The sequence below is a fragment of the Haloplanus sp. CK5-1 genome (genome assembly GCF_037201915.1).
In the GTDB taxonomy this organism is placed as follows: domain Archaea; phylum Halobacteriota; class Halobacteria; order Halobacteriales; family Haloferacaceae; genus Haloplanus; species Haloplanus salilacus.
Window position 1 is genome coordinate 2,808,145 of the sequence record NZ_CP147505.1, and the last position, 53,373, is coordinate 2,861,517.

Sequence of the window (53,373 nt, forward strand, 5' to 3'; positions counted from 1 at the left end):
TGAGCGGATGCCGAACGCCAAGAAGTTCCATGTGTGGGCGTTCCGCCGACTGTTCGAGTACGTCGAGTACAAAGCCGAAGTCGTCGGCATCTCGGTTGAACAGGTGAGTCCCGCATACACGAGCCAGCGGTGCTCTAAGTGCGGCTTCACTCACGAAAACAACCGCCCGGCCTCGGACGGACAGGACGTATTCGAGTGCCTGAAATGCGGGTACTCACCACACGCGGACTACAACGCGGCGAAGAATATCGGCCTGAAGCATCTCCGCACGGCGCAAAAGTCGTCGGGCGGAGGCGCACCCGTAAACGTGCGCTTGAATCGCGGGACATTGAACGTGAACGGCAATTACCAGCCTGCCGCCGACGGCGGCCAGAACGGGAGTCCACGCGAAAGCCCCACCCTCAACGAAGCGAACGGTGGAGCCGTGAGCGAGTAGGGTGGGGTAGTTTACGCGTACTGTGGCCCCTCCTGGCTGCTGTCGTGGGCGTCGGGGTCGTAGATCTCCTCGTTCTCGTCGCCGACCACGTCGACCTCGGCGAGCATCCCGCGGCGAGCGACGCGGCTGAGGGCGTGGTCGACGAGTTTGATCCGCTCGGGGACCGGCGTGTCCATCTCGCCGATCATACAACTTCCCGGCGGGACCTTCACCGTCTGGATGTTCTTGTCGGCGTAGGCATCGAGGTCGCCGTCCTCCGGGACGCCGCCGTCGCGGTAGGCCCGCTTCCAGACGTTCCCGATCGGGTGGAAGTTACTGGAGTAGTTCGGCCCGCCGTCGACCATGAACACCCTCACCCGGTCGCCCTGATCGACCTCGATCGGACCGCGGTTCGCGGCCGCCCACGCGTACTTCTCGCCGTTCAGGAGGACGTACGTCGGGTTCTCGTTTCGCATCCCCTCCATGTCGAAGCTGTGTTTGCCCTCTTGACCGACGTCCCCGTCGGTGTACACTTCGTGCTGTCCGAAGTAGAGTTCCCGATCCACTTCTGGCAATCCGTCGCGCGGCTCGACGACGATCATGCCGAACATCCCCGCGCTGATGTGCATGTCCAGGTTCGGCACGGCACAGTGGTAGATGAACGCGCCGGGGTAGTCGGCCCGGAACCGCATCGCGTTCTCCTCGCCCGGCGCGGCGGTGGTCGCCACCGATCCGCCGCCAGTGCCGTAGACGGCGTGGAAGTCGACGTTGTGAGGCAGCGCGTTCTCCGGCGGGTTCTCGACGGTCAGATCCACGGTGTCGCCCTGGCGGACCCGCACCATCGGACCGGGGATCTGACCGTCGAACGTCATGAAGTCGAACGTGACGCCGGGCTCGATCTCCGCCGTCACCTCCTCGTAGCGGAGCGTGATCTCGTGGGTCGTCGGTTCGTCGCGGTCGATCGGTTCCGGTAGGTCCGTCGGGTCGGCCGCGACCTGATCGGCAGTTGGGGTCGCGGTCCCCTCCATCTGCCGTCGTTCCGTTTCAGTCTCCGCCGCCGTCGGAGCCTGGGTGCTGCACCCTGCAACGGTCGCCGCACCGCCGAGACCGAGCGCTTGCATCGCCCGGCGGCGGGTGGTATCGAACATTGGGAGTCACCTCTACACCTGCAGTTCGGGGTGCCAGGGGTATGAACCGGGACGTCGATTCCCTCCGGCTGAGACGACCGCCGAACCTGTTCGGGCCGAGGAGGTCGTGGGGACGACGTGGCCGTGGCCTGCGGTGGTGGCGGTAGCGATACAGGGACCGGGATCGGCCCCGTCAGCAACAGAAGATGAACGGGTAGACTAGGCTCACGCGGTCGCCGTCCTCGATCTCCGTGTCGAACCCGTCCAGAACCTCGTTGAACTTCCCGTCGATCAACACGCGTGCGTAGGGTTTGGTCTGTTCTCCCTCCGGGTTCTTGTGCCACTTTCCGGGGAGGTTCTCGGGCGGTTCGGCCCACCCGCTCGTCGTCGCTTCGGCCTCGGTTTCGGCGATCAGCATCTCCGCGAGTTCCGGCCGTTCGTCGAACAGCGTCTCCAGCAGGTCTCGGAGCGTGTCGCCCTCGAACGAGAACTCCTGGTGGGGTTGGTCCATCCGGTCGCGGACGTGCCCCGTCGCGTGGAGCGCGACCGTCGTAGTCTTCCCCTGGCTCTCGACTTCGGCCTCGGTTGTCGTGCTCATGACGTACTCCGATACGCGGTCATCACCCGAAAAGGTGTGTCCGAACATGTTCGACGGGGGAGAAACGGCCGTGGCGATCAAACGGCGGGTCTAAGTGACTCCCTCAGTCAGGGAGAGTATGGTGCGCGATCCGCTGTCGGGCGACGACTCGCCCGATCTGCAGTCGGTCCTCGACGCCCTCGACGACGCCGACTGCCGGACCATCATCAGACACTTCGACGAGCCGATGACTGCCACCGAGGTGTCCGAGAAATGTGATATTCCCATGTCGACGACATACCGAAAGCTCGATCTGCTCACCGACGCCTCGCTGCTCGTGGAGGGTACGGAGATCAGGCCCGGCGGCCACCACGCGACCCGATACGAACTCGACTTCGAGACGGTTTCGGTCGGCGTAACCGACACCCAGGAGCTCGAAGTGTCGATCGACCGACCGGCACGCACCGCGGACGAACGCCTCGCGTCGCTGTGGGGGGAGGTTCGCAAGGAGACATGAGTCACCTCGACATCGCACTGACGGCGGTCAAATCCGGGACGCTCCTGCTCGGCAGTCTCATCGTCCTCCTCTCGTTGAAGGCGTACCGCCGAACGGGGGCCACCGCTCTGCGGGCGCTCACCGTCGGTTTCGGCTTGATCACGCTGGGGGCCATCGCCGCCGGCGTCGGCCACCAGTTCACGTCGCTCTCGCTCGCACAGTCGGTCGTCATCGAGAGTTCGCTCACGTTCGCCGGCTTCGCCGTCATCGTCTACTCGCTGTACGTCGAGTGATCAGTAGACGACGTACAGCAGGGCGTAGACGGCGTTTCCGAGGACGAACGAGATCACCCAGAGGCTCGCTGCGACCCGGCCGACACGGGCGTGTGCGGTGTCCGTGAGCGCTCCGACGGGGTGGGTCGTCCCGAGCAACAACACGTAGTACAGCAACGGGATGCAGACGACGGCGAGCAGGATGTGGATCGCGAGCAAGGGGAGGTAGAGCCGTCGGTACACGGTGTCGGGCCCCGGGAACGCCGCGGGGCCTTCGAGGACGACCTTGTAGAGGTACAGGAGCAGAAAGACGGCGAACAGCCCCGCCGAGAGGAGCATCGCTGCGCGGTGGCGGCCGAACTCGCGGCGCCGGGCGAAGGCGACGCCGGCGGTGATAGTGACGACGGCGACGGTGCTGAGGACGGCGTTGACGTGCGGGATGGCGGCGAGGACTGCGTCGGGGGCACGCGGGATCGCTGCGCGCGGGATCATCCCGAGGGCCGCCGCGAACACGAGTGCTAGCGACGTCAGCGAGAGAGCCACGGTCAGTTCCGGGACCCGATCGCGTGCGTTCGAGTACATGGCGGATCTGCGTGGGCGATCCACAAAATCCCCGCGGCTTCACGCCGCCGAACTCCGTGGTGGCGGCGGGACGCTCGACTGTGGGAGGGGCAAAAGGAAAGCCATTTCAAATACCCCCGTCAAGGAGCGTATGCGTTCGACGCGACACAGAACCCACGCGAGCGTGGGTAGCCAAGCTAGGCCAACGGCGCAGCGTTGAGGGCGCTGTCCTGTAGAGGTCCGCCGGTTCAAATCCGGTCCCACGCATCGCACTGGCGGGTCACACACCCGCTGTCCACCCACACGGGTGGCGATGCCGGTGATTCCCCTCCGGGACATCACCCACGCACAACTTCTCCGACGTGCCGATCGACGAGTCAGCGAAGCGTTCAGGTGCCGTCCGTCCGAACGTTCGGCCGATGGCGCTCTACCTGCACGCGGTCCCGGGGGTCGACTCGGCCTCGATCGGTCTCGTCGCGGTCGTCACCGTCGCGGCCATCGGGGCGGCCACGCTCCTCGGCCTCGCCTTCGCTGCGTTCGTCCGCCGACGGTCGCGGCCCTACCTGCTCCTCGTCGCCGCCTTCGCGGCGCTGCTCGGGCGGTCGGCGGTCGTCGTGGCCAGCCTGTTCGGTCTGCTCTCGCCCGCGAACCACCACGTCTTCGAGCACGGACTCGACGCCGTGCTCGTCGCACTCGTCGTCGCCGCCGTGTACTACGCCCGGACCGTCCGGCGGGAGGCGTCGGCGTCGTGACCCGACACCGCGACCGCATCCGACGACACGTCGCGTCCAACCCCGGCGTCCACTTCAATCGACTCGCCCGCGACCTCGATTTGGCGACCGGGCAGGTCCAACACCACCTGAAGACGCTCCGGCGGGCCGACGACCTGATCGCCGAACCCCGCTACGGGCGCACTCACTACTACACCCCCGAGTACGGCCCGTGGGAGCGCGGCGCGCTCGCGGTGATCCGGCGCGAGACGGCACGCGACGTCCTCGTCCATCTGATCGAGCACGGCCCGAGCGCGCCCGGATCGGTCGCGTCGGCCCTCGACGTGGCCCGGAGCACGCTGGAGTGGCATCTGGACCACCTGACCGAACAGGACCTCGTCGAGAAGCGCCGCGACGACGGCGGCCGCGTGACGCTCGCGCTCACCCGTCCCGAGGGGACCGCCCGACTCCTTGGACTGGTCGAGCCCTCCCTCCCCGAACGGTTGGTCGACCGCTTCACCCGACTGGTCGACGGGCACGCCGACGAGTAGCGGCCGTCTTCGAGAGCCGAACCACAACCGGGATGGGGACGAGCCCCCAACGTTCGTCGACTGATGTCCGACGGCGACCTCCCACGACGGACCGTCCTGAAAGCTGCCGTCGCGATCGGTAGTGCTGGCGCGCTGAGTGCCTGTCTCGACCGCTCCGACGCGGGGGACGCGCCGACCGGCGACCCCGACGCCAAACCGTCGCGACAACACGCCTGGCGGGAGTACGTCCGTCGCGACGAGCACGGCAACACGCAGTTGCCGTCCCACCAGATCCTCCTCTACGTCGACTTCGACGGCGACGGCCCACCTACCGCCGACGACCGGGCCGCCCTCGCCGAGACGCTCGACGGTCTGGACCGTGCCTACGAGTGGAGCAACGAAGGACTCCTCCACTCGATGGCCTACTCGCCGTCCTACTTCGACCGGTTCGACGCCGACCCCGCCGGCGTCTCCCTCCCGGAGCCGCGGGCACTCTCGCCGTTCGAGTCACCGACGTTCGACCGGCAGGACGCGGTGCTCCACCTGGCGAGCGACCACCCCGAAGTGGTGCTGACCGCCGACCGCGCCCTGCGGGGCGAACGCGAGACGGCCAACGGAGTCACCGTTCCGTCGCTGACCGACGTGGCGACCGTCGACTCCCGGCGAACCGGCTTCGTCGGTGCCGGCCTCCCCGCCGAGAACCAGGACGCCACGGGCATCCCCGACTCCCAGCCCGTTCCCGAAGCCTCGCCGCTCTTCATGGGCTTTACCGCCGGCTTCCGTGGCAACCAGGCGACGGAGTCATACGTCACCCTCGACTCCGGCCCCTTCGCCGGCGGGACGACGAAGGTAATCGCCAACTTCCGGCAACGCCTCGACGACTGGTACGACGAGCAGTCCTACGACGAGCGGGTGACGGAACTGTTCAGCCCGGGTCACGCCGAGAACGACCTGGTCGAGGGCGTCGGCGAGAACCTCGGGGCCGACAGCGACATCGATCGGTTCGTCGACGACGTCGTCGCCGACGCGAAGGAGTACGGCCGCGTGGGACACGCCCAGAAGGCGGCGCGGGCGAACCGCGACCCGGAGGGGAACGTCCGCCTCCTCCGTCGTCACATCGAGTCGACCGACGACATCGAGTCGGAGGAGAAGGTCGCGAGCCTCCACTTTCCGTCGCTCCAGCGGGACATCGCCGCGTTCGAGACGGTCCGGCGATCCATGAACGGCACCGACGCGACGGCGGCGACGCCGGCGGTCCGACAGCGCGTCAACAACGGCATCCTCGAGTACATCTTCGTCCGGCGCCGGGGGTACTTCCTCGTCCCGCCGCGCCGACACCGGGTGCTCCCGACGCCCGATCCGGAGTGACGGTTCGACGACCGGACCAGAACGGGTTTTCCCGCCCGGCTCCGAGAACGGGTATGGAGCGTCGAGATTTGCTTCGGGCCGGCGGCGTGATGGCGGCGGCGTCGATGGCGGGCTGTTCCGGCCTCGTCGAGACGCAGGCCGGGAACGTCCCGCCGGTCCTCGAGGACCGTCCCGATGGGGTGTATCACCCGACGCACGTCGAGGGGATGGACGTGGTCGACACGGCTACCGGCGGCGACTACGCCGTCGGCCTGTTCTACAGCTACCCCCACCGGTTCTGGAACGTCAACGGCGACGACGTCTCGATCACGGAGATCGACCGCGACGACGCCGTCCACCTGATGGCCAGCGTCTGGGATCGCGAGACCGAGACGGTCCTGCCCGACACCGGCCTGTCGGCCGAGATCTACCGCGACGGCTCGCTCGTCTCCCAAGAGGCGATCTACCCCATGCTCTCACAGCCGATGGGCTTTCACTACGGGGCGAACTTCGGGCTCGACGGCGACGGGACCTACGACGTGCGGTTGAGCGTCGGCGCGATGGCGACCCGTCGGACGGGCGCGTTCGAGGGCCGGTTCACCGATCCGGCGACCGTCGAGGTCCCCTTCGAGTACAGCGAGAGCGCGAAAGCCGAGATCGACTTCCGGCAACTCGACGACGCCGGGGCTCCCGGCGCGGTCGACCCGATGTCGATGGGATCGATCCCGACGGCCGTCGCTCCCGCCGAATCGGGCCTGCCGGGGACGGTCCTCGGGGCGGGAACCAGCGACGACGCGCGCCTCGTCGTCACCGCCCTCGACGACCCGCCGGCGGGCGTCGACGGGACGGGAACCTACCTCGCCGTCTCGGCGCGGACCCGTTACAACCGGATGGTGATCCCGGCGATGGCGCTGTCGGCGACGCTCGACCGCGACGGGGAGACGGTCGTCGAGGCCGACCTCGAACGGACCCTCGACCCCGAGTTGGGCTACCACTACGGGGCGGCCGTCGAGCGCGTGACCTCGGGCGACGAACTCACGCTCTCGGTCACCGTCCAGCCCCAGACCGCTCGCCACGAAGGGTACGAGACGGCCTTCGGCGGCCTACTCGGTGGGATGTCGGACGTGACGATCCGCGTGTGAACGACAAAGGATTTAGCCGTCGATACCGTTCGTCCGCCCATGGTCGGCCCACTCACCGACGCACTCGCTTGGGCCGTCGTCGGCCTCTTCCTCACCGGCGCGCTCCTCAGGCGGTCGGATCGCGCCGGTGCGCGAGGGGCCACCGTCGGCGCGTGGGTCGCCTTCGCCCTCTTCTGGGCCGCGCTGGTCCCCCACTTCGCGTTCGAGCAGAAGAGCTTCGTCGAGGGCTTTCTCTCCCTCGCCGCCGTCCCGGCGTCGCTGTACGTCGGCTGGCTCCTCCACTCGGGCCGTGACTCGCTGTTCGTCCTCTCGACGGCCGTCGCCGTCATGGGCGTCGTCTACCTCCCCTTCGAGACGATTCCGGCGGTGACGGTCGCCGGTCTCTCGCTTCCCTCGCCGCGCTATGTCCTCATCTCCCACACGACCGCACAGACCCAGTGGGCGATGGACTTACTCGGCTACTCGCCGACGCTCGTCGAGGGGGATCAGGGGTATCTCAACACGTTCAAGTTCGTCACCGAGGGCGGGCACGTCATCCTCTTCTCCATCATCCTCGCGTGTACGGGGCTGGGGAGCATCGCCATCTTCGTCGGTCTCATCGCCGCCGTCGACGCGCCGCTCTCCCGGAAGCTCCGCGCCCTCGCCGTCGCCGTGCCCATCATCTACGTCCTCAACATCATGCGGACGACGTTCATCGCCGTGATGTTCGGCAAGCAGTACATGCAGTGGTTCGTCGACGAGGTCCTCTTCCTGTTTGGCGGGACCGATCCCTACAAGGTCTCCTTCTACCTCTCGGATCGGGTCATCAGTCAGGTGCTCGCGGTGGTCGCTTTGATCGGCATCACGTTCCTCGTGATCCGAGAGCTCCCCGAACTTCTGACGATCGTCGAGGACGTCCTCTACATCGTCACGCGGGAGGAGTACGACCTCCGCGAGGCGCTCGACCTGCCCGACGAGAGCGAACTCGGTCCCGGTGCGGACTGACCGGACCGAGTTCGGCGTCGGCCTTACCCGGCTGGCGGCCGTATCGCCGGCTCATGACGGGAGCTGACCGGTTCATGTTCTGGGCGCTGGTCGTCGTCTTCGTGGGTATCGCGCTGGGCCTGGCGCTCGCGGTCGTCGCTCCCTGATCTAGTCGTCCGGGAGCAGGTCGGCCGGCGCGCCGGCGAGCGTCCGCAGGGCGTCGGCCTCGACGTGGTGGATCTCGCCCGGAATCACCAGGAGGTGGAGCGGGTCGCCGAACGATCGGTCGGCGAGCGCGGAGAGTCGGTCCGCGACGACCACTGGGTCGGGACTCCCCGCTCGCGCCACCGCCACGGCCAGCCGATCGGGCCACTCTTCGGCCAGCAACTCCGCCGCGCGGTCGGCGGCCATGTACGTCTCGCCCGCATCCGCGCCGCGGCAGTCGTCGACCTTGATGTCGAGATAGACGAGCGTGTGGAGGCCCCGGTCGCGGTTCGACGCGACCGACTCGACGACGGACGCGGGGACGGCGTCGCCGCCGTGGGCACGGGGGAAGGGGAGAGTCACCGCCTTCCCGAAGCGGTAGTTCTGGAGCCCGGTGAGGCCGCTCGCGGCCGACGCCGCGGAGACGCCGTGGATCACTCGGGTGTCGATCCCACGGTCGATGGCCCGCAGGCGGAGGTCGACGTGGGTCGTCGAGATCATCGAGTCGCCGGCGGTCAGGAAGACGGCGTCGCCCTCGGCGGCGGCGTCCAAGATGGGTGTGGGATCACGCTCGACGCCGGCGCGGTCTCGCACCGCGATGTCGACGCCGTGGTGGGCTTCGAGGTCCGGGACGGACGTCCCGACGAGGCGACTGGTGTAGAACTCCGCGAAGGCGCGGTCGGCCCGACGGAGGGCGTCCCGTCCCTCGACCGTGATCGACCGCTCGTCGTAGAGACCGAGGCCGACGAAGGTGAGCATACGGGTCGTGGGGGACGGGGCCGGTTAAGCGTGGGCGATCCGCTCTGCTTCGCTCTGCTCCGCTCCGAGTTACTGCCGTCTCGCGCGCGCCTGCCGGACGTCGGCGCCGTCGCGGACCAAATCCTCGCAGTTCGGGCAGACGCGCGGTTCGGTCATTCCGGTCGGCGCGAACACTCGGACGTAGTCGTCGGTGACGAACGAGCCACAGTTCTGACAGCTCGGCATACGTGCCAAACAGGGATATCGGCCGGTATGTACGTTACGGCTATCGGCGTGTCGACCCCGACGATTCGGGCGACGACCGCCGCCCAAAGGCACAAATCCACCGGGATGTTACCCCGTCCATGGTCACCTTTCTCGCCGGCGGGACGGGCACGCCAAAACTGCTTGACGGGGTCGACGCCGCCTTCGACCCCGCGGCGGTGACGGTCGTCGCCAACACCGGCGACGACGTGGAACTCGGCGGCCACCTCGTCTGTCCCGACCTCGACACCGTCCTCTTTCAGGGCGGCGGCGTCCTCGACCGCGAGACGTGGTGGGGGATCGACGGCGACACGACCGCGACCCACGACGAACTCGGCCGCTTGGCGTCGGCCGTCGACCTCGAAGCGGGACCGCGCTATCTGCCCCCGGAGCGCCAGACCGAGGGCAGACGGCTGGCCCGGTGGCGGCGCTTCTCCGCCGTCGCGGAGTTCATGGAGATCGGCGACCGCGACCGGGCGGTCCACCTCACCCGAACCAGCCTCCTCGACGAGGGAGACACCCTCACCGAGGTCACCCGACTGCTCGCCGACGCCTTCGACCTCGATTCGACGCTCCTCCCGATGAGCGACGACCCCGTCGCGACGATCGTCCACACCGAGGCGGGCGCGATGCACTTCCAGGAGTACTGGGTCGCACGCCGCGCCGCCCCGACAGTCGTCGACGTGAAGTTCCGGGGAGCCGAGACCGCCGAACCGACGCCCGAGGTGCTCGACGCGCTCTCCGATCCGGTCGTGATCGGCCCCTCCAACCCCGTCACGAGCGTCGGGCCGATCCGCGCGCTCCCGGGGGTCGACGAGGCCCTCGACGCCACGCCGGTCGTCGCCGTCTCCCCCTTCGTCGAGGACGAGGTGTTCTCCGGCCCGGCCGCCGAGTTGATGCGCGGCGTCGGGCGCGACCCCTCGACCGCCGGCGTCGCCGCCGCCTACCCCTTCGTCGACGCGTTCGTCCTCGACGCCGACGACGGGACCGACCTCGCCCGGCCGGTCGTCCACACCGACACCCGAATCGACGACACCGACGACGCCCGGCGGGTGGTCAGCGCCGTCGCGGACGCCCTCGCGGAGGCCCCGTGATGCTCGCCCTCGCCAGTCTCAGCGGGGTGGCCGACGCGGCGTGGGCACGGGACGGGACGCCCCACGCCGACCTCGCCGTCCTCGGCGGCATCGCCCTCGACGACGCCTCGCAGTCGGCCGCACGGGACCTGGTCGCCCGCGGCCGCGAGGAGTTCCTCCCCGCCGACCCCCTCGCGTTCGTCGACGACCAACTCGACGCCCTCGCCGACGCCCCGATCCGGGCGGGAATGAACGTCCGGAGCGCGACCGTCGATCCGGTCCGCGAGGCCGCGGAGATCTGTGCCGCCCACGACGCTCTCCTCGAGATCAACGCCCACTGTCGACAGGACGAGCTCCGCGCGGTCGGCTGTGGCGAGACGCTCCTCCGCGACGCCGACCGACTGGCGCGGTACGTCGCCGCCGCGAGCGACACCGGGACGACCGTGAGCGTGAAGGTGCGGGCGGAGGTCGAGGGTGTCGACCTCCCGACGGTGGCCTCGCGACTCGCGGACGCGGGTGCGGACGTCCTCCACGTCGACGCGATGGACTCCGAACCCGTCGTCGCCGACGTCGCCGCCGCTGCACCCGATCTCTTCCTCCTCGCCAACAACGGCGTCCGCGACCGGGCGACCGCGTGGGAGTATCTCGCCTACGGCGCGGACGGCGTCAGCGTCGGCCGGGCGAGCGACGATCCGGCAGTCCTCCGGCGGGTGGCCCGCACCGTCGACGACTGGCAGCGACGCGAGGGGGACAGCGACGGGGTCGACCCCACACTCGACGGCCCGGAGGTGACGCGGTGACCCGACGCGACCATCCCCGTCCCGACGTGACGCCGGTCGACCACGCCGAACTCGCCTTACTGTTGGAGGTGGCGAGTACGCCCAAGCCGGGCAACGTCGACAGGCACCGCGAGTACGACGACCTCCGGTTCGAGCACTTCCTCGCGGGAGCGGTCGGCTCCCGGCCGGGACTCCGGATGGCTGCCGACGCCGACGCCGACGCCGACGCCGACGCCGACGCCGACGCCGACGCCGACGCGACCCCCGGCCTCGGCGACGCCTTCGAGCGCGCGGTCCGGGGAATGAGCCAACAGGACGGCGACAACACGCAGTTCGGCTGTCTCCTCCTCCTCTGTCCGCTGGTGCGTGCGGCCGCCACGGATCGCTTATCGCCGTCGGGAGTCGCGAGTGTCGCCGAGGCGACGACCGTCGAGGACGCCGCGGCCTTCTACCGCGCGTTCGACCACGTCGACGTGGCGGTCGGCGACCCGCCGCCCGAGGCCGACGCCCTCGACGTGCGACGCGGCGGCGACGCGGTGCCGACACTCCGGGACCGCGGGCTGACCCTCGCCGACGTGATGGCCCTGAGCGCGGACCGGGACGGCAACGCCCACGAGTGGGCGACGGGCTTCGAGCGCACCTTCCGGGCCGCCGACCGCGTCCTCAACGACGAGGGCCCGGTCTCGGACCGACTCGCGCGGGTCTTCCTCGCTCTCCTCGCGGAGCGACCGGACACGCTCGTGGCGGTCGAACACGGCGAGGAGCGGGCGCGGGCGGTGAGCCGGCGCGCCGCGGCGGTGCAGGGTGACCTCGACGCCGCGGCGGACCTGGCCGACGCGTTCCACGAGGAGGGGATCAACCCCGGGACGACGGCGGATCTGGTCGCGGCGGCGGCCTTCGTCGCGCTCGAACGGGGGGTGCGGGTGTGAGCGACGAGTCGACTCCCGACGGATGGCCGGTCGCGCTCCGTGGCGTCACCGAGTCCGTGGTGGCGACGCTCGGACCGAACGACCGCTGGAACCAGGCGGCGCTCGGCCTCCACGCCCCCGACGACGGCGGTCCAGTCACGGCGGTGACGTGGGGTCGAACCCGGACTCGCGGCAACTTCGAGCGACGGGACGGTGGCGTCGTCCAGTTCACGACCGATCCCCGCGAGTTCGTCGACGCCGCACTCGACGTGACCGAAACCGAGGAACCGGTTCGGGACGGCGCGGCCGCGTGGGTCGAGGTGGACGCCGAGCGGGTGGCCGAGGGCGAAGACGGCGGGACCGAGTGGATCCGCTGGGCGCTCACGCCCCGGTCGTCGAGCGTCGTCGAGCGGACGGTGCCGACGATCAACCGCGGGTTCTACGCCGTCGTCGACGCGACGGTCGCCGCCTCACGACTCGACGTGTCGGCCTACGACACCGCGGCCCTGCTCGATCGACTCGCGTACTTCGCGGAGACGGTCGAGCGGTGTGGCGGGCATCGGGAGCGGACGGCGTTCGCCCGGATCGACGACCTGACCGACTGGCGCGACCGGAACGAATCGCTTTAGTGGCCCACCCGCCCAACGTACCGACATGGCGATCAAACCCAAGTACGTCAAACAGCTCGGTGGGCTCCTCTTGGAGCGGTATCCCGAGGCGTTCAACGCCGACTTCGAGACGAACAAGGAGAGCGTATCGAAGTTGACCAACGTCGAATCGAAGGGCGTTCGCAACCGGATCGCGGGCTACATCACGCGGAAGAACGCTGGCCCGGCGCAGGGTTCCTGAACCGGCCGTCTTCTCGAAGTTCTCTTCGGCTCGTAGCGTCGGCTCACTCCGGGCGTTTGAGCTCGACGGTGAACACGACGCCGCTCGGTTCGTTGGCGTCGGCCCACACCCGACCGTCGTACTCCCGGACGAGGACGTCGACGATGGACAGCCCGAACCCACCCCAGTCGCGGGCGTGGCCGTAACGTTCCTCCCCGAACAGTTCGGTCCGTCGCTCCGGCTGGATGCCGTCGCCGTCGTCGGCGACGGTGACCGTGACCGTCTCCGGTTCGGCCTCGACCCCGACGGTGACGGTGACTGCGGCGGGGTCGTTGTGTTCGACTGCGTTCGTCAGCAGGTTGTCGAACACCGTCTCCAGCATGTCGTCGGCGCGGACGCGGAGTTCCCCGTCCGGAGGTGTGTACTCGACGGTCGCGTCCGGATACGACTCCCGGACGGACGCGACGGCATCCTCGAGGGGATCCGATGGGTCGATACACCGGTCGACCTCCACGTCGACCGCGAGGCGACGTGCGGTCTGGACGAGGTCGACCACCTCCTCGCTCCGGTGGCGGATCACGTCGAAGTCAGCCTGCCGGTCCTCCGGCACCGACGGTTCGAGCGCGTCGAGTTTCGCCATCACGAGGTTCATGCCGTTGAGGACGTTGTGTCTGAGCAGCCGGTTGAGAAACCGGACGCGAGCCCGCTCCTCGACGACTTCGGCCTCGCGTTCGGCGCGGTCGGTTACGTCGTGGAGTGCCGACAGGTGGTAGCCGGGCAGGACGTTCGCCGTGGCGGCGAAGGCGACGGTCCGCGTCTCGCCGTCCGGCCGCAGGAGGTCGATTTCGCCCCGCCGTCGGTCCTCGTCGGCGAACGGAGCGTCGCTGTCGAGGAAGTCGCCGACGTGCATGCCGATCAGTTCCGACCGCGGGAGCCCGAACAGATCCGCCGCAGCCGGGTTCGCGGCCACGTACCGTCCCTCGTCGTCGGTGATCACGAGGGCGTCGAGCGTTCCCTCGAACACCGCCCGGAACTGGCGTTCCCGGCGGCTCAGCCGTTCGTGTCGGCATCTCGCGCGCACGTCGTACCGGCTGACGAGGAGGCCACCGACGGCGCCGAAGGCCGCCAGTTCGTACACGAGAAACAGCGGCGAGTCGACGACGTGGCCGTGGCTGGCAGCGGCGAGTCGACGACGTGGCCGTGGCTGGCGTGGAGCGTGACGATGTACAGCGAGCCGACGCCCACCGCCCCGAACCCGGTCGCCACCCAGAACGCCGTCACCGGCGGCGCAGGGGGGTCCGCCTCGTAGTAGAGCCACACCGACGTTCCGACCAGAATCGCTCCGAACACCAACGGCACCGCGTCGCCCAACACCCCTTCGACCGATCCACCGTGTCGGAGCAGGTGGTACAGGGGAGTGCCGAGGAGGACGACGCCGACGGCGAGGACGACACCACTCCCGAGACGACGGCGACGCCGAGCCGACACGTCGGGGACGACCGAATCCAGCCAGCCGGTCAGTCCCGCCTGCGTCGGTCGCTCGCCGAGGAGACCGGCGAAGGCGTCCTCGCCGGGCCGCCCGACGGTCACGTCGTCGGTTCCCCCGTATCGTTCGCTCATTCGATCCTGTGGGCGGCTACACGTGATGGCCCTATATGCGTACGGGTACTATTCACCTGACAGACACGTCGGAGCGTCGCTCCGGGCCGATCAGAGGCGGTCGGCCCGGCCGGCAGCGGTCCACTCGTCGGTCGGTGTCCCGTCGGTGACCCGGACCGACTGCCCTTGGAGGGTCGCGAGTCGGCCGGCGAAGACCCACCGGCCGTCGGCCCAAGTGTCGGCCTCTTCGTCCGCTGTGGCGGCCGCGGCGAGGTAGCCGTCGCGAACGTGTGCGCCCACGGCGGCCGCGATGGCCGCGGCCTCCTCGTCGTCGGCGTCCTCCGGGACGTCGAGGTCGAGGTCGGGAGCGGGCGTTCGGGCCATCAGATCGGGATGTTGCCGTGTTTCTTCTCGGGCGGGTTCTCGCGTTTGGTCTTGAGCATGTGGAGGTCGTCGACGAGGCGCGTCCGGGTCTCCTGTGGTTCGATGACGTCGTCGATGAACCCCCGGTCGGCGGCGGTGTAGGGGTTGGCGAACTCCTCGCGGTACTCCGCGACGAGGTCGGCTCGGCGGGCCTCGGGGTCGTCGGCCGCGTCGAGTTCGTCGCTGTAGAGGATGTTCACTGCGCCCTCCGGGCCCATCACCGCGAGTTCGGCGGTGGGCCACGCGTAGTTCACGTCCGCGCCGAGGTGTTTCGACGCCATGACGCAGTAGGCGCCGCCGTAGGCCTTCCGCGTGATGACGGTGAGGAGTGGAACGGTCGCCTCGGAGAAGGCGTAGAGGAGTTTCGCGCCGTGGCGGATGATCCCCCGGTGTTCCTGGTCGGTGCCGGGCATGTACCCCGGCACGTCGACGAAGGTGACGATGGGGACGTTGAACGCGTCACAGAAGCGGACGAACCGCGAGGCCTTCATGCTGGCGTCGACGGTCAGCGTCCCGGCGTTCGACCGGGGTTGGTTGGCGACGACGCCGACGGAGTGGCCGTCGAGGCGGCCGAACCCGACGACGACGTTTCTCGCCCAGTCGGCGTGAATCTCGAAGAACGAGCCCTCGTCGACGACGCCACCGATCACGTCCCGCATGTCGTAGGGTTTCCGTGGCTGATCGGGGACGACGTCGGTGAGTTCGTCCGCCGAGCGGTCCGGGTCGTCCCACGGGTCGACCCGTGGCGGGTCCTCGACGTTGTTCTGGGGGAGATAGGAGAGCAGACGGCGGATATTGTCGAGTGCCGTCTCCTCGTCCTCGTAGGCGCCGTGGGCGACACCCGTCTTCGAGGCGTGGGTGGCCGCCCCGCCGAGTTCCTCGAAGGTCACCTCCTCGCCGGTGACCGTCTCGATCACGTCCGGGCCGGTGATGAACATGTGACTGGTGTCGCTGACCATGAACACGAAGTCCGTGATCGCGGGGGAGTAGACCGCACCGCCGGCACAGGGGCCCATGATCCCCGATATCTGTGGGACGACGCCGCTCGCCCGTTCGTTGCGGTGGAAGATGTCGGTGTAGCCCGCGAGGCTCCGGACGCCCTCCTGAATGCGCGCCCCCGCGGAGTCGTTGAGGCCGACGATCGGTGCGCCGACGTCCATCGCCTTGTCCATCACTTTACAGATCTTCTCGGCCATCACCTCGCCGAGCGACCCGCCGAAGACGGTGAAGTCGTGGGCGAAGACGAACGTCTTGCGGCCGTTCACGTCGCCGTACCCCGTGACAACACCGTCGCCGGGGAGTCGTTTCTCTTCCATGCCGAACTTGTGGGTTCGGTGGGTGCGGAACTGGTCGAACTCGGTGAACGTGCCGTCGTCGAGGAAGTAGTCGACCCGCTCGCGGGCGGTCATCTTCCCTTTCGCGTGTTGGGACTCGATGCGGTCCTCGCCGCCGCCGAGGAGGGCCCGCGCCCGCTTCTCGCGAAGCTCCTCGATGCGGTCCTCCATGGTCATGGTCGACCACCTATCATCGTACGATAGAGGTTCGACCGGCGGCAAAAGGATTCCGACGCCGGGATCAGACCGCGGCCCGCCGACGTCGGAGGCCGACGAGGGTCGCGCCAACGGCGACGCCCACGACGCCGACGGCGGCGCCAACCGTCGGCCAGAAGCCGACGCGCCCGTCGACGCCGGCGGTCGTCAGCAGCGTGAACACGAGGAACGTGGGGATGGCGACGCCGACGGCGAACAGCCACGGCGTCGCGAGGCGGGACGCGAACGCCCCGGCACCGGTCAGGTACTCCTCGATCGCGTCGCGGCCGAGCACCCACCCCGCAAAGAGGAGGAAGGCGATCAGGCCGACGGTGAGCAACAGGTCGACGAGGGTGCCCGCGACGAAGTCGAAGAGGCCCGGTCGGAGCGCAGTGACGCTTCCGGTCGTCGCGATCAGTGCGAGGAGCGACCCGACCGCCCGTCGCCGCGACCACCCTCCTTCGTCGACGAGGACGGCGACGGGGATCTCCAGCATGCTGATCGAACTCGACAACGCAGCGAGGGTGACGACGCCGAAGAAGACGACTGCCAGTGCTTCGCCGCCGGGGAGGGCGGCGAAGGCGCCGGCGATACCGACGAACAGCGCCCCGGGGCCGCCCGTCCCGGGGTCGACGCCCTGCGAGAACAGCAGGGGGAAGACGACGAGGCCGGCGAGGACGCCGACGCCCGTGTTGAGCAGGGCGATGACCGACCCGTCGAAGGGGAGCGAGCGATCCTCGTCGAGGTAGGACGCGTAGGTGATCATCGTCCCGGCACCGACCGAGAGGGTAAAGAGTGCCTGTCCGGCCGCCGGGCCGAGGACCGCAAAGAGGTTCTCCCGCAGGCCGTCGAGGTCGAACGCGAGGAAGAAGTCGTAGCCTGCACCGGTGCCGGAGCGTGTCGACACCCAGGCAGCCATCCCGACCAACAGGACGAGGACGGCGGGCACCATCACTTTCGTCCCGAGTTCGATGCCCCGGCGAACCCCGCCGAGAACGATGGCCCCCGTCACGCCGAGAAACAGGAGGTGGTACGCGACGGCGTGAGCGCCGAAGGAGACGCTCCCGAAGTAGGCACCGGGGTCGGCGAGGTAGGCCGCCCCGCCGGTGAACGGCCCCACGAGGGAGACGAGCAGGTACCGGAGGATCCACCCGCCGACGACGCTGTAGAAAGAGAGGAGGGCGACGCCCGTGAGTGCGGAGAGTCCGCCGACGGCGGCCCACCGCCGTGATCCGGACAGATCGTGTAGCGCGCCCACGGGGTTGCGCCGGGCGCGACGCCCGATCACGAACTCCCCGAGGAGACCCGGCACCCCGACTGCGAGGATGATCAGTAGGTAGACCACGAGGAAGGCGCTCCCGCCGTTCTCGGCAGTCATCCAGGGGAACCGCCAGATGTTCCCCAGTCCTACCGCACTCCCGGCGGCGGCGAGGATGAAGCCGCTCCGCGTGGCCCACGTCTCTCGTGCCATCGTCTCCCATTCGGTCGAAGCGCCTCAAGTGGGTTTCGAGTCGCGAGGCGTCAGCGGATCGAAACTACACCACTGCGGCGTCCAAGAGGCCGGCGTCGACGGCGAGGGTCTGCAGACCGAGCAGGAGCGTCACCAGGACGCCGAGGGGTACGAGCGTGCGAACGAACCAGAGCCACGCAACCGCTCCCGACTCGCTCAGCCCGGTCCCACGCCGGAGTTCGCTGACGGCGGCGTCGGCGTCGACCCAGCCGACGAACAGGAGGAGAGTGAGCACCGACAGGGGAAGCAGGAGGTTGTAGGCGATGGCGTTGTACCAGCCGAGGATCGACAGGCCGAACGCGCTCGGCACGCCGAGTGCGAAGATGGCGACGCCGAGGGCGACGGCGATGGTCGAGCGTTCGCGGTCGGTGTTGTCGACCAGGTAGGACGTGACGACTTCGAGGAGACTGATCGCCGAGGAGAGCGCGGCCAACAGGAGGACGAGGAAGAACGCGACGCCGAGGATGCGCCCGGCGGGCAACTGCGCGAACGCGCCGGCGAGCGTGATGAACGCCGCCCCCAGCCCGCCGCTCCCGGGTTCGATCCCCAGCGAGAACAGGATGGGGAAGACGACGAGGCCGGCGAGCAGACCGACGACCGTGTTGAGGACGACGATGGTTCCGCCGTCGACCGGCAGGGAGTCGTCGCGGCCGATGTAGGAGGCGTAGGTGATCATCGCACCCATCCCCAACGAGAGGGTGAAGAAGGCCTGCCCCACCGCCGCGGGAAGGATCGTACCGATGTTCGCGACTAGTGCGTCGATGTCCGGCGAGAGGTAGTAGGCGTACCCGGCGGCCCCGCCGTCGAGACCGCCCGCCCACACCGCGAGCCCGATCAGGAGTGCGACGATACTCGGCACCATCAGTTTCGTCGAGCGCTCGATACCGTCGGTCACGCCGAGGGCGACGACGCCGACGGTCACCGCCATGAACAGCGCGTGGAAGCCGACCGCCTCCGGCCCGGCGGAGATCGCCCCGAAGTACGCCTCGGAGCCGGAGAAGTACGTCCCCCGTGCGCTCCCGACGACGTACCGGATCACCCAGCCGCCGACGACGCTGTAGAAAGAGAGGATCCAGAACGCCGAGAGCGTCCCGAGGACGCCGACGATCCGCCAGTCGCGGTGGCCGAGGCGGGCGAAGGCATCGATCGGATTGCGCTCGGCGCGCCGACCGACGACGAACTCCGAGAGCATCGCCGGGAAGCCGATCAGAAAGACGGCGGCGAGGTAGACGACGATGAACGCCGCGCCGCCGTTGGCCCCCGTCTGGAACGGGAACTGCCAGACGTTACCTAGCCCCACGGCGCTGCCGACGGCCGCGAGGATGAAGCCGAGTCTCGTTGCCCACGTCTCTCGTTGTGACATTTGCCGACCGTACTCGGAGTGTGTAAAAAAGTCCCACGGTCCGGACGCGCCGTCTCAGGCCTCGCCGTACACCGGGACCGCCGCGCCACTCGTTGCCGTCGTCGCGCCGGAACAGAGCGCGAGGACGGTCCGTGCGATGTCGGCGGGGTCGACCCACTCGTCGTGGTCGGCGTCGGGCATCATCTCTCGGTTCGCCGGGGTGTCGATGACGCTCGGCATGATCGCGTTCGCCCGGACGGCACCCTCGTTCTCCGCGGCGATCGTCTCGGTCAACAGGCGCACTGCGGCCTTCGACGCCCGGTACGGCCCGTCGCCCTCACCTCCCGAAAGCGACGACCGCGAGGCGACGCTCACGACGCTCCCCTGCCGAGCCCGGAGGTGTGGAAGGGCGTGTTTCGAGGCCAGGAACATCGTCTTGCAGTTCACGTCGAACAGGAAGTCGAACGTCTCGACGTCGGTCTCGTGGATCGGATCTCCCCCGCGCCACGTCCCGGCGACGGTACAGAGGTGGTCGAGGCCACCGTGGTCGTCTACGACCGACTCGACGACGCCCGCGACGTCGTCCTCGTCGGTAAAGTCGCCCCGGTAGTAGTCCACCTCCCCGGGGTTGACGAGCGATCCCTCGTCGTCCGGCGCGACGACGTCCGCCCCACAGACGGTCGCCCCGGCGTCGTCGAACGCCGTCGCGATCGCGCTCCCGAGCGCACCGCTCGCGCCCGTGACCAGTACCACCCGATCCTCGAAGTCAAAGGATGTCGACATGCCAAACTGTTCGGGGGCGCGACACAAAAGCCCGAGGCCGATCCGGTTCGGCGATCAGAGCGTCACGACGAGTTTGCCGAGGAAGCTGTCTGCCATCACGTCGCGGTGGGCGTCGGCCACCTCGTCGAGGTCGTACGTCCGGGCCACCTCGATCGTGAGGTCGCCCTCGCCGAGCAGGTGGGCGACCCGTTCGAGCGGACGGGCGAGCGTCGGCGTGTTGAACATGCTCATGAACTGGTAGGTGAGTTCCTTCCCGCGCGCGACGCCGTCGTTCGAGAAGCCGATTTCGGGGTCGTTCTCGCCGATGCCGACGATCCGGGCGTCCTGGGCGGCTACGTCGGCGTCGAACTGGAGGTAGTCGTCGAGGCGGTGGTCGAGGATCACGTCCGGGCCGTCGCCCCCACTCGCCGTCGCGACGGCGTCCCGGAGGTCGTCGCGCGCGTAGTCGAGGGCGGCGTCGGCCCCGAGCGATTCGAGGCGGTCGTGGTACTCGGGGGCGGCGGTGGTCACGACGCGCGCACCGGTCGCGGCGGCGATCTGGACGGCGGCGTGGCCGACGCCACCGCTTCCGCCGTGGATCAGCGCCGTCTGTGCGGGTTCGAGGTCGCCGTGGTCGATCAGCGCGCGCCACGCCGTCACGGCCGCGACACCCGCGCCGCCGGCCGCGACGGGGTCGACACCGTCCGGGAGGACGGCGGCGCGGTCGGTCGGCACGGCGACGTACTCGGCACACCCGCCGTAGTGGTCCTTGCTCAGGCCGGTGGTGACGACGGCGTCGCCGGCAGCGAACCCCGCGTCCGCGGCGTCGGCGCCGGCCGCGACCACCTCGCCCGCGGCGTCGACACCGGGGATCATCGGGAGGGTGAAGGGTTCGTACGCACCCTCCCGGAAGTAGGTGTCGACGGGGTTGATCCCCGCGGCGGCCACCTCGATCACCACCTCGTCGTCGGCCGGGTCCGGGCGATCGATCTCGTCGACTCGCAGTACGTCGGCTCCGCCGTGGTCGTGGTATCGGACGGCGCGCATACGCGTCGGCTACGCGGGGCTGGCGAATAAAGCTGGGCGGTTACGGCTTCACCGTCTCCGGCACTCGGTCGTCGCGTGCCGCGCGCCGACGGACCGCCGGCAGTCGCGGGGTGATCTCCCCGTGGTGGATGGCGCCGACCGATACTACTAACTCCCGGTCGTCGGAAACGGCACCTCACATGAGACTCCACGAGTATCAGGCGAAGGGTGTCTTCTCGGACGCCGGGATCCCCACGCCGGACTCACGCCTCGCGACGAGCGTCGACGAGGTGGTCGACGCCGGCGACGACCTGGGTTATCCGGTGGCGGTGAAGGCACAGGTTCACGTCGGCGGCCGCGGCAAGGCCGGCGGGATCGAGATCGCGACGAACGGAGAGGAACTCCGCGAAGCCGCGGAGTCGATCCTCGGGATGGACCTCAAGGGTTACCACGTCGACCGCGTCCTCGTCGAGGCGGCGGTCGACTTCGTCGACGAACTCTACCTCGGGGTGACGATGGACCGGAGCGAGGGCGAACCCGTCGCCATGGTCTCCTCGGAGGGTGGCGTCGACATCGAGACGGTCGCCGAGGAGACGCCGGACGCGATCGCGCGCGAACACGTCGATCCGGCCTTCGGGATGCATCCCTATCAGGCGCGCAAGGCGGTGTACGACGCTGGCATCGACGGCGACGTGGCCAGCGACGTCTCGTCGGTGCTCTCGACGCTGTACGACCTCTGGGCCGACAGCGACGCCAGCGAAGCGGAGATCAACCCGCTGATGGTGACCGACGGGGGCGAGGTGGTCGCCGCCGACGCCGTGATGAACGTCGACGACGACGCACTCTTCCGCCAACCCGACCTCGCGGAGATGGAAGAGGAGTCCTACAGCGACGACCTGGAGCGCAAGGCCGGCGAGTACGGCTTCGACTACGTCCGTCTGTCGGGCAACGTCGGCATCATCGGCAACGGTGCGGGGCTGGTGATGGCGACGCTCGACCTGGTGGACCACTACGGCGGCGCCCCCGCGAACTTCCTCGACATCGGTGGCGGCGCGAAGGCCGAACGCGTGGCCAACGCGCTCGATATGGTGTTCGCCGACGACAACGTCGATTCGGTCGTGTTCAATATCTTCGGCGGTATCACCCGCGGCGACGAGGTGGCCCGCGGTATCAACGAGGCGCTCTCGCAGTTCGACGAGATACCGAAACCCGTCGTCGTCCGTCTCGCGGGCACCAACGCCAGTGAGGGGATGGAGATCCTCGACACCGAACTCGTCCAGGTCGAGCGGACGCTCGAAGAGGCGGTCCAGCGTGCGGTCGCCAACGCCGAGGAGGTCAACTCATGAGCGTATTAGTCGACGACGACACCCGCGTCGTCGTCCAAGGCATCACGGGCGGGGAGGGGAAGTTCCACGCCGAGCAGATGATCGAGTACGGGACGAACGTCGTCGCCGGCGCGGTCCCCGGCAAGGGCGGGCAGGAGGTCGCCGGCGTCCCCGTCTACGACACGGTCCACGAGGCGGTCCGCCGGGAGGACGCCGACGCCTCCGTCGTCTTCGTCCCGCCGGCCTTCGCCGGGGACGCGCTGTTCGAGGCGCTCGACACCTCGCTCGATCTGGTCGTCGCCATCACCGAGGGCATCCCGACCCAGGACATGGCGAGGGTGAACCGCCGCCTCTCGGAGACGGACACGCACCTCGTCGGCCCGAACTGTCCCGGCGTCATCACGCCGGGCGCGGCGAAACTCGGTATCCTGCCGGGCAACATCTTCTCGGCCGGCAACGTGGGGCTGGTCTCCCGGTCGGGGACGCTCACCTACCAGGTGGTCGACAACCTCTCCAACCGTGGCATCGGCCAGACGACCGCCATCGGCATCGGCGGCGACCCGATCATCGGCACCTCCTTCGTCGACGCCCTCGAACTGTTCGAGGCCGACGAGGAGACCGAAGCGGTCGCGATGTGTGGCGAGATCGGCGGCGAGGACGAGGAACAGGCCGCGAAGTACATCGCACGCGAGATGGACACGCCAGTCGCCGCGTTCATCGCCGGGAGGACGGCACCGCCCGGCAAGCGCATGGGCCACGCCGGAGCCATCGTCTCCGGGAGCGGCACGGGGACCGCCGAGAGCAAGATCAACGCGCTCAACGACGCCGGCGTCCCCGTCGGCGCCACCTTAGAAGAGGTCGCGGACCACATCGAAGGGTTCCTGTAGGCTTTTCTCCGGCGGCCGCCCATCCCGTCGCGTGACAGACCCCGTCCGGACCACGGCTACGCCGCCGGCGTGTGTTCCGTCTGTACCACAGCTCCCGGGAACGTCGACGCCATCGAGGCCGAGGGACTGCGGCCGATCCGGTCGCGTTCGCCGTCGACAGCGCGGAACAACGTTCCGCGAGCAGTCGGCTGGAAGCCGACGACGCGGCGTCGCTCCGCGCCGACCGACGGGTGACGGAGCGCGGTCCCGGAACGTACACGGTCGATCGGGTGCCGCCGAGGCACCTGACGCCCGTCGACGACTGAGCCTCAGGTGGCGTCGTCGGCGACGGCCTCGTCGGCCTCCGCGCCGGGGGCCACCTCGACCGACGAGAAGGGGCCGCGGTGGATCGACCGGTAGCCGAAGAGGGTGTCGTGGCCATGATCGGACATGAGGACGGGCCAGAACGCCTCCTCGGCGACGAGTGGGTCGCCGTCGACGGTCGCGAACCGCTCTCCCTCGTCGACCCGTTCGAAGTTGTCGCCGAGGAAGAGGTAGTGTCGACCCGGCTCCTTGTAGATCGGGTCGATCACCTCGTAGAACGGCGGATCGGGGTCGGGTGGGTCGCCGTCGAGGACGCCGGCCGTCCGGAGGAAGGCGAGGAGGCAGTCGTAGGCGTTGTCGACCGCCGCCTCGGACCCCTGTCGCCCGGCCTCGATGTCGACGAACCGGGGCAGTTCGACCGATCGGCCGTCGGCGACGACGGTGAAGTCGACGACGCCGTCGACGGGGAGGTGGGCGGCCACCTCCCGTTTTCGCTCGTTCAGATACGCCACGTTGGCGAAGGCGCGGTCGTAGGACACCGTCGAGTGGATACCGAGCGCCGTACACCCCTCGACTTCGGCCAACAGTTCGTGTGCGAGGCGCTCCTCGTACAGCTCGCTCTCGGGGTCGCCGGGCAGCGCCCGATTCAGATCGGTATCGACGTAGCGGACGCCACGCTCCAGTGCGCGCTCGTTCGCCACGATCAGTTTCGCCGCGCGTTCGACGGCGACATCGGCGTCGAGAAACCGTTCGATCGCCCGCACACCGCAGGGTTCGTCGCCGTGCACCCCACCCACGACCGCCACCTCCGGGGTGCCCGACCCGACCGTGTGGACCTGCATGATCGCTACTGAAACGCCCACCGCCGAAAAACCGTCCGGTCGATCGGGGTGACGGGATAACAAGGTTGATGCCGGTCGCCGGGCACGTCACGCGCAATGAAGCCCCTCGCCCGCCGACTCGCCGGGGTCGACCGTCTCCCCACCGCCCAGCGGGCGGTGCTCGGGTACTACGCCGAGACCGGCCGGATCGACTACCGGGCACTCGCGATCAAATCCGCGGTCGACGACCGGATGGAGACGATCCTCGACGACGTGTACGACGACTGCGCGGCGGCCCTCGCCGAGGCGTTCGAGGTCGACGCCGACGCCGTCTCCTTTCGCTACGAGACGAAACTCACCCTCCCCGCGGAACTGACGCTTGGCTACCTCTACCGCCGGGCGCTCGCACGCTCGGCCCCGGGGTACGATCCGATCGACGACGAGACCACGGGCGTCCGGGGACTGCTCCGCGCCGCGGACCCGTCGGCTCCCGCCAACGCCGAGTCGCGGGCCTACGTCGAGCGTGCGGAGGAGGCGACGGCGCTCATCGTCCAGGCGCTGCTCGACGGCGACATGCGCGACGCGATCAACGACGACGAGTTCGAGGACTTTGAGGTGTCGATCCCCGGCGAGCCGACTCCCGACCCCCGACGGGTCGCGACCTGCGTCCAGACCCACTTACAGGGCGTCGTCGAGGTGGCGTTCGCCCGCGCGCCCGACGCGGTCCGGGACGCCTACGACGACGCAGTCGACCGCTCGGAGGCCCACCAGGAGCGCGACGAGCGGTTCCGCGAGGCGTTCACCGACGCCCTCGACGGCGTCGAGGGGGCCACGGAGCGGATCGAACGCGAGTACAAGTTCGCGCCAGTCCCCCAGGATACACCCTTCGCGGAGCGGGAGCGAGACCTGCCGTACCTGAAGACCCAGTACGACCGCGTGGGCGTCATCTACGACGGGATGCTCGACGCCTACCGGGGTATCGGCTTCGAGCTTCCGGAGGCGTTCGGGCGGTCCATCGTCCTCGCGATCATCGGCGCGCAGATCTGGTTGGACGACGTCGACGACTACGACGACGACGTCGCGGAGGGGCAACTCACGCCGGTCACCGCGGAGTACGTCCTCCACGACGACGACGCGGCCGCCTACGACGAGGTGGTCTCGATCACGAACCGCTACTTCGATCTGGCGCGGTCGTACGCCGAGGCCGCGGACTCGCCGCTCAACGGCATCGCGGTCGAGTACATCCTCCGGTCGGGGGAGCCGGAACGGTTGCCGGGGAGCGGGGCGTAGGGCCGAGACGAGCCTGCGACCCCGCCGTCTCGGGACCGACCGCCCCGGGTCGGAGTCCCCTCCGCCACCGATCGAACCTATATATTCGAGACCGCCGATCGTCGCGTATGGCCGATCCGTTCGGGCGAGCGATCCTCGACCATCACCGCGGCGAGCGGACCGCTCCACTCTGGCAACTCGACGGCGACGACCGGAGAGAACACCCTATCGAGCGGTTCTACTTCGACGAGCGCGACGCCGGCGGTGAGTGGACCGTGTGGTTCGAATCGTCGTTCGACGGTCCACACCTGGATATGGGTGCCGGTGCGGGTCGGGACGCGCTGTACTACCAGCGACGGTTCGAAACCGTGGCAATCGAGGTCAGCGAGCACCTCGTGACGGTGATGAACGAACGGGGTGTCGCCGACGCTCGCCGAGCGGATATGTTCGACCTGCAAGCGACGTTCGGTGCGAACCGGTTCCGATCGGCACAGGCGTTCGGTACGCAGACGACACTCGCGTTCGACGACGCCCGACTGCGGCGGTTCCTCGACGACCTCGCGGTCGTCACGACCTCCGAGGGCACCGCCGTCTTGGACGCGTACGACCCCGAAGGCGACGGAGCCACGGATCTGCTCGGGTTCCGCGGGACGCCCGAGTCGGGGGTCGCCTACCGCGTCTTCCACTTCGAGTACGAGGGCGAGGTCGGCGAGACGTTGCTGTTTCGGCTGCTTTCCCCCGACCGATTCCGAACGGTCTGTCGGGAGACCCCTTGGACGGTCCGCGAGATCGAATACGCGACCGACTACCACTACAACGTCGTCCTCGACAAGTTCTAATCGGACCCTCCCGTGGCCGACTACGCGTGGCCCTCTCCTACGCGGAGGAGGGAGTGATCGTTCATGCAGGCTCTCGGGGTGGGCCGACGACCCGACCGCGTCGGGCGGCAAGGACGGGAGCGGATCGGTCGCCGTCCACACCAGCCCGGCACCGAGCGATCACCAGCCGTGGAGGTGACCGGGACGACGACGAGGGTGCCGGACTGGATCGTCCGGCCGCTTTTCGGCGCACTACCTGCCGAAGACACGTCCCGTATCCACCACGAGTGACGCCGATCTCCGACCGAGGCGTTCGACACCGCCTGCGCTCCCGCTCAGTTCCGCCCCAGATCCAGCGTCGCCCCGTCCTCGACCAGGACGCCCCGATCGATCGCCGTCTCGAGGATCCGCTCACACTGTGGCTCGGAGACCTCGTAGGCGGCGGTCACTAGCGTCGTCAACTCCGCACGCTCCATCGGGAACTCGCGGTTCTGGAGGAGTCGAAGCACCTTGTAGTACGCCTCCGGCACGTCCGGTTCCTCCTCGGCAGTCGAATCCCCCGCCCCCAGGTCGGCGCTCTCGCCTGCCCTCTCGTCGCCGGTCGCGTCGGTGTCGTCCCCGGCCTCCGCTCCGCGTCCCGCGTCGTCGGTGGATTCCCCGTCTTCGCCCGCGTCGTCGGATCCGTTCCGGTCGGTCGGCAGGCCTGCCTCCGTCTCGTCGCCCCTGCCGGACGACGCCCCGTCCGCGCCGAAGGTGATCGGTTGGGTCGACGATGGCTCGCCGACCGTACCGCCCGACCCCTCGCTCGACGACGCGTCGGTCAGCGGTTCGAGCACCCGACGGAGTTTCTCGTGGCAGGTCGAACACAGGACGGCCGAGTGCGATCCCTCCGAAACGGTGTCGTCCGGCGCGAGGTCGTACTCGCGAAGCGAGTCGCCGACGGCACCACAGAAGTAACACGACCGCAACTGGGGCATACACGTTGGATCCCACAGCGTCGTGCTAAGTGTTTCCCTCACCGTCGACTCGGCGAACACCGACCGATCGTGGCGTTATTAGTGTTTCAACGGTCGCATGTCGAAGTATCACGGAAATATTTAATTGGTACGGCACCGTACCGGTCGACGTGATGGCTCGGTACGTCTGTCCAGGCTGCGATCGGGAGATCGAAGCGAGTCCGTTTCGGATGACCTGCACGATCTGTGGCGGACGACTGGTAAACGAGCGACGGTCCCGCGATCCCCGTCAGTGAACGAGTTCGTCCTCGTCGACGGGGGACGCGGCGTTCCAGTACCGGTCGAACGTGTCGTGTGCCCACGCGCGGACGATCGGGTCGTCGCTGTCGATGGACGCTCGCAGAACCCCGTCCTCGTCCCGCAACAGCATGTGGACCACGTCGTCGGCGACGGTCACGGCCACCGGAATCTCCGCCTCCCGCACCCGAACGTTCGTGCCCGGCGCGTCGAGGAGGGAGTCGAGACGCCGCCGCAGGCCGGCGTCGTCGGCCACCGCGTCGAGGGCGCGCCGAGAGAACACGCCCTCGAACGTCGACTCGCCGTCGGTCACCCGTTCCTCCACGACCGTGAGGCTCCCCTCGTTGAACGCGTGGGAGAACGCCCGGATCTCGTCGGCGTCCCGGAGGAGGTCGAGGACCCGACTCACGGGGGCGTTGGGTTTCGTTCCGCTCGGAACGGTGATGGTGGCGTCGTCGAAGCGACGCAAGTCGAAGTCGATGGCGTCGGTGGGGAGGTAGCGAACCACGCTCCGAAGTTCCACCTCGGTCTCCATGATCTCCAGCAAGTCGAGGAAGCCGTCGGCGACGAGTTCCCCCGTGGCCGTGGCGGTGTATCCGCCGTCGACGCGTTCGATCCACGACCGGTCCTCGAAGTCCCGGAGGATGCGCCCGAGAGTCGCCTGCGAGGCACCGGTGGCCATCGCGAGGTCCCCCCGGGTGTGTCGTCCGTCGACGAGACGCCGGAGTACTGCCACCCGGTTCGCCGAGAGCGCGAGGAACTCGATCTCCGACAGTGCGGACTCCATACCCACACGGAGACACCCCACGGGAAAACCGTTTTCGTCCCGTGAAACGATTGCACACCGCGAGCAGCCGTCACCGATCGCGCCCGTTTCTTATCGTGCAATATTTTATGAATTAAACTAAACGTCCCCGGTCCGTAGGAAGGTTCGATGAGTACTCGTCTTCGGAGTTCACCGAACGAAACGCGACGCCAACCGACCGTACACGGGGGTGTGGAGTGACCGCGGCCGACCGTCGTTCGCTGGTCGCGTTCGCGGCCACGAGCATTTTCTTCGGCGGCACGTTCGTCGCCGCGAAGGCCGGTCTCGCCTACTTTCCGCCGCTGCTGTTCGTCGCGCTTCGCTTCGACGTAGCGGCGGTTGCACTGCTCGGCTACGCGGCCGTCACGACGCCGCGTACCGACCTGCTGCCACGGACCCGGCGCGACGCCGCGGGCATCCTGGCGACCGGCGTCCTCGCCATCGGTCTGACGAACGCGCTCCTGTTCGTGGGCCAAGAGTACACCACCAGCGCCGCCGCCGCCATCGTCTTCAGCCTCAATCCCATCCTGACGCCGGTGTTCGCCGCGTTCCTCCTCGCGGACGAACGTCTCTCCCTCCGTGGTGTCCTCGGCATGGCCCTCGGCTTCGTCGGCGTCGCCCTCGTGGTCGACCCCGATCCGTCGACACTCCTCGGCGGCGGCGTGGGACAGGCCATCCTGTTTGCGGGCGCGGTGAGCGGCGCGCTCGGGAGTGTCCTCATCCGGCGGGCGGGCGACGGTCTGTCGAGCACCGTTCGGACCGCGTGGGGACTCCCCTTCGCCGCGGTGCTCTGTCACCTGCTCAGCCTCGCGGTCGGCGAGTCGCCGGCGGCCGTCGAGTGGACACCCACGGCGATGGCCGCACTCGGATACGTCGGCCTCCTCGCCGGGGCCGTCGCCTACATCGCCTACTTCGGCCTCCTCGACGATGCGGGGGCGATCCGGGCGAACCTCGTGTTCTACGCCGTCCCCGTCGTCGCGGCGCTCGGCGGGTGGATGCTCCTCGGTGAGACCATCTCCGCAGTCGCCGTCGCTGGCTTCGTCACCATCTTCACCGGCTTCCTCGTTCTCGGCAGCGAGTCGGCCGACCTCCCCACGCAACGGGGGCGGATCACCCGTCTGGGCGGGATCGATCCGACCGGTGCGGTCGATCCGCCCGATGTCGTAGACGAGCCCAGAGGATTCGAAGCTGACTGATCGATCATCTACGACAATCAATAATTAATTATAGTTTCAGTGAACTTTAATCGGATCGAATCCGTCGCTCGATCCGAGAGGGGGCCGGTGTCGGCGGGCTCTGAGTCGGGAGACACCCGACAACGATATGCCATCGAGATCAGGACGTCACCCCGCCCACGAAAGCGTCGTCGTCACCTCTCGATTTTTTGTCGACTACGAGTCAGGGGTGGGATTCGAACCACGGTCGTTCCACGTCGCTCCACTTCCTGATTCGAATTCACCCCGTGGTTTCGCTGCTCACGTCGTTCGCAGTGGACAGCCAGGGGTGGGATTCGAACCCACGAAGTCTCGATTACAAGTCGAGTGCATGAACCGCCCATGCTCCCCTGGCACGCCACGACGGGTTATCGCTCCGCCCGAGAGTGCTTATCGGTTTCGACCTCTCGCTCGAAACCGATCCGGTGTGGATGGTAGCCTCGGTCCTCGTAGAACCGGACGGCGTCGTCGTTCGCCGCCAGTGCCTCCAGTCGGATCACGTCGACGCCACTGTCCCGCAACGCCGCCTCCGCGGCGTCGAGAAGCGTCGATCCGATCCCCGACCGGCGGTGGGCCGGCGCGACGTAGAGATCACGGACGACACCGTGGGTGACCGCCACGGCCAACGGACCCTCCTCCACGCCGTACCGGACGAACCCGACGACGTCGCCGCTGTCGCGCGCGACCGAGAGCCCTCCCTCGACGGCGTGGTGCGCCACCGACTCCCTGATCGCGTCCCGGTTCGGGTCGGCGAGCAGATGCGAGCCGTACCGGCGCTGTTCGCGCGCGAGGTCGACCCAGAGGTCGGCGACGGCGTCGGCGTCGCCCGGCGTGGCCGTCTCTACCGCGACCATGGTGTCGGTACGGCCACACGGGACAAATCAGTTCCGTCGCACGACCGCGATACACGATACAAGAAACAGTCACCCCGGGTACGAGATGGAGACCGCCGAGTCGGTGACCGGAGGCGCGGGAGCAACGCCCGGACGGACGCGTCGGCTGTTCGACAACTTCGCCGACCCCGTCGTCGACGGGGGGTCGACGGGCGGCGACCGTGTGTCAGGCGTCCCCGACGAACGCCTCGGAGCCCTCGTAGAACCAGTTGCCGTTCTCCCGCATCGCCTCGCCGAGGAGCCGGTGGAGGGTCTCGAAGTCCTCTACGGTCTCGGCGTCGACGCCTTCGAACACCTCCCGGAGTGGGACGACCGTCTCCGAGTCGATGCGGACCGGATCGTCGCCGTACTCCGCGACGAACGCCGGCACGTCGAGTGGGAAATCCTCCGTCTCGTCGATCTTCTTCGCCACGACGGCGTGGCCGTACTTGCGTCGGCCCTCGCTCCCCTCGTCGCCGTCCGGATCGTGTGGCCAGTCCATACGAACATCTCGGACGGCCGCCGCAAAACCGTTACGCTCGGTCCGCCGATCTCACCGCGGCGTGAATCGGTGTACATCGCGGGCGTGTGCGAGGAGTTCCGCCGTCGAGTCGAAGCACTCGCCACACCCACAGCGGTGCAACGCCGCCGACGTCGAACCCTGTGTCGACATACGCACCGGTAGGTGACCCGCGAATTTATAATTATTGTTCGTGTGTTTTGGTGGCACGGGCCGGGGGATACAGCGATCGAGTGGGACATCTGCGACCGAGACGAACGGAGTGAGTCGAGGGAAGTCGGTGGGACTGGGATTCGAACCACGGTCGTTTCGCTCGCGTTCGCTCACTCCACTCCCTGATCCGAATCCCAGCGGCCGCTTTTCGCTCACTAGCGTTCGCGAAAACCGGTGGGACTGGGATTCGAACCCAGGAAGCCGTGAGGCTACCTGCTTTCAAGGCAGGCGCAATAGGCCGCTCTGCCATCCCACCGCGTAGTGTGGAGGGGCCGCCGTGTCGTACGGGTACATGAATCCGAACAGTCCGCAAAAAGTTGAAGCTATCGCTCCCGATTCCAGCCCGTCACGCGAATCGTCCGACGGGCGTGGCGGGATGGAATACGGTGGCCGCGTCGACGCGGCACTCGGTCCCGAGGCACGCGAAGTGAAAGCGGCTTCCCAACCGCCGGTCGGAAAAACCCCTCGCCAGGAGTGCCGTGCGAGGGATGGGAGAGTGTGGGATCGGACTGACTCGGTGGTCGCCTACGTCGCGGTCAGCGTCTCCTTGATCACGACCGACTCTGTCGGCGTGTGAACGACGCGAACCGTTACGCTATCCCCGTCGCCGAGTTCACATTCCGTGCTCGCAAGTCGAAAGGTGGCAGTTTCGCCAGCACGCCACGTGCCGTCTGCGCTCGTGTCGAGTTGCCCCCCGTCAGGACTGTAGTAGTCGAAAATATCATCACCGTTGTAATTTGCTGACCCGAGCGTGGTCGTCGGGAGGTTCACGATCCGGGATCGTTTCCCGCAGGCATCGGTTGCATCGACAGCGATCTCCAAGTTGGTCACATCCAACCGATCACCGGCGACGTGAGTAATTCGAACGATTTGGTCGTTCGATCCCGGCCGGTTGTACACGAGCTCACCGGTCGATTGACCGACCATCGGGCCGGGCTGGTTGGTTTCGTCAGCCACCCCGAGCACGAACACCGAAATCGTCGCCGCGAGGATAACCACGACGGCGACTAGCAAGACGCTCGCTATGACCGGTGAGACGGCCCGTGACGACGGTCGATTCACCGTATTCGGTTCACCAATCCAGTCACACTAATTCCTTCTCATTGCCGTACCGTCCGCCGATCGGTCGCGTCGCTGTCAAAAGATGCTGAAGTCGCCCGCGTCGTGTCGTCGCTCCACGTACTGTCGGGGGAACTCCCCCTCCATGCGCATCATCGTCCCCGACATCTCGAGGAGGTCGATGATCGCGCCCGTCTCGTCGTCGGTGACGGTGTCGCCGGGCGAGAGCGTCCGCCGCAACCGGTCCGGATCGTTCCCGGTTTCGGCGGCGAAGTCGTCGATAGAAATCGTCATCCGGAGTCGCACGACGTCCTTGCTCACCGCCGTGACTTCGGCCCGATACCCCGACGCGTCGCGGAGTACGTCCCCTTCGGAAAGCATCAATTCCCGGTTTCCGGTGCACCACCGAAAGCGTGGTGGTCACCGTGCGGCGCCGGGGTCCCCACCGGCGCGTACCGCTTTCGGCGATCCTCGGGCGACGCGGCCGAACGCGTCTCCGAGGGCGGGTCCGCCCTCGGCTCAGCTCCGGACCAGTCGCGGCTCCGACCCGTCGTACGACACCCGCAGGTCGAGGTCGTCGAAGAAGGCCGCCGTGTTTCCAGGTACCGCGCGTTCGCCGTCGATCCGCGCGTTCAGGATCGGCAGGGCGTCGAGGAGGTCCTCGCCAGTCTCGATCACCGGTTGGACGGGCAGGAAGTCGACGTCGTGGCCGACCGACCGGCCGCGGGTGGTGAGCGTCTCCACCGCCGGGCGCGCGAACGCGCCGTCGAAGTCGACCGGTTCGGTGAATCCGGCGTAGTACCGCCGGCCGCCGGTCGACGGCCCGAGGACGACTTCGGCACGCCGGAGTTTCATCGCGGCGTTGTCGATCAGCGTACGCGTCAGGAAGGGGGCCGATCCCTCGACGACTGCGACGGAGTTGACGCCCTCCTCCCGGAGGAGATGCGTGACGGTGTTGCCGGCGCGCGCGTCGAACGACGACCCGACCTGCGGTTCGAATCGTACGTCGCCGATGTCGTCGAGGGCCGAGGCCGCGAGCGCTCGAAGCGCCGCCTCCGAGGACGTCTCGGTGACGTGATCGTCGGGCAGGAGGTCGTCGGGCCGGTAGTTGACGAGCAACTCCCCGCCGGAACGGGAGACGGCGACGAACACGTCCGACAGGCCTGCGGCGTAACACTCCGCGGCCTCGGCCTCGGTCAGCGGACTCGTCGCCGCGAGGTCTGTCGCGACGAGGCCCTCGCGCGGCGGGTCGGCGAGTACGGCGATGGTGGTCACGACTCTCGCTCGTGGCGGCGTGGCCTTGAACGCGCCGATCCGGTCACCGGTCGGTCAGTCGCGGGCACCGCTCCGTCCCTTCGTCTGCCGGTAATCCCGACCGAGTACCGACTCGGCGACGTGTTCGACGAACGCCTCCGTCTCGGCGTTGGTCTGGTCGGCGAGCGAGCGCATCGGGACGAGTTCGAAGCCCCGCCCGCGGATGGTGGTGGCGTGGGATTCGGTCGCGTCGAGTTCCGCTGCGGCCCGGGTCGTGTGTTCGACCGCGATACCCCGGAGCGCGCGGTCACCGATCGGGACGATGATCTCCGGGTTGATCATGCGCACGTCGGCGGTGAGGTAGGGGTCGCAGGTGGCCACCTCCTCGTCGGTCGGCCCGCGGTCGGGGTGTCGACACCGGGTGAGGTAGGTGAGGTAGGCGTCGTCCAACTCCGGCCGGGCGGCGTCGGGTGGCGATTCCGAGAACTCCAACTCCCCGAGGATGCGTTGGAGCCGTTCGCCGGCCGGGTCGCCGGTGAAGGGGACGCCGGTGCGGTCCGACCCCGGTCCGGGACGGCCGCCGACGAAGAGGAAATCCGCGCCCACGTCGCCGTAGCCGTGGACGACGTTCGTCCGTTCGTCACAGAGGTTCGGACAGTTCCGGCAGTCGGGGTCCATGCCGAAGGGGTTGTCGGGGTGATCCTGTGCTGGGTCCACACGGGCCATCGACGCCCCGGGAACAAAAGCGGTCGGGACCTACGGGTTCGAGACGCGACGCCGGTTGACCACACCGACGTTGTTGGCCACGCCCTCGGTGACGACGCGGAAGGCGTCTGCGGTCGGATTCCCGTCTGTCAGCACCATCGGTTCCGTTCCGGTTCGGATCTCCGGGTCGAGTGGCACCCCGCCGAGGTACGGGAGGCCGTTCGCCTCCGCCAGCCCCCGCCCGCCGCCGGAGCCGAAGACGTCGTGTTCACCCCCACAGTCCGGGCAGACGAACGAACTCATGTTCTCGACGAGGCCGAGTACGTTCGTGTCGTGTTTGCCGAACATCCGGATCCCCTTGCGGGCGTCGTCGACCGCCACCTCCTCGGGTGTCGTGACGATGACCGCACCGGTCAGCGGGAGCGTCTGGAGGATGGTGAGTTGCGTGTCGCCCGTCCCCGGCGGCAGATCGAGGACGAGGTAGTCGAGTTCGCCCCACTCGACGTCCTCGACGAGTTGGGTCAGCACCTGGTGGACCATCGGCCCGCGCCAGATCACCGGGTCGTCCTCGCCGACCATGAACGCCATGCTGACGAGTTTCACGCCGAAGCGTTCCGGCGGGACGATGGTGTCGTCGTCGGTGGCGGTCGGCGGATCCTCGGCCCCCAACATTCGGGGGACGTTCGGGCCGTAGACGTCGGTGTCGAACAGGCCGACCCGTGCGCCGAGTTTCGACAGGCCGGCGGCGAGGTTCACGGCCACCGTCGACTTGCCCACACCACCCTTCCCCGAGGCGACGGCGATCACGTTCTTCACGCCCGGCAGTACCTCGTCGTCGCGCGACGCCGACGGGAGTTTGGCCGTGAGTTCGACGTCCAGGCCCGCGTCGCCGAGGACTTCCCGTACCTCGGCGGCGATGGTGCTCTCCGACGGCGCGTACGGCGCACCGAGCGCCAGCGACACCTTCGCGACACCGTCCTCGACGGCGACGGCGTTGACCAGGCCGAGGGAGACGAGGTCGTCGCCGAGGTCTGGATCCTCGACCCGACCGAGCAACTCCCGTACGTCGCTTTCGTCCATGCGGTGACGTGGGCGTGAGATCCGGATAAGGGTTTTGTCGCGACCCCGTCGGCGGAACGATCGAGAGTGACGCGTCGCGAGAAGAGTAACTACAGATGGTTACGTGAGACGGTTTCGATGGGGCCAATTTAAGCCTCTCCGGACGAAGAATCGGGTAGAATGCTGGAGGACGATTTCGGTCGAGAGGTGACGGGTGTTCGGGTCTCACTCACCGACCGGTGTAATTTCGACTGTGTCTACTGCCACAACGAGGGCCTCGGCGATACGCGCGGACCGATGGAGCCACAGGACGACGAGATGTCGACCGACGACATCGTCCGCTTCCTCGAGGTGGCCGCCGAGTTCGACGTCGACAGCGTGAAGTTCACCGGCGGGGAGCCGATGCTCCGCGACGACCTGGAGGAGATCATCCGACGGACGCCCGATTCGATGGAGGTGTCGATGACGACCAACGGGACGTACCTGCCGGGCCGAGCCCAGGACCTCGTCGACGCCGGCCTCGAACGCGTCAACGTCTCGCAGGACGCCCTCGATCCCGACGAGTTCGCGGAGATCACGAAGTCGGGCGCGTACGACAAGGTGATGGAGGGTGTCGACGCAGCGCTGGACGCGGGACTCGACCCCGTCAAACTCAACATGGTCGTCTTCGAGCACACCGCCGGCTACGTCGAGGGGATGGTGAACCACGTCGCCGAGAACGACGGCCTCCAACTCCAGTTGATCGAGTACATGCCCGAACTCACCGGCAAGCCCGAGTGGAACATCGACATCGCTCGGGTCCACGACTGGCTCGCCGACATCGCCGACGAGGTCGAACACCGCGAGATGCACGACCGCAAGCGCTACTGGGTCGACGGCGGCATGGTCGAGATCGTCGATCCCGTCGAGAACCCCACCTTCTGTGCCAACTGCCACCGCGTGCGCGTCACCCACGAGGGGTATCTGAAGGGATGTCTCAACCGCAACGACGACCTCCGGTCGATGGGTGAGATGACCAGAGACGAGATCCGCGAGACGTTCCGCGAGACGGTCGCCAACCGCGTCCCCTACTACGGCGAGTACATGGTCAAAAACGACGACGGCGAGTGGGAGATCAACGAGGAGTACATCGGCGCGCCGACCCCCTAGAACGCGACGACCCGATCGACCCACGGCCAGTACACCGTCCATCCGAACGCGACCACCAGTACCCCGAGTGCGAGCGTGACCAGTCCCAGCCCGAACACCTCGCGGGCGTCCAGCGGCCCCCGTTCGTAGGCGACGAGGACGACCGGATTGTTGAAGGGGAGAAACGTCGCGGCCATCAGGATCGTCGTCAGCGCGAAGGAGACGTACAGCGGCGTCAATCCCAGCCCCGACAGCGCCTCCAGGACGATCGGAAAGAGGACGACGAACGAGGCCGACACCGACGAGAACGTCCCGCGGACGAGGACGGCGATACCGAAGACGACCCCCACAACGACGACCGGGGACGCGCCCGCGGGCACGACGACGGCGAGGCCGTCGACGAGCAGGTCGAATGCACCGACGTCGCGCATCACTTTGAGCAGCGACAGCATCGCTCCGACGAGGAAGATGATGCCCCAGTTGATGTCGCTCACGTCGCCGGCGTCGATGATACCGACGCCGGGGAGGGCGAAGACGGCGACGACCAAGACCGCGGGGACGAGCGTCGGGACGCCGGTAAAGGAGCCGACGATCCACAGACAGATCGCGCCCCCGAGCGTCCCGAGGACGAGTTTCTGCTCGCGGGTGAGCGGGTCGGGCGTGATGTCCTCGGGCGTTTGTGACGCGTCGGGGGCCGCACCCTCGCTTCCGGCCTCGGCCCCGCCCTCTCCGTCGAGGACTGCGTCGACGTCGTAGAGGAACACCCCTGCGACGGTACAGGAGACGAAGAGGAGCGTCGCCGTCGGGGCCATGTAGAGCGCCCACTCGACCCACGTGATCGGGCGGACGGAGGCGTTGATCAACTCCGCCGTCGCGATGGCCATGCCGCCGCCGGTCATCAGCGCGAGCGAGGCGACCGGGTTCAGGTGTCCGACGACGTAGTAGGCGAGCCGGCGGAACTGGCTCCCGTCCGACGCGCCGTAGGAGGCGTTGATCCGGTCGATGACGGGCATGAACGTCACGCCCCGGGCCAGCCCCGACGGGAGAACGAAGGCGAGGGCGAGGAGCATCGCCGCCAGGCGGGCGACCGACCCGCGGGGCGTGCTGCTCGCGGCGATGAGCCGCGAGGCGGCCCACCCGTCGAGGCCGACGTTCGCGACGCTTTGCCCGACGAGGAGGAGGACGACGAAGAAGAACACGAGCGTCGACGCGAAGCCGCTCACGGCCGCCTCGAACGTCTCGGTCACGCCGAGCGCGTAGACGAGGACGACACAGAGCAGGCTCGAGACCGTGTACGGGACGGGTTTGGCGATCCAGAACACGAGCGTCGACGCGAACACCGCGAGGACGACCTGGACCGTTCGGTCGACGCCGCCGAGCGTCGGGCCGAGGGTGCCGCCGCCGAGGACGGCGACCGCGACGAGCAGTCCGATCACCTGCGTGAGACGTGGCTCGGTCGTCGCGCGGGTCATAGTGCGTACCGCCCGGTGGACGGTAATAGGGATGTCGACTCCGCCCACGCCCGATCCCGGCCCTTTCGTGATGTTTAAGTATCGCCCCCGGATTGGTTCGACTGCATACGCTGCAGGGGCGTCCGGTCCCGAGTCCGAGAACCCGTCGGGTTCACGCGGGCGACGATACGACACGAACGCAGGTGTTGCGGTAGCCAAGCCTGGCCCAAGGCGCAGGGTTGCTAACTCTGTGGCGTCAAGCCTCCGGGGTTCGAATCCCCGCCGCAACGCTCGCACCAACCCCATACCCATGAGTGCAGAAGAACCACAGGACGGCTCCCCCGAGGACGACGAAGACCTTCGGTACTTCGTCCGAATCGGACAGACCGACCTCGACGGGACGAAGGCCGTCGAGCGGAGCCTCACCGACATGAACGGAATCGGCAAGCGCACGGCGCGCATCGTCGCCGACGCGGCCGACGTGGATCGAACCGCCACGTTCGGACGCCTCGACGACGACGAAATCGACCGCGTGATCGAGGTCGTGGAGAACTTCGAGGACCAGGTCCCCGAGTGGATGGTCAACCGCCGGAACGACTTCTACACCGGCGAGAACAGCCACCGCGTCGGCTCCAACCTCAGTCAGACCCGCACCCAGGACATCAACCGGATGAAGATGATCGACTCCTACCGCGGCGTCCGACACAAGCGCGGCCAGAAGGTGCGCGGCCAGCGGACGAAGTCCACCGGCCGTACCGAAGGCACCATCGGCGTCAACGTCGAGGCCATCAAAGAGGACATGGCCGAAGAGGAAGCCGCGGAGGACGACGAAGTATGACCACAGGCAAGAACACCAAGTTCTACGAGACGCCCAACCACCCGTACCAGGGCGAGCGCATCGCCGAGGAGGCCGACCTCCTCGGACGCTACGGGCTGAAGAACAAGGAGGAACTCTGGCGTGCCCAGTCCGAACTGCGATCGATGCGCCGCGAGGCGCGACGACTGCTCGGCGACGCCCAGGGTGACGTCGAGGTCGCGGGCGAGGCGGGCGGCGAGTTCGTCGCACGCCTCCAGCGACTCGGCATCCTCGGCGATCAGGACGACATCAGCGACGTCCTGTCGCTGGAAGTGACGGACCTGCTCGAACGGCGGCTCCAGACGGTCGTCTACCGGAAGGGGCTCGCCCACACGCCCCACCAGGCCCGCCAGTTCGTCAGCCACGGACACATCACCGTCGACGGGGCTCGCGTCCAGCGACCCTCGAAGAAGGTGGAGGTCGACGAGCAGTCGGCCGTCGCCTTCGACGAGACGAGTCCGCTCGCGGACGACCTGCACCCCGAACGCGCGGAGGCCCAAGAATGAGTGCCGAAGAACCGCAGGACAAGTGGGGTATCGCCCACGTCCACGCGTCGTTCAACAACACGCTCATCACGGTCACTGACCAGACCGGTGCGGAGACCATCGCCAAGTCGAGCGGTGGGACGGTCGTCAAGCAGAATCGGGACGAAGCGTCGCCGTACGCGGCGATGCAGATGGCCGAAGTGGTCGCCGAGGAGGTCCTCGCGGCCGGCGTCGAGGGCGTGCACGTTCGCGTGCGCGGCCCCGGCGGCAACGGCAACAAGTCCCCGGGACCGGGTGCACAGGCGACGATCCGAGCGCTCGCACGCGCCGGTCTCGAGATCGGTCGCATCGAGGACGTGACACCGATCCCGCACGACGGTACTCGTGCGCCCAAAAACAGCCGCCTCTAACATTATGGTCGCCGACTTCGAGGTCGAGTTCGTCGAACGCGACGACCGGAACGCACGCTTCCTCGTCAGAGGGGAGGGCGTTACGCCGGCCTTCGCCAACGGCATCCGCCGGGCGATGATCGCCGACGTGCCGACCTTCTCCATCGACACCGTCCGGTTCGTCGAGAACTCGTCGGTGATGTTCGACGAGATGATCGGCCTCCGTCTGGGGCTGGTGCCGCTGACGACCCCGCTCGACGACTTCGAGACGGGCGAGACGGTGACGCTGGCGCTGGACGTCGAGGGTCCGGCGACGGCCTACTCGGGGGACATCGAAACCTCCGATTCGATGGTCGAACCGGCCGACGACGACATCCCGATCATCGAACTCAAGGAGCAACAGCGGATCGAACTCGAGGCCGACGCGGTGCTCGACCGCGGCCGCGAACACGCCAAACACCAGGGTGGCGTGGCCGTCGGCTACCGACACCTGCAACGCGTCGAGGTCGTCGGCGACGCGGGCGAGTTCGACGACGGCGAACCGAACATCCTGCGCGGGGTCATCGAGACGGAAGACGGCGAACTCGTCGCCACCGACGAGTTCGATCACGACCTCACGAAGCGATACCCGGGCAAGGAGATCGAACTACACGACGTCCCCGACGCGTTCGTCTTCCACGTAGAGACGGACGGGTCGTTCAGCGTCGAGGAACTGGTCACGCGCGCCGCCGAGTCGATCGGCGACCGCGCGGCGGAACTGGAATCGAAAGTCGCAGTCTGAACGCGAGGACCCCAAATGCCCCGACACCCACACCCGTCGACGCCCGCCCGACCGGTCGCCCACAGCGGCGCGACCGCGACGCGCGGGCCGGGGACCGAAAGTGGTTTGAAGGGGCGACGGATACTGCGCAGTGCGTGCAGGGATAGCCAAGTCAGGCCAACGGCGCAGCGTTCAGGGCGCTGTCCCATAGGGGTCCGCAGGTTCAAATCCTGCTCCCTGCACTCCCTTTTGGAGGTAGACAATGAGTAAGACGAATCCGAGACTCAATAGTCTCATCGCCGAGTTGAAGGCGGTTTCCCGCGAGTCCGGTGCCGGAGTCTGGCAGGACGTCGCGGACCGCCTGGAGAAGCCACGGCGCACCCACGCGGAGGTCAACCTCGGGCAGATCGAACGCTACGCCCGCGAAGAGGAGACCGTCGTCGTCCCCGGCAAGGTGCTGGGGAGCGGTGTGCTCGAAAAAGAAGTAACGGTCGCCGCTGTCGACTTCTCGTCGACGGCGCGACGGAAGATCGAACAGGTCGGTGACGCCCAGGGATTGGACCACGTCGCCGAAGCGAACCCCGAGGGATCGAACGTGCGGGTGATCCGATGAGTCTCGCCGAGTTCGACGCCGACGTGGTCGTCGACGCCCGGGACTGCATCATGGGCCGGGTCGCCAGCGAGGTGGCCCAGCGCGCCCTCGACGGCGACCGGGTCGCCGTCATCAACGCCGAACACGCGGTCATCACCGGCAACGAGGAGTCCACGATGGAGACCTACCGCAAGCGCGCGGAACTGGGCTCCGACAGTGGGCCGTACTACCCCAAGCGGCCGGACCGCATCTTCAAGCGGTCGATCCGCGGCATGGTGCCGTACAAGAAGCCGCGTGGTCGCGAGGCCTTCGAGAACGTCCGCGTCTACGTCGGCAACCCCTTCGACGAGGACGGCGACGTGCTCGAAGGGACGTCGCTGAACCGGCTCTCGAACATCAAGTTCGTCTCGCTTGGAGACGTCTCCGAACAACTGGGAGCGAACGTCACATGGTAACCAACACGAGCGGCAAGAAGAAGACGGCCGTCGCCCGCGCGACCGTGCGCGACGGCGAGGGTCGTGTCCGAATCAACTCCCGACCCGTCGAACTGATCGACCCGGAGATGTCCCGCCTGAAGATGCTGGAGCCGTTCCGCATCGCTGGCGACGACCTCCGGGACGGCGTCGACATCGACGTGTCGGTCTCCGGCGGCGGCTTCGCCGGCCAGGCCGACGCGGTGCGAACCGCCATCGCACGCGGGTTGGTGCAACACTACGGCGACGCCGAACTCCGGAGCGCGTTCATGGAGTTCGATCGGTCGCTACTGGTCAACGACGTGCGCCAGTCCGAACCCAAGAAGTGGGGCGGCCCCGGCGCACGGGCCCGCTACCAGAAGTCCTACCGCTGAGGTGATCCACCTATGATGATTCCGGTCCGGTGTTTCACGTGCGGGAAGGTCATCGGCGAACACTGGGAGGAGTACCAGGCCCGACTCGACGAGGGCGAGGACTCCGCCGACGTGCTCGACGACCTGGGCGTGACCCGGCACTGCTGTCGACGGATGTTCGTCTCGCACAAGGACCTGGTCGACGTGGTCTCCCCCTACCAATGAGCCAGGGACGCTACAACCGCTACGAGAAGGCGCGGATCCTCGGGGCGCGAGCCCTGCAGGTGTCCTACGGCGCGCCGGTGCTCGTCGACACGGAGCAAAGCGAGCCGATCCTCGTCGCGGCCGAGGAGTACGACGCCGGCGTGTTGCCCTTCACGGTCAGGCGGGAGGGCAAATGACGCTGATTCGCTCGGTGAGCCTGCGCCGCGTCCTCGACTCTCGGGGGAACCCGACGGTCGAGGCGGACGTGCTGACGGAGTCCGGCGGCTTCGGCCGCGCGGCCGCACCGAGCGGTGCCTCCACCGGCGAGTACGAGGCGATCGAACTGCCGACGGGCGAGGCAATCGCCGCGGCACGCACGCACGCGGTTCCCCGCCTCGTCGACGAGGTCCACGCGGGCAACCAGCGCGACGTGGACGCCGCCCTGCGCGGTGCGGACGGTACCGACGACTTCTCCGAGATCGGGGCCAACAGCGCGGTTGCCATCTCGATGGCGGCCGCGAAGGCCGCGGCGGACGTGCTCGGTGCCCCCCTCTTCCAACACCTCGGTGGCACGTTCCGGGGCGACGACTTCCCGGTCCCGCTGGGGAACGTCCTCGGTGGCGGCGAACACGCGAAGGCCGCGACCCACATCCAGGAGTTCCTCGCCGTTCCTTACGGCGCGCCGAGCGTCTCGGAGGCCGTCTTCGCCAACGCCGCGGTCCACGACCGGATCGGCGACCTGCTTGACGAGCGGGGGATTCCGGCCGGCAAGGGCGACGAGGGGGCGTGGGCTCCCGCGGTCACGGACGCCGAAGCGTTCGAACTCGTCGCCGAGGCGACCGACGACGTGGCCGCGGACGTCGGCTTCGACGTGGCGGTCGGTCTCGACGTGGCGGCGTCGGAACTGTACGACGCCGAGAGCGGGGTCTACCGCTACGGCGACGTCGAGCGGACGCCCGACGAACAGGTCGACTACGTCGCCGGACTCGTCGACGAGTACGAACTCGCGTACGTCGAGGACCCCGTCGAGGAGGACGACTTCGACGGCTTCGCCGACCTGACCGATCGGGTCGGCGACCGGACGGTCCTCTGTGGCGACGACCTCTTCGTCACCAACGTCGACCGCCTGCAGCGGGGCATCGACGAGGGGGCGGGCAACGCCATCCTCGTCAAGCCCAACCAGATCGGCACGCTCTCCGACGCGGTCGACGCGGTGGAGCTGGCGACCCGCAACGGGCTGGAGGTCGTCGTCTCCCACCGCTCGGGCGAAACCGAGGACACGACCATCGCACACCTCGCCGTCGCGACCGGCGCCCCCTTCATCAAGACGGGGACCGTCGGCGGCGAGCGAACCGCCAAACTCAACGAACTCATCCGCATCGCGGAGGACGCAGTATGACAGACAACGATAACGAACTCGAAACCCCAGACGACGGCGAAAACGAGGCGGCCGACGCCGACTCCGACGCCGACGCTGTGGAGGAACCGACCGCCGAGGCGGCCGACGAGGCGGCCCCGGTCGAGACAGACGCCGACGACGAGGTCGAGGAGGACGACGCGTCGCCGTTCGACGAGGACGTGATGCCCGACGACGAGGCCGACCTCCTCATTCCGGTCGAGGACTACCTCGGGGCGGGTGTCCACATCGGGACCCAACAGAAGACCCAGGACATGGATCGGTTCATCCACCGCGTCCGCGACGACGGCCTCTACGTGCTGGACGTGAGCCAGACGGATTCGCGCATCCGGACGGCCGCGGACTTCCTAGCGAACTACTCGCCCGAGCAGGTCCTGGTGACCTCCTCGCGGCAGTACGGCCGGTTCCCGGCCGAGAAGTTCGCCGAGGCCATCGGGGCACGCGCCCGCACCGGACGGTTCATCCCGGGGACGCTCACCAACCCCGACTACGACGGCTACATCGAACCCGACGTGGTCGTCGTCACCGACCCCATCGGCGACGCGCAGGCGGTCAAGGAGGCCATCACGGTCGGCATCCCCGTCATCGCCATGTGTGACTCGAACAACCAACTGAGCAACGTCGACCTCGTCATCCCGACGAACAACAAGGGCCGACGTGCCCTGTCGGTCGTCTACTGGTTGCTGGCAAACGAGACGCTCGACCGGCGCGGCGCCGAACCCGGCTACGCCCTCGACGACTTCGAGGCCGGCATCTGAGCGCACGGAAACGTTTTCAGTCGCAGTCGACTTCTTCCGACATGAATCTCCTTCGGAGCGTCAGAGCCGTCACCGGCGCGTCGGGCGACGGCTTCGTCGACTGGCAGGCGGTCGCCGAGGCGGCGAAGTCGGGTACCGAACCGGGATCACTCGATCTGAGCGACGCCGACCGGTCGGGGTACGCCGCCGACGTGCGCGAGGCCCGGCGACGACTCCAGACGCTCGGCGGCGTCGAGTTCGATCTCCCCGAGACGATCGAGATACAGAACCGCCACCACTGGATCGACGAGAACGTCGACACGTTCCGCCGGGTGATGGCTCCCGTTGAGCCCGGAACCGGTGGCGGGCCGGTCGGCCCGGCGCTGTCCGGCCTCTCCCGGGTCGTCAACACCGGCACACTCACGGTGATGATGGCGTTTCTCGGTCGGAACGTCCTCGGCCAGTACGACCCCCTCCTCCTGGCGGACGCCGATCCCGGCGAACGTGACCACGCACTCTACTTCGTCCACCCGAACATCGTCGACGTGGCGAGCGCCCTCGACGTCTCACTCCCGCGCTTTCGCCGCTGGATCGCCTTCCACGAGGTGGCCCACGCCGCCGAGTTCGGGGCCGCGCCGTGGCTGCCGACCCACCTCGAAGACCGTTTGGAACGCGGTCTAGACGCCCTCGCGGCCGGAGGACTGGACCGGGAGGCGTTCGCCGAACTCGACGCCGCGATGACCGCCGTCGAGGGGTACGCCGAACTGTTGATGGACCGGGCGTTCGACGACGACTACGCCGACCTGCGGGCGAAACTCGACGCCCGCCGGCAGGGTGGTGGCCCGGTCGCACGCCTGACCCGGCGACTGCTCGGTCTCGGGTTGAAGCGACGGCAGTACGAGCGTGGGGCCGACTTCTTCCGGGTCGTCGCCGACGCCCGCGGCATCGACGGTGCGAGCGTCGTCTGGGAGCGCCCGGAGAACCTGCCGACCGACGCGGAACTCGACGATCCCGAACGGTGGCTGGCGCGGGTCTGACGGTCAGCGCGTCCGCCGCCACTCCGCGCCGACGGAGACGAGATACCACAGGAGCACGCCCCCGACGGCGAGACCGACGGCGAGAGCGACGAGTACCTGTACCGTCGTCGCGCCGCCGGCGAGGGCGACGAGGCCGGCCGAGGCGCCGACGAGACCGACGAACCCGAGTTTGAGTCGACGGGACGCGACCCGTCGCTTCTCCTCGGAGAGGCTCGGGCCGACCATCAGCCGTCGACGTACGGCGTGCTCACGTGCATGCCGACGAACAGCCAGTCCCCGTCGTCCCCACGCCGTTCGAGCGACCCGCTCCATCGGGTCGAGAGGTCGTACTCGTGGTCGCGGGTCGTGTCGGTCCACGCCATGCGCACCGAGTCCGAGAAGTGGGCGTGGTCGTCGTCGCCGACCACCCGGAGCGCCCGGCTCTCGACGGTCCAGTTCTCGGTCGTCCGGGTCTGGGTCCGGAGGCCGTCCTCGATGGCGTCGTACCCGACAAGTCGCTCGCCGACGCCGAACTTCACCACGTTCGGTCGCTCCGCGAAGTACGGGTAGAGGGGGTCGCCCCGGCGGAGCGCCCCGTAGTAGTCTCGGATCGTCTCCTCCGCGTTCATGCGACGAGCGTCGCCCCGAGAGGGGTTAACTCTTTCAGCCCCGACCCGCCGGAACCGGTCACGTCATCGGTCGACTTCGCCCATTATCGTATCGAGGCTCCCGAGTGTCGCGATGAGGTCGGGGACGTACTCACCGTTGGACATCTCCGGAAGCGCCTGCAGGTTGGAGAACGACGGGCCTCGAATCTTGAACCGGGCGGGTTTCTCGCTTCCGTCGGCGCGAATGTAGATGCCGAGTTCGCCTTTCGCAGCCTCGACGGCGCGATAGGTCTCCGTATCGTCGGCCGGCCGGATCGTCCGTGGGACGTTCGACTGGATCGTCCGCTCGTCTGTCGGCCAGTCCTCCAAGAGGTCGACGCACTGCTCGATGATCTTCGCGGACTCTTCTATCTCTCGGAGACGGACGAGCAACCGAGCGTAGTTGTCACAGCCGTCATCGGTGACGACGTTCCAGTCGAGTTCGTCGTAGTAGCCGTACGGGTCGTCACGGCGGAGGTCGTAGTCGATGCCCGACCCCCGGGCGACCGGGCCGGTACAGCCGTACTGCTTGGCTACCTCCGGTGGCAGGACGCCCGTATCGACGGTGCGCATCTGCAGGATTTCGTTGGCCGTGAGGAGGTCGTGATACTCCTCCAGCCGTGCGGGGAGGTCGTCGAGGAACGCGCGAACCTGCTGGACGAACTCCTCCCGGGGTTCGGGTAGGTCCCAGACGACCCCACCGAGACGGAAGTAGTTGAACATCAGGCGCTGGCCAGTCAGCTCTTCGAGGATGTTCTGCACCGACTCGCGGTCCTCGATGGCGTACATGAACGTGGCGGTGAAGTCACCGACTACGTCGAGGGCGTAGGTTCCGACTGCGAGCAGGTGCGAGAGAATACGCGACAGTTCCGCACTCATCGTCCGAACGATCCGCGCGTATTCGGGGACCTCGATGTCCGCGAGGTCCTCCGCGGTGCGAGCGTAGGCCCACTCGTTCAGTAGTCCCCCGCCACCCCAGTCCCAGCGATCCGGATACGGCATGATCTGGTACCGGTACGTCCCCGACTGGGCCATCTGTTCTTCACACCGATGGATGTAGCCGATGTCCGGGTCCACGTCGACGACCTGTTCGCCGTCGAGGACGGCTTCGAGGTGTAACACGCCGTGGGTCGCCGGGTGATGGGGACCGACGTTGAGAAACATCGTCTCCCCGCGTTGGTCGTCGTCTTCGATCGGATTCGCGTTCTCGTCGTAGCGGACGACTTGTGGCCGGTTCCGATCGTAGTCGCGGGAGAGCGGGTGACCCTGCCAGGTTTCGGGCAGGAGGATACGGCGCAGGTCGGGGTGGTCTTCGTACTCGATGCCGACGAGGTCGTAGGCCTCCCGCTCGTGCCAGTTCGCCGTCTCGTAGACCGAACACCCGCTCTCGGAGACCGGCGCCGACGTCGGCGCTGGGACGACGACGCTCACCTCGTCGGTGGGGTCGTCGTACCTCCTGAGGTGATAGATGGTCTCGTAGCGGTTCTCGTACTCCTGAGCGGTGACACAGGAACAGTGGTCGAAGCCGGCCGCCTCGCGGAGCGTCGACAGCGCCGCCTGAACCTCGTCGGGACGAACGACGAACGCGGGGGCGTTCAGGTGGACGTCACGGCCGACCGCGTACGGGGCCAGCAAGTCGGCGAGGGACTCGTCGGTCGCGAGCGATCCGAGCCGTGGTTCCGGACTCCGTGCCGTCATGAGTGGGAATCAGTTCGGCAGTTCGTCGTCCTCGGTCCCGGAGAGTGTGGACAGGTCGACGAACCGTGGGACTCGGTCGGCGTACCGGTCGTAGGCGTCGCCGAACGCCGCGCGCAGGTGTGGCTCCTCGGCGCGGGGGAGTAGTAGGACCCAGCCGGCGTGGACGGCAGCGAGTCCCGCCACGAGCGACGAGTCGACCGCGAGCGCGAACCCGCCCACGCCGACGATCATGCCGAGGTACTGCGGGTTTCGCGTGTAGGCGTACGGGCCGTCGGTGTAGAGGTCGCCGGTCACGCCCATCGTCTCCGCGGCGTTCATCGCCCGTGCCCCCCAGACGAAGACGGCGGTACCGAGGATGGCCGCGAGAAGGCCCAGTGACGACGCGGGAGCGGGCAGCCCCCACGCGCCGAAATCGAGGACGGCGGTCCCCAGGAGTGCCACGTTGAAGAGTCCGACGAGCGTCCAGTGGCAGTAGTACGCGGGCGTCCGGTCGCCGGGTGGCCACCACTCGTGATCGGTCAGGAGTGTTCCGAGGACGATGACGTACACGCCGGCGGCGGCGACCAAGCCAACCCCGAACGCGAGTTGTGTCGGTGTCATACGGGTCGGAACTAGGTGGGACGCCCCGAGTCGTGACTGCCTCACACCCGGGGCTTTTATTTATACGACCGGAACGTCGGCCCGATGAAGTACGTCGACCTGTGCATCCACCACGAGCCGGAGACGCTCCACCCGATGCACGCCTTCGAGATGAACCACGAGGGAATCGAGCGTGCGTCGCTCCACCACTGGAACACGGTGCTCGACGGGACGAACACCATGGTGTTTCGCGTTCGGGGCGATCCCGATCCGTTCCGAGCGAAACTCGACTCGCGGGACGCGACGGTGGCGTACAGTCTCTCCGAGGCGGTCGACGGGGTCTTCTACTGCTGTGTCCGTGACCACGCGACCGACGCCGACCGGGACTACATCGAGGCGTTCGCCCGCGGGACGCTCGTGGTGGTGCCGCCGGTGTCGTTCAATCCGGACGGAACGACGGAGCTGACGTTGGTCGGGACGCCGGCGGACGTCGACGCCGCCGTCGAAGGGTTACCCGACGGCCTCCGGGCGACGGTGCGCTCGGTCGGGCCGTACCGGCGGCGTGCGGGGCCGACGACCCCACGGCTCACCGATCGCCAGCGCGAGGCCGTCGCGGCCGCCGTCGACTGTGGGTACTACGACTCGCCGCGCCGCGGATCAGTCGCCGACGTGGCGGCCGAACTCGGCGTCTCGTCGGGAACCGCGGCCGAACATCTCAGAAAAGCGGAGGCGGCGGTGATGGGGGCGTTAGTAGAGTAGTTCGTCGTCGTTCTCGACCATGTAGAGCGTGCGGGCGGCGACGTTGACGGCGTGGTCGCCGACTCGCTCCAGGTCCCGGATGGTGAGCAGGAGTCGGGAGACGTCCTGCATGAGCGACTCGATGTCCTCGTCGGTCTCGTCCTCGCCGAGGTAGTCGCCCTCGATCAGGTCGCGGACGACGAGTTCGCTCGCGGCCTCACACATCGCGTCCACCTCCTCGTCACGGTCCGCGACGGCGAAACACTGCTCGACGCTCTCGTTGGCGTACGCCTCCATCGCCATCTCGAGCATGTCGAGTGTCTCCCGCCCGATGCGTTGCATGTCCACGTCCGGGAAGAGGTCGCGCTGGGCGTCGAGGGTGTACTCCCCGAGGTTCACCGCCAGGTCGGCGATGCGCTCTAGGTCGGTGATGATCTTGAACGACGCCGCGATGAAGCGCAGGTCGCTCGCGACCGGTTGCTGGAGAGCGATGAGGTCGACACACTCCCCCTCCAGTTCGAGATACATGTCGTTGACCTCGTGGTCGCCCTCGATCACGCTCCTCGCGAGGCGTTCGTCCTTCCGCTCCAGGGCGTCGAGACCCTCCCGGAGCCGCTCCGCGACCACCTCGCTCATGTACAGTACGTCGTCGCGGAGGTCCTCCAGCGACGACTGATAGTCCGTTCGCGCCATACAGCCCTACTCGGTGTCGACTCCCCTAAGCGTTGTCCCCCCGTCAACGCTCACGCCGTCGGTGCCGTGTACGATCAGCCGAACTTGCCGGTGATGTAGTCCTCGACGCGCTGGCTGTCGGGGTTCTCGAAAATCTTCCCGGTGTCGTCGAACTCGACGAGTTCGCCGCCCGTGAGGAAGACGGCCGTCTTGTTCGAGATGCGCGCGGCCTGTTGCATGTTGTGGGTGACGATGACGACCGTGTACTCCTCGGCGAGTTCGGTGATGAGGTCCTCGATCTGGGAGGTCGCGACGGGGTCGAGCGCCGAGGCGGGTTCGTCCATCAGGATCACCTCGGGGTCGGGCGCGATGGCGCGTGCGATACAGAGGCGCTGCTGTTGTCCCCCCGAGAGTTCGAGCCCGGACTGGTCGAGCTGGTCTTTGACCTCGTCCCACAGCGCCGCCCGCTTCAGCGACTCCTCGACGATTTCGTCGTAGTCGCCCTCCTTGTTCTGGATCTTCAGGCCGTAGGCGACGTTGTCGTAGATGCTCTTGGGGAAAGGGTTGGGCGTCTGGAACACCATTCCGACCCGGCGGCGCAGCGCCACGGGGTCGACGTCGTCGTCGTAGACGTTCTTCCCGCGCAGGTGGAGGTCGCCCTCGACGCGGGCGGCGTCGATCATGTCGTTCATGCGGTTGATACACCGGAGGAACGTCGACTTGCCACAGCCGGAGGGACCGATCATGGCCGTCACCTGCTTCTCAGGGATGTCGAGTGTGATGTCCTGCAGGGCCTGGTCGTCGTTGTACCAGACGCTGACGTTCTCGGCGCTGACGACGGTGTCGCGCTGCATCGTCGCGCCCGAGGACGTGACGCTCTCGCTCACGTCCGTCCCGGCGACCATGTCGTCTGTCGTCGGGTCGTCGGTCGATTCGTCGGCGGCGAACTCCTGGTCCGTGTTGTCTGTCATGGTGTCGGTCTCACTGGTCGTTTTGGTACTTGTTGCGCAGTACGATGGCGATGGAGTTCATACTGAGCAGGACGACGAGAAGGACGACGACGCCCGCCGGGACGGCCGCCTGATAGAAGGGGTCGCTGGCGAAGAGGCTGGCCCACGCGTACACCTGCAAGGGCATGGCGCTCACCTTCGACGAGAACTCCGTCGGGAGCGAGAAGAGGACGTTCGGCGCGCCGATCATGATGAGCGGGGCCGTCTCGCCGATGGCCCGGCCGAGCGCGAGGATCGTTCCCGTCAGGATGCCGGGGAACGCCCGCGGGAGGACGACGTTCTTGATCGTCTGCCACCGGGTCGCACCGATCCCGTAGGAGGCCTGGCGCATCTCGTCGGGGACGCTCCGGAGCGCCTCGCGGGCGGAGATGATGACGATGGGGAGGATCAACAGCGCGAGCGTCGCGCCGCCGATGAGGACGGTACCGGTGGGTTGGCCGAGGTAGGTGACGAACACGCCGAGACCGAGGAGGCCGTACACCACCGAGGGGACGCCCGCGAGGTTGGAGATGTTCACGTCGATGAAACGGGTGAACCGGTTGTCGGGGGCGTACTCCTCCAGATACACCGCCGCGCCGACGCCGAGGGGAAAGGAGAGCGCCGCGACGGTCACCATCAGCAGGATCGACCCACCGATGGCCGGGTAGAGACCGGCGTCGGCGGCGGTGCCGCTGTGGGCGCTCGTGAGAAAGCCCCAGTCGACCCACGACTGCGGGCCGGCGAAGCCCAGGATGTCGACGGCGACGGCGCCGAGGAGCGCTCCCCCGAGGATGACGCCCGCGAACGCGAGTCCCGGTCGCCGGTTCGCGTGACGGCGGACCGTCCCGACGGCGTAGCCGCCGGTCGGGAGGACGGCCACGGAGAGCAGGACCGTCGCCGGGACCGGATCGACGCCGATCAGCGGTCCGGCGTACGATCCGGCCGCGACGAGGGCGAGGCCGACGCCGACGGCGAGGACCCTCCCCCGGCGGCTGGCGTCGCCCGCGGCGTAGCGCCCGACGATCAGCGCGATGGGTGCGCCGAGCGACGCCGTCAACAACAGGCCGTCGGTGGGGTAGACGGGGAGCGACCGGACGACTCCGGGGACGAGCCACAGCGACAGGACGGCGACGGCCCCGGCGACGACGAACCGGACGAGGAAGGGGAGTCGGCGGTCGAAGCGTTCCATCGCGACGACGCCGGCCAGCGAGATCGCGAGCGCGAGGACGTAGCCGAACCAGGTTATCGGCCGGACGATGTCGACGAAGATCATCGCGGCGCCGCCGGCGAACATGGTGCTGACGGCCAGCGCGCCGACGACGCCCCCGCCGAACTTGAACGAGGCCGGATCGGTCCGCAGGAGGTAGCCCCCGACGGCGAGGGTGGGGACGACCAGCGTCAAAAAGAAGGTGAGGTGCCAGCCCGGATCGGCGGTCAGCGGCTGGATCGCGTCGTTGGCGACGTAGATCAGGAGGACGGTCAGCGCGACGATACCGAACAGCGTCGCCGCGAGCAGGAGATACCGAAAAACGACCCCGACGGTTCGGCTGACGTGTCCGAACCCCTCTATCTCGCCCGATTCGGTCGCCATCTCAGTACTCCTCCCGGTAGCGTTGTGCGACCAGGTCGCTGATGACGTTCATGACGAGCGTGATGACGAAGAGGGTGAGGCCGATGGCGAAGAGGCTCCGGTAGGCGACGCCGCCGCCGGTGACGTCGCCGGTCAGCAGATTCACCATGGCGGCGGTCATCGGCAGCGCACCCTCCAGATAGCCGGCCGGGTTCAGCGGGTTGATCAGGTTTGCCTGGGAGCCGGCGGCGACGGTGACGGCCATCGTCTCGCCGATGGCCCGCGAGAGAGCGAGGATAAACGAGGAGAAGATGCCCGAGAGGGCGGCGGGGACGACGATGCCGACGGAGACGTCGAACTTTGTCGCGCCCATCCCGTACCCGGCCTGTCTGAGCGAGTCGGGGACGGCCGACATCGCGTCCTCGCTGATCGAGGCGACCATCGGGATGATCATGATTCCGACGACGATGCTGGCCGAGAGCATGTTGAACGTGCCCAACCCGGGGATGATCGTCCGGAGCGCCGGGGTGATGTAGACGACGGCGAAGAAGCCGTAGACGACCGTCGGGACGCCGGCGAGCACCTCCAATGCGGGCTTCAACACCGACTGCGCCCGCGGGCTGGCGTACTCGCTGAGGTAGATTGCGGTGGCGACGCCCAACGGCAGTGCGACGACGGCCGACCCGATGGTGATGGCGAGCGTCGCCGAGACGAGCGGCAACACGCCGAACTGTTCGTTGTTGATGATCCACTCCGTCCCGGTGAAGAAGTCGACGGCCGAGGCGGTCGGTCCCTCGACGCCCATGAGCGGGGCGGTCACGGTGAAGAACTTGGCCGCCTCGGTGGTCAGCAGGACGATGATGCTGATCGTCGTGACGATGGACAGCACCGCACACAGGAAGAAAAACGAGCGTGTCAGAAGCTCCTGTGGCGCGTTCTCCGTCCGTTGGGTCAGATCCCTGGTCAGGTCGTCCGTACTCATCTAGCGTGTGGTCGGTCTTGCGCTCGGGCGAAAAACTCTTCGTTCGGCCGTCGTCAACCCTGTGCGTTCTCGATGGCCGTCTCCAGTCGATCCATCGCCTCGGACTGTGCGTCCTCGTTCAGCGGGACGTACCCC

The 53,373-nt window shown here is 68.0% G+C and carries 65 protein-coding genes, 5 tRNA genes and 1 pseudogene (2 of these 71 cut by a window edge); 36 read left to right on the forward strand and 35 right to left on the reverse strand.

The window, feature by feature from the left end:
• Positions 1 to 436, forward strand: the end of a protein-coding gene (locus NBT81_RS14810) for a transposase (RefSeq protein ID WP_338739606.1). Its footprint begins 728 nt before the window's first position; the window shows 436 of its 1,164 coding nt (coding positions 729–1,164); its start codon lies beyond the left edge, outside the window; the stop codon is at positions 434 to 436.
• 11 nt (positions 437 to 447) lie between these two features.
• Here NBT81_RS14810 and nirK read toward each other — a convergent pair whose 3' ends face one another.
• Positions 448 to 1,563, reverse strand: a complete 1,116-nt coding sequence (gene nirK / locus NBT81_RS14815; RefSeq protein WP_338739607.1) for a copper-containing nitrite reductase — start codon at positions 1,561 to 1,563, stop codon at positions 448 to 450.
• Positions 1,564 to 1,735: 172 nt separating this feature from the next.
• Complete coding sequence (locus NBT81_RS14820; protein ID WP_338739608.1) at positions 1,736 to 2,140, reverse strand: pterin cluster protein; 405 nt, start codon at positions 2,138 to 2,140, stop codon at positions 1,736 to 1,738.
• A 118-nt stretch (positions 2,141 to 2,258) separates the two neighbouring features.
• Between NBT81_RS14820 and NBT81_RS14825 the strand changes: the two genes are divergently transcribed.
• Together NBT81_RS14825 and NBT81_RS14830 are read left to right on the forward strand one after the other, a co-directional pair.
• Entirely contained in the window at positions 2,259 to 2,636 is a 378-nt protein-coding gene (locus tag NBT81_RS14825) for a helix-turn-helix domain-containing protein (RefSeq protein ID WP_338739609.1), read from the forward strand.
• A complete protein-coding gene (locus NBT81_RS14830) occupies positions 2,633 to 2,908 on the forward strand; it encodes a DUF7521 family protein (protein ID WP_338739610.1) in 276 nt (91 codons plus the stop codon). Before NBT81_RS14825 ends, NBT81_RS14830 begins: the two co-directional genes overlap by 4 nt.
• On the opposite strand, the gene NBT81_RS14835 is transcribed toward NBT81_RS14830, so the two are convergent.
• Complete coding sequence (locus NBT81_RS14835) at positions 2,909 to 3,469, reverse strand: DUF420 domain-containing protein (protein ID WP_338739611.1); 561 nt, start codon at positions 3,467 to 3,469, stop codon at positions 2,909 to 2,911. It abuts the gene before it with no gap.
• A gap of 161 nt (positions 3,470 to 3,630) precedes the next feature.
• Between NBT81_RS14835 and NBT81_RS14840 the strand changes: the two genes are divergently transcribed.
• From NBT81_RS14840 to artA, 6 genes are all read left to right on the forward strand, one after another.
• Positions 3,631 to 3,715 (forward strand) — tRNA-Leu (locus NBT81_RS14840).
• A gap of 152 nt (positions 3,716 to 3,867) precedes the next feature.
• A complete protein-coding gene (locus tag NBT81_RS14845; protein ID WP_338739612.1) occupies positions 3,868 to 4,200 on the forward strand; it encodes a DUF7471 family protein in 333 nt (110 codons plus the stop codon).
• On the forward strand, positions 4,197 to 4,709 hold the full coding sequence (locus NBT81_RS14850) for a winged helix-turn-helix transcriptional regulator (RefSeq protein ID WP_338739613.1): 513 nt from the start codon (positions 4,197 to 4,199) through the stop codon (positions 4,707 to 4,709). The genes NBT81_RS14845 and NBT81_RS14850 overlap by 4 nt, the downstream gene beginning before the upstream one ends.
• A gap of 63 nt (positions 4,710 to 4,772) precedes the next feature.
• A complete protein-coding gene (locus tag NBT81_RS14855) occupies positions 4,773 to 6,056 on the forward strand; it encodes a DUF7405 family protein (protein ID WP_338739614.1) in 1,284 nt (427 codons plus the stop codon).
• Positions 6,057 to 6,109: 53 nt separating this feature from the next.
• Positions 6,110 to 7,177, forward strand: a complete 1,068-nt coding sequence (locus tag NBT81_RS14860) for an iron transporter (protein WP_338739616.1) — start codon at positions 6,110 to 6,112, stop codon at positions 7,175 to 7,177.
• A gap of 39 nt (positions 7,178 to 7,216) precedes the next feature.
• Positions 7,217 to 8,161: an archaeosortase A gene (gene artA / locus NBT81_RS14865; RefSeq protein WP_338739617.1), complete on the forward strand. Its 945-nt coding sequence runs from the start codon at positions 7,217 to 7,219 to the stop codon at positions 8,159 to 8,161.
• A gap of 147 nt (positions 8,162 to 8,308) precedes the next feature.
• Here the strand turns inward: artA and dph5 are convergent, their stop codons facing one another.
• The gene (dph5, locus tag NBT81_RS14870; protein ID WP_338739618.1) at positions 8,309 to 9,103 is read right to left on the reverse strand and encodes a diphthine synthase; all 795 of its coding nucleotides are present in this window, start codon (positions 9,101 to 9,103) and stop codon (positions 8,309 to 8,311) included.
• Between the two features lie 69 nt (positions 9,104 to 9,172).
• The gene (locus tag NBT81_RS14875) at positions 9,173 to 9,328 is read right to left on the reverse strand and encodes a DUF7563 family protein (RefSeq protein ID WP_338739620.1); all 156 of its coding nucleotides are present in this window, start codon (positions 9,326 to 9,328) and stop codon (positions 9,173 to 9,175) included.
• Positions 9,329 to 9,447: 119 nt separating this feature from the next.
• On the opposite strand from NBT81_RS14875, the gene cofD reads away from it, so the two are divergent.
• Genes cofD through NBT81_RS14900 form a run of 5 tightly spaced genes read left to right on the forward strand, consistent with a single transcriptional unit; the run spans position 9,448 to position 12,955 of the window.
• Positions 9,448 to 10,440, forward strand: coding sequence for a 2-phospho-L-lactate transferase (gene cofD, locus NBT81_RS14880; protein WP_338739621.1), 993 nt, complete (start codon positions 9,448 to 9,450; stop codon positions 10,438 to 10,440).
• On the forward strand, positions 10,440 to 11,219 hold the full coding sequence (locus NBT81_RS14885; RefSeq protein ID WP_338739622.1) for a tRNA-dihydrouridine synthase: 780 nt from the start codon (positions 10,440 to 10,442) through the stop codon (positions 11,217 to 11,219). Before cofD ends, NBT81_RS14885 begins: the two co-directional genes overlap by 1 nt.
• Positions 11,216 to 12,127, forward strand: a complete 912-nt coding sequence (locus NBT81_RS14890; RefSeq protein ID WP_338739623.1) for a triphosphoribosyl-dephospho-CoA synthase — start codon at positions 11,216 to 11,218, stop codon at positions 12,125 to 12,127. The genes NBT81_RS14885 and NBT81_RS14890 overlap by 4 nt, the downstream gene beginning before the upstream one ends.
• Positions 12,124 to 12,735: a DUF447 domain-containing protein gene (locus NBT81_RS14895; RefSeq protein ID WP_338739624.1), complete on the forward strand. Its 612-nt coding sequence runs from the start codon at positions 12,124 to 12,126 to the stop codon at positions 12,733 to 12,735. The genes NBT81_RS14890 and NBT81_RS14895 overlap by 4 nt, the downstream gene beginning before the upstream one ends.
• Before the next feature lie 25 nt (positions 12,736 to 12,760).
• The gene (locus NBT81_RS14900; protein WP_299332984.1) at positions 12,761 to 12,955 is read left to right on the forward strand and encodes a 30S ribosomal protein S17e; all 195 of its coding nucleotides are present in this window, start codon (positions 12,761 to 12,763) and stop codon (positions 12,953 to 12,955) included.
• Between the two features lie 43 nt (positions 12,956 to 12,998).
• On the opposite strand, the gene NBT81_RS14905 is transcribed toward NBT81_RS14900, so the two are convergent.
• The 8 genes from NBT81_RS14905 to NBT81_RS14940 form a co-directional block, all read right to left on the reverse strand.
• A complete protein-coding gene (locus tag NBT81_RS14905; RefSeq protein WP_338739625.1) occupies positions 12,999 to 14,072 on the reverse strand; it encodes a PAS domain-containing sensor histidine kinase in 1,074 nt (357 codons plus the stop codon).
• Complete coding sequence (locus tag NBT81_RS14910; RefSeq protein ID WP_338739626.1) at positions 13,985 to 14,554, reverse strand: hypothetical protein; 570 nt, start codon at positions 14,552 to 14,554, stop codon at positions 13,985 to 13,987. Before NBT81_RS14910 ends, NBT81_RS14905 begins: the two co-directional genes overlap by 88 nt.
• 90 nt (positions 14,555 to 14,644) lie before the next feature.
• Entirely contained in the window at positions 14,645 to 14,917 is a 273-nt protein-coding gene (locus NBT81_RS14915; protein WP_338739627.1) for an acc operon protein, read from the reverse strand.
• A complete protein-coding gene (locus NBT81_RS14920; protein ID WP_338742566.1) occupies positions 14,917 to 16,461 on the reverse strand; it encodes an acyl-CoA carboxylase subunit beta in 1,545 nt (514 codons plus the stop codon). The genes NBT81_RS14915 and NBT81_RS14920 overlap by 1 nt, the downstream gene beginning before the upstream one ends.
• Positions 16,462 to 16,531: 70 nt before the next feature.
• Entirely contained in the window at positions 16,532 to 17,956 is a 1,425-nt protein-coding gene (locus NBT81_RS14925; RefSeq protein WP_338739628.1) for a sodium-dependent transporter, read from the reverse strand.
• 64 nt (positions 17,957 to 18,020) lie between these two features.
• A complete protein-coding gene (locus tag NBT81_RS14930; protein WP_338739629.1) occupies positions 18,021 to 19,358 on the reverse strand; it encodes a sodium-dependent transporter in 1,338 nt (445 codons plus the stop codon).
• A 54-nt stretch (positions 19,359 to 19,412) separates the two neighbouring features.
• A complete protein-coding gene (locus NBT81_RS14935; RefSeq protein WP_338739630.1) occupies positions 19,413 to 20,120 on the reverse strand; it encodes an SDR family oxidoreductase in 708 nt (235 codons plus the stop codon).
• Positions 20,121 to 20,174: 54 nt separating this feature from the next.
• Positions 20,175 to 21,146: an NADPH:quinone reductase gene (locus NBT81_RS14940; protein WP_338739631.1), complete on the reverse strand. Its 972-nt coding sequence runs from the start codon at positions 21,144 to 21,146 to the stop codon at positions 20,175 to 20,177.
• A gap of 179 nt (positions 21,147 to 21,325) precedes the next feature.
• Between NBT81_RS14940 and sucC the strand changes: the two genes are divergently transcribed.
• The 3 genes from sucC to NBT81_RS14955 all read left to right on the forward strand — a co-directional run bounded on the left by sucC (position 21,326) and on the right by NBT81_RS14955 (position 23,642).
• Positions 21,326 to 22,471 (forward strand): ADP-forming succinate--CoA ligase subunit beta, encoded by a 1,146-nt coding sequence (gene sucC / locus NBT81_RS14945; RefSeq protein ID WP_338739632.1) that lies wholly within the window; start codon positions 21,326 to 21,328, stop codon positions 22,469 to 22,471.
• On the forward strand, positions 22,468 to 23,337 hold the full coding sequence (sucD, locus tag NBT81_RS14950) for a succinate--CoA ligase subunit alpha (RefSeq protein ID WP_338739633.1): 870 nt from the start codon (positions 22,468 to 22,470) through the stop codon (positions 23,335 to 23,337). The genes sucC and sucD overlap by 4 nt, the downstream gene beginning before the upstream one ends.
• A 71-nt stretch (positions 23,338 to 23,408) precedes the next feature.
• A complete protein-coding gene (locus NBT81_RS14955) occupies positions 23,409 to 23,642 on the forward strand; it encodes a hypothetical protein (RefSeq protein WP_338739634.1) in 234 nt (77 codons plus the stop codon).
• A 585-nt stretch (positions 23,643 to 24,227) separates the two neighbouring features.
• Here NBT81_RS14955 and NBT81_RS17400 read toward each other — a convergent pair.
• Positions 24,228 to 24,482 (reverse strand): annotated as a pseudogene (locus NBT81_RS17400) (succinylglutamate desuccinylase); the annotation flags it as partial.
• A gap of 96 nt (positions 24,483 to 24,578) precedes the next feature.
• Here NBT81_RS17400 and NBT81_RS14965 point away from each other — a divergent pair.
• Both NBT81_RS14965 and NBT81_RS14970 read left to right on the forward strand, forming a co-directional pair.
• Entirely contained in the window at positions 24,579 to 25,751 is a 1,173-nt protein-coding gene (locus NBT81_RS14965; protein WP_338739636.1) for a hypothetical protein, read from the forward strand.
• A 107-nt stretch (positions 25,752 to 25,858) separates the two neighbouring features.
• Positions 25,859 to 26,569, forward strand: a complete 711-nt coding sequence (locus NBT81_RS14970) for a class I SAM-dependent methyltransferase (RefSeq protein WP_338739637.1) — start codon at positions 25,859 to 25,861, stop codon at positions 26,567 to 26,569.
• Positions 26,570 to 26,883: 314 nt separating this feature from the next.
• On the opposite strand, the gene NBT81_RS14975 is transcribed toward NBT81_RS14970, so the two are convergent.
• Positions 26,884 to 27,525, reverse strand: coding sequence for a hypothetical protein (locus NBT81_RS14975; protein WP_338739638.1), 642 nt, complete (start codon positions 27,523 to 27,525; stop codon positions 26,884 to 26,886).
• 268 nt (positions 27,526 to 27,793) lie between these two features.
• On the reverse strand, positions 27,794 to 28,588 hold the full coding sequence (locus NBT81_RS14980; protein WP_338739639.1) for a helix-turn-helix transcriptional regulator: 795 nt from the start codon (positions 28,586 to 28,588) through the stop codon (positions 27,794 to 27,796).
• A gap of 215 nt (positions 28,589 to 28,803) precedes the next feature.
• Here NBT81_RS14980 and NBT81_RS14985 point away from each other — a divergent pair, with 215 nt between their 5' ends.
• On the forward strand, positions 28,804 to 29,802 hold the full coding sequence (locus NBT81_RS14985) for a DMT family transporter (protein ID WP_338739640.1): 999 nt from the start codon (positions 28,804 to 28,806) through the stop codon (positions 29,800 to 29,802).
• 299 nt (positions 29,803 to 30,101) lie between these two features.
• On the opposite strand, the gene NBT81_RS14990 is transcribed toward NBT81_RS14985, so the two are convergent.
• The 9 genes from NBT81_RS14990 to NBT81_RS15030 all read right to left on the reverse strand — a co-directional run bounded on the left by NBT81_RS14990 (position 30,102) and on the right by NBT81_RS15030 (position 35,523).
• Positions 30,102 to 30,175 (reverse strand) — tRNA-Thr (locus NBT81_RS14990).
• 13 nt (positions 30,176 to 30,188) lie between these two features.
• Positions 30,189 to 30,674 (reverse strand): GNAT family N-acetyltransferase, encoded by a 486-nt coding sequence (locus tag NBT81_RS14995; protein ID WP_338739641.1) that lies wholly within the window; start codon positions 30,672 to 30,674, stop codon positions 30,189 to 30,191.
• Positions 30,675 to 30,879: 205 nt separating this feature from the next.
• Positions 30,880 to 31,194: a DUF5785 family protein gene (locus NBT81_RS15000; RefSeq protein WP_338739642.1), complete on the reverse strand. Its 315-nt coding sequence runs from the start codon at positions 31,192 to 31,194 to the stop codon at positions 30,880 to 30,882.
• A gap of 403 nt (positions 31,195 to 31,597) precedes the next feature.
• A tRNA-Ser gene (locus NBT81_RS15005) sits at positions 31,598 to 31,681 on the reverse strand.
• A 269-nt stretch (positions 31,682 to 31,950) separates the two neighbouring features.
• Positions 31,951 to 32,487: a type IV pilin gene (locus tag NBT81_RS15010; RefSeq protein ID WP_338739643.1), complete on the reverse strand. Its 537-nt coding sequence runs from the start codon at positions 32,485 to 32,487 to the stop codon at positions 31,951 to 31,953.
• Between the two features lie 75 nt (positions 32,488 to 32,562).
• Positions 32,563 to 32,865 carry a hypothetical protein gene (locus NBT81_RS15015; RefSeq protein WP_338739644.1) on the reverse strand — a complete coding sequence of 101 codons (303 nt, stop codon included), beginning with the start codon at positions 32,863 to 32,865 and terminating at the stop codon, positions 32,563 to 32,565.
• Positions 32,866 to 33,003: 138 nt separating this feature from the next.
• The gene (locus NBT81_RS15020; RefSeq protein ID WP_338739645.1) at positions 33,004 to 33,759 is read right to left on the reverse strand and encodes a DUF2064 domain-containing protein; all 756 of its coding nucleotides are present in this window, start codon (positions 33,757 to 33,759) and stop codon (positions 33,004 to 33,006) included.
• A 54-nt stretch (positions 33,760 to 33,813) separates the two neighbouring features.
• On the reverse strand, positions 33,814 to 34,455 hold the full coding sequence (locus tag NBT81_RS15025) for a uracil-DNA glycosylase (protein WP_425498676.1): 642 nt from the start codon (positions 34,453 to 34,455) through the stop codon (positions 33,814 to 33,816).
• Positions 34,456 to 34,494: 39 nt separating this feature from the next.
• Positions 34,495 to 35,523, reverse strand: coding sequence for an Mrp/NBP35 family ATP-binding protein (locus NBT81_RS15030; RefSeq protein ID WP_338739646.1), 1,029 nt, complete (start codon positions 35,521 to 35,523; stop codon positions 34,495 to 34,497).
• Between the two features lie 159 nt (positions 35,524 to 35,682).
• Here NBT81_RS15030 and moaA point away from each other — a divergent pair, with 159 nt between their 5' ends.
• On the forward strand, positions 35,683 to 36,651 hold the full coding sequence (gene moaA / locus NBT81_RS15035; protein ID WP_338739647.1) for a GTP 3',8-cyclase MoaA: 969 nt from the start codon (positions 35,683 to 35,685) through the stop codon (positions 36,649 to 36,651).
• Here the strand turns inward: moaA and NBT81_RS15040 are convergent.
• Positions 36,648 to 38,102 (reverse strand): SLC13 family permease, encoded by a 1,455-nt coding sequence (locus NBT81_RS15040; protein WP_338739648.1) that lies wholly within the window; start codon positions 38,100 to 38,102, stop codon positions 36,648 to 36,650. The genes moaA and NBT81_RS15040 overlap by 4 nt on opposite strands.
• Positions 38,103 to 38,286: 184 nt before the next feature.
• On the opposite strand from NBT81_RS15040, the gene NBT81_RS15045 reads away from it, so the two are divergent.
• The 14 genes from NBT81_RS15045 (at position 38,287) to NBT81_RS15110 (ending at position 45,384) form a co-directional block, all read left to right on the forward strand.
• Positions 38,287 to 38,371 (forward strand) — tRNA-Ser (locus tag NBT81_RS15045).
• Between the two features lie 20 nt (positions 38,372 to 38,391).
• Positions 38,392 to 38,919 (forward strand): 30S ribosomal protein S13, encoded by a 528-nt coding sequence (locus NBT81_RS15050; protein ID WP_338739649.1) that lies wholly within the window; start codon positions 38,392 to 38,394, stop codon positions 38,917 to 38,919.
• Positions 38,916 to 39,443: a 30S ribosomal protein S4 gene (locus NBT81_RS15055; RefSeq protein ID WP_338739650.1), complete on the forward strand. Its 528-nt coding sequence runs from the start codon at positions 38,916 to 38,918 to the stop codon at positions 39,441 to 39,443. Before NBT81_RS15050 ends, NBT81_RS15055 begins: the two co-directional genes overlap by 4 nt.
• Positions 39,440 to 39,832: a 30S ribosomal protein S11 gene (locus tag NBT81_RS15060; protein ID WP_338739651.1), complete on the forward strand. Its 393-nt coding sequence runs from the start codon at positions 39,440 to 39,442 to the stop codon at positions 39,830 to 39,832. The genes NBT81_RS15055 and NBT81_RS15060 overlap by 4 nt, the downstream gene beginning before the upstream one ends.
• Positions 39,833 to 39,836: 4 nt before the next feature.
• The gene (locus NBT81_RS15065) at positions 39,837 to 40,592 is read left to right on the forward strand and encodes a DNA-directed RNA polymerase subunit D (RefSeq protein ID WP_338739652.1); all 756 of its coding nucleotides are present in this window, start codon (positions 39,837 to 39,839) and stop codon (positions 40,590 to 40,592) included.
• A 136-nt stretch (positions 40,593 to 40,728) separates the two neighbouring features.
• A tRNA-Leu gene (locus NBT81_RS15070) sits at positions 40,729 to 40,813 on the forward strand.
• Between the two features lie 20 nt (positions 40,814 to 40,833).
• Complete coding sequence (locus tag NBT81_RS15075; protein ID WP_338739653.1) at positions 40,834 to 41,184, forward strand: 50S ribosomal protein L18e; 351 nt, start codon at positions 40,834 to 40,836, stop codon at positions 41,182 to 41,184.
• Positions 41,181 to 41,618: a 50S ribosomal protein L13 gene (locus NBT81_RS15080; protein ID WP_338739654.1), complete on the forward strand. Its 438-nt coding sequence runs from the start codon at positions 41,181 to 41,183 to the stop codon at positions 41,616 to 41,618. Before NBT81_RS15075 ends, NBT81_RS15080 begins: the two co-directional genes overlap by 4 nt.
• Entirely contained in the window at positions 41,612 to 42,010 is a 399-nt protein-coding gene (locus tag NBT81_RS15085; protein WP_338739655.1) for a 30S ribosomal protein S9, read from the forward strand. The genes NBT81_RS15080 and NBT81_RS15085 overlap by 7 nt, the downstream gene beginning before the upstream one ends.
• A gap of 12 nt (positions 42,011 to 42,022) precedes the next feature.
• Entirely contained in the window at positions 42,023 to 42,214 is a 192-nt protein-coding gene (locus NBT81_RS15090; RefSeq protein WP_338739656.1) for a DNA-directed RNA polymerase subunit N, read from the forward strand.
• A complete protein-coding gene (locus NBT81_RS15095) occupies positions 42,211 to 42,390 on the forward strand; it encodes a DNA-directed RNA polymerase subunit K (RefSeq protein ID WP_338739657.1) in 180 nt (59 codons plus the stop codon). The genes NBT81_RS15090 and NBT81_RS15095 overlap by 4 nt, the downstream gene beginning before the upstream one ends.
• Positions 42,387 to 43,592, forward strand: coding sequence for a phosphopyruvate hydratase (eno, locus tag NBT81_RS15100; RefSeq protein WP_338739658.1), 1,206 nt, complete (start codon positions 42,387 to 42,389; stop codon positions 43,590 to 43,592). Before NBT81_RS15095 ends, eno begins: the two co-directional genes overlap by 4 nt.
• The gene (rpsB, locus tag NBT81_RS15105) at positions 43,589 to 44,368 is read left to right on the forward strand and encodes a 30S ribosomal protein S2 (RefSeq protein ID WP_338739659.1); all 780 of its coding nucleotides are present in this window, start codon (positions 43,589 to 43,591) and stop codon (positions 44,366 to 44,368) included. Before eno ends, rpsB begins: the two co-directional genes overlap by 4 nt.
• Before the next feature lie 41 nt (positions 44,369 to 44,409).
• Positions 44,410 to 45,384, forward strand: a complete 975-nt coding sequence (locus tag NBT81_RS15110) for a zinc-dependent metalloprotease (RefSeq protein ID WP_338739660.1) — start codon at positions 44,410 to 44,412, stop codon at positions 45,382 to 45,384.
• A gap of 3 nt (positions 45,385 to 45,387) precedes the next feature.
• Here NBT81_RS15110 and NBT81_RS15115 read toward each other — a convergent pair whose 3' ends face one another.
• The 4 genes from NBT81_RS15115 to NBT81_RS15130 all read right to left on the reverse strand — a co-directional run bounded on the left by NBT81_RS15115 (position 45,388) and on the right by NBT81_RS15130 (position 48,308).
• Positions 45,388 to 45,609, reverse strand: coding sequence for a hypothetical protein (locus tag NBT81_RS15115; RefSeq protein WP_338739661.1), 222 nt, complete (start codon positions 45,607 to 45,609; stop codon positions 45,388 to 45,390).
• Positions 45,609 to 45,992, reverse strand: a complete 384-nt coding sequence (locus NBT81_RS15120; RefSeq protein ID WP_338739662.1) for a nuclear transport factor 2 family protein — start codon at positions 45,990 to 45,992, stop codon at positions 45,609 to 45,611. Before NBT81_RS15120 ends, NBT81_RS15115 begins: the two co-directional genes overlap by 1 nt.
• A 63-nt stretch (positions 45,993 to 46,055) precedes the next feature.
• On the reverse strand, positions 46,056 to 47,708 hold the full coding sequence (locus tag NBT81_RS15125; protein ID WP_338739663.1) for an NADH-quinone oxidoreductase subunit D: 1,653 nt from the start codon (positions 47,706 to 47,708) through the stop codon (positions 46,056 to 46,058).
• 9 nt (positions 47,709 to 47,717) lie between these two features.
• Positions 47,718 to 48,308 (reverse strand): isoprenylcysteine carboxylmethyltransferase family protein, encoded by a 591-nt coding sequence (locus NBT81_RS15130; protein WP_338739664.1) that lies wholly within the window; start codon positions 48,306 to 48,308, stop codon positions 47,718 to 47,720.
• An 84-nt stretch (positions 48,309 to 48,392) separates the two neighbouring features.
• Here NBT81_RS15130 and NBT81_RS15135 point away from each other — a divergent pair, with 84 nt between their 5' ends.
• Entirely contained in the window at positions 48,393 to 49,046 is a 654-nt protein-coding gene (locus NBT81_RS15135; RefSeq protein WP_338739665.1) for a helix-turn-helix domain-containing protein, read from the forward strand.
• Here NBT81_RS15135 and phoU read toward each other — a convergent pair.
• The 5 genes from phoU to NBT81_RS15160 all read right to left on the reverse strand — a co-directional run.
• Entirely contained in the window at positions 49,035 to 49,718 is a 684-nt protein-coding gene (gene phoU / locus NBT81_RS15140; protein ID WP_338739666.1) for a phosphate signaling complex protein PhoU, read from the reverse strand. The genes NBT81_RS15135 and phoU overlap by 12 nt on opposite strands.
• Before the next feature lie 74 nt (positions 49,719 to 49,792).
• Positions 49,793 to 50,668 (reverse strand): phosphate ABC transporter ATP-binding protein PstB, encoded by an 876-nt coding sequence (pstB, locus tag NBT81_RS15145; protein WP_338739667.1) that lies wholly within the window; start codon positions 50,666 to 50,668, stop codon positions 49,793 to 49,795.
• A 10-nt stretch (positions 50,669 to 50,678) separates the two neighbouring features.
• On the reverse strand, positions 50,679 to 52,277 hold the full coding sequence (pstA, locus tag NBT81_RS15150) for a phosphate ABC transporter permease PstA (RefSeq protein ID WP_338739668.1): 1,599 nt from the start codon (positions 52,275 to 52,277) through the stop codon (positions 50,679 to 50,681).
• 1 nt (position 52,278) lies between these two features.
• Positions 52,279 to 53,238: a phosphate ABC transporter permease subunit PstC gene (gene pstC, locus NBT81_RS15155; RefSeq protein ID WP_338739669.1), complete on the reverse strand. Its 960-nt coding sequence runs from the start codon at positions 53,236 to 53,238 to the stop codon at positions 52,279 to 52,281.
• Positions 53,239 to 53,291: 53 nt separating this feature from the next.
• Positions 53,292 to 53,373, reverse strand: partial view of a PstS family phosphate ABC transporter substrate-binding protein gene (locus NBT81_RS15160; RefSeq protein WP_338739670.1) — the final stretch only. It continues 923 nt past the right edge of the window; 82 of the gene's 1,005 nt are visible here — the last part of the coding sequence; its start codon lies beyond the right edge, outside the window; the stop codon is at positions 53,292 to 53,294.

Coding starts and splice junctions, on each gene's coding strand:
- nirK (WP_338739607.1), bottom strand. CDS start 1,563: ATGTTCGATACCACCCGCCGCCGGGCGATGCAAGCGCTCGGTCTCGGC.
- NBT81_RS14820 (WP_338739608.1), bottom strand. CDS start 2,140: ATGAGCACGACAACCGAGGCCGAAGTCGAGAGCCAGGGGAAGACTACG.
- NBT81_RS14825 (WP_338739609.1), top strand. CDS start 2,259: ATGGTGCGCGATCCGCTGTCGGGCGACGACTCGCCCGATCTGCAGTCG.
- NBT81_RS14830 (WP_338739610.1), top strand. CDS start 2,633: ATGAGTCACCTCGACATCGCACTGACGGCGGTCAAATCCGGGACGCTC.
- NBT81_RS14835 (WP_338739611.1), bottom strand. CDS start 3,469: ATGTACTCGAACGCACGCGATCGGGTCCCGGAACTGACCGTGGCTCTC.
- NBT81_RS14845 (WP_338739612.1), top strand. CDS start 3,868: ATGGCGCTCTACCTGCACGCGGTCCCGGGGGTCGACTCGGCCTCGATC.
- NBT81_RS14855 (WP_338739614.1), top strand. CDS start 4,773: ATGTCCGACGGCGACCTCCCACGACGGACCGTCCTGAAAGCTGCCGTC.
- NBT81_RS14860 (WP_338739616.1), top strand. CDS start 6,110: ATGGAGCGTCGAGATTTGCTTCGGGCCGGCGGCGTGATGGCGGCGGCG.
- artA (WP_338739617.1), top strand. CDS start 7,217: ATGGTCGGCCCACTCACCGACGCACTCGCTTGGGCCGTCGTCGGCCTC.
- dph5 (WP_338739618.1), bottom strand. CDS start 9,103: ATGCTCACCTTCGTCGGCCTCGGTCTCTACGACGAGCGGTCGATCACG.
- NBT81_RS14875 (WP_338739620.1), bottom strand. CDS start 9,328: ATGCCGAGCTGTCAGAACTGTGGCTCGTTCGTCACCGACGACTACGTC.
- cofD (WP_338739621.1), top strand. CDS start 9,448: ATGGTCACCTTTCTCGCCGGCGGGACGGGCACGCCAAAACTGCTTGAC.
- NBT81_RS14885 (WP_338739622.1), top strand. CDS start 10,440: ATGCTCGCCCTCGCCAGTCTCAGCGGGGTGGCCGACGCGGCGTGGGCA.
- NBT81_RS14900 (WP_299332984.1), top strand. CDS start 12,761: ATGGCGATCAAACCCAAGTACGTCAAACAGCTCGGTGGGCTCCTCTTG.
- NBT81_RS14910 (WP_338739626.1), bottom strand. CDS start 14,554: ATGAGCGAACGATACGGGGGAACCGACGACGTGACCGTCGGGCGGCCC.
- NBT81_RS14915 (WP_338739627.1), bottom strand. CDS start 14,917: ATGGCCCGAACGCCCGCTCCCGACCTCGACCTCGACGTCCCGGAGGAC.
- NBT81_RS14920 (WP_338742566.1), bottom strand. CDS start 16,461: ATGGAGGACCGCATCGAGGAGCTTCGCGAGAAGCGGGCGCGGGCCCTC.
- NBT81_RS14925 (WP_338739628.1), bottom strand. CDS start 17,956: ATGGCACGAGAGACGTGGGCCACGCGGAGCGGCTTCATCCTCGCCGCC.
- NBT81_RS14930 (WP_338739629.1), bottom strand. CDS start 19,358: ATGTCACAACGAGAGACGTGGGCAACGAGACTCGGCTTCATCCTCGCG.
- NBT81_RS14935 (WP_338739630.1), bottom strand. CDS start 20,120: ATGTCGACATCCTTTGACTTCGAGGATCGGGTGGTACTGGTCACGGGC.
- NBT81_RS14940 (WP_338739631.1), bottom strand. CDS start 21,146: ATGCGCGCCGTCCGATACCACGACCACGGCGGAGCCGACGTACTGCGA.
- sucC (WP_338739632.1), top strand. CDS start 21,326: ATGAGACTCCACGAGTATCAGGCGAAGGGTGTCTTCTCGGACGCCGGG.
- sucD (WP_338739633.1), top strand. CDS start 22,468: ATGAGCGTATTAGTCGACGACGACACCCGCGTCGTCGTCCAAGGCATC.
- NBT81_RS14965 (WP_338739636.1), top strand. CDS start 24,579: ATGAAGCCCCTCGCCCGCCGACTCGCCGGGGTCGACCGTCTCCCCACC.
- NBT81_RS14970 (WP_338739637.1), top strand. CDS start 25,859: ATGGCCGATCCGTTCGGGCGAGCGATCCTCGACCATCACCGCGGCGAG.
- NBT81_RS14975 (WP_338739638.1), bottom strand. CDS start 27,525: ATGCCCCAGTTGCGGTCGTGTTACTTCTGTGGTGCCGTCGGCGACTCG.
- NBT81_RS14980 (WP_338739639.1), bottom strand. CDS start 28,588: ATGGAGTCCGCACTGTCGGAGATCGAGTTCCTCGCGCTCTCGGCGAAC.
- NBT81_RS14995 (WP_338739641.1), bottom strand. CDS start 30,674: ATGGTCGCGGTAGAGACGGCCACGCCGGGCGACGCCGACGCCGTCGCC.
- NBT81_RS15000 (WP_338739642.1), bottom strand. CDS start 31,194: ATGGACTGGCCACACGATCCGGACGGCGACGAGGGGAGCGAGGGCCGA.
- NBT81_RS15015 (WP_338739644.1), bottom strand. CDS start 32,865: ATGCTTTCCGAAGGGGACGTACTCCGCGACGCGTCGGGGTATCGGGCC.
- NBT81_RS15030 (WP_338739646.1), bottom strand. CDS start 35,523: ATGGACGAAAGCGACGTACGGGAGTTGCTCGGTCGGGTCGAGGATCCA.
- moaA (WP_338739647.1), top strand. CDS start 35,683: ATGCTGGAGGACGATTTCGGTCGAGAGGTGACGGGTGTTCGGGTCTCA.
- NBT81_RS15040 (WP_338739648.1), bottom strand. CDS start 38,102: ATGACCCGCGCGACGACCGAGCCACGTCTCACGCAGGTGATCGGACTG.
- NBT81_RS15050 (WP_338739649.1), top strand. CDS start 38,392: ATGAGTGCAGAAGAACCACAGGACGGCTCCCCCGAGGACGACGAAGAC.
- NBT81_RS15055 (WP_338739650.1), top strand. CDS start 38,916: ATGACCACAGGCAAGAACACCAAGTTCTACGAGACGCCCAACCACCCG.
- NBT81_RS15060 (WP_338739651.1), top strand. CDS start 39,440: ATGAGTGCCGAAGAACCGCAGGACAAGTGGGGTATCGCCCACGTCCAC.
- NBT81_RS15065 (WP_338739652.1), top strand. CDS start 39,837: ATGGTCGCCGACTTCGAGGTCGAGTTCGTCGAACGCGACGACCGGAAC.
- NBT81_RS15075 (WP_338739653.1), top strand. CDS start 40,834: ATGAGTAAGACGAATCCGAGACTCAATAGTCTCATCGCCGAGTTGAAG.
- NBT81_RS15080 (WP_338739654.1), top strand. CDS start 41,181: ATGAGTCTCGCCGAGTTCGACGCCGACGTGGTCGTCGACGCCCGGGAC.
- NBT81_RS15085 (WP_338739655.1), top strand. CDS start 41,612: ATGGTAACCAACACGAGCGGCAAGAAGAAGACGGCCGTCGCCCGCGCG.
- NBT81_RS15090 (WP_338739656.1), top strand. CDS start 42,023: ATGATGATTCCGGTCCGGTGTTTCACGTGCGGGAAGGTCATCGGCGAA.
- NBT81_RS15095 (WP_338739657.1), top strand. CDS start 42,211: ATGAGCCAGGGACGCTACAACCGCTACGAGAAGGCGCGGATCCTCGGG.
- eno (WP_338739658.1), top strand. CDS start 42,387: ATGACGCTGATTCGCTCGGTGAGCCTGCGCCGCGTCCTCGACTCTCGG.
- rpsB (WP_338739659.1), top strand. CDS start 43,589: ATGACAGACAACGATAACGAACTCGAAACCCCAGACGACGGCGAAAAC.
- NBT81_RS15110 (WP_338739660.1), top strand. CDS start 44,410: ATGAATCTCCTTCGGAGCGTCAGAGCCGTCACCGGCGCGTCGGGCGAC.
- NBT81_RS15115 (WP_338739661.1), bottom strand. CDS start 45,609: ATGGTCGGCCCGAGCCTCTCCGAGGAGAAGCGACGGGTCGCGTCCCGT.
- NBT81_RS15120 (WP_338739662.1), bottom strand. CDS start 45,992: ATGAACGCGGAGGAGACGATCCGAGACTACTACGGGGCGCTCCGCCGG.
- NBT81_RS15125 (WP_338739663.1), bottom strand. CDS start 47,708: ATGACGGCACGGAGTCCGGAACCACGGCTCGGATCGCTCGCGACCGAC.
- NBT81_RS15130 (WP_338739664.1), bottom strand. CDS start 48,308: ATGACACCGACACAACTCGCGTTCGGGGTTGGCTTGGTCGCCGCCGCC.
- NBT81_RS15135 (WP_338739665.1), top strand. CDS start 48,393: ATGAAGTACGTCGACCTGTGCATCCACCACGAGCCGGAGACGCTCCAC.
- phoU (WP_338739666.1), bottom strand. CDS start 49,718: ATGGCGCGAACGGACTATCAGTCGTCGCTGGAGGACCTCCGCGACGAC.
- pstB (WP_338739667.1), bottom strand. CDS start 50,668: ATGACAGACAACACGGACCAGGAGTTCGCCGCCGACGAATCGACCGAC.
- pstA (WP_338739668.1), bottom strand. CDS start 52,277: ATGGCGACCGAATCGGGCGAGATAGAGGGGTTCGGACACGTCAGCCGA.
- pstC (WP_338739669.1), bottom strand. CDS start 53,238: ATGAGTACGGACGACCTGACCAGGGATCTGACCCAACGGACGGAGAAC.